Here is a 57,671-nt window from a genome sequence, read left to right as displayed (position 1 = left end):
ACGTCATTCCGACGCCACGCAATTCAAGCGAGTGCATCTAGCCAACCCTGTACGTCATCCAATGCCCTATGCCGTGTCAGATCGGTCTGTAACGGCGTAATCGACACATACCCCGCTTCGACGGCGGCAAAGTCGGTATCCGGACCATCATCGGCATTCTTGCCGACCGCCGCTATCCAGTAACGTTCGCGTCCCCGGGGATCCAGAATCTTCATGGGTCGTTCCGCAGGCCCACGATATCCCATGCGTGTCACACGAAAGCCGCGAATTTCTGACCAGGGCACATCCGGCACATTGACATTGAGCAGGCTCCGCGGTGGCAGCGACAAGGATTCTGCGGCCCCCACCAGGCTCGCTGCCACACGGCCAGCCGTTTCGAAGTAGTGCTCACCGACCAACGACATGGCGATCGCCGGCATCCCCAGATTGCGCCCCTCCATGGCAGCAGCGACCGTCCCCGAATAGAGCACGTCATCACCCAGATTACCGCCGTGATTGATTCCGGAGATCACCAAATCGGGTTTCTCTTCCCAAACACCGTTGACCCCCAGGTAGACACAGTCGGCCGGTGTGCCATCCACGCTATAGAAACCGCTTTCCAGTGGTACCAGTGCCAATGGCCGGGTCAACGTCAACGAGTTGCTGGCACCGCTCTTGTCGCGGTCGGGAGCCACGACCCGTATGCGTGCATGATCGCTCAGGAAGTCATGGAGCACCCGGAGACCCGGCGCATGCACTCCATCATCGTTGGACAGTAATAAACGGCGCATCGTATCTCCTTGTCATTTTTGTCACCCATCCCATTCACAGCGAGGGGTGGTTCATCAGTTCCCGCAACACCGATGTGGCAAAGCAGCCCCGTGCCAGCTCGAATTCCAATTTCAGTGCCTGCGATTCTCTTGTCAGTGAAGGCGCGATCAGTCGTGCGCGTAGCGGTCGGCGTCCAAGCCGGACATCGGCGGTTTCCAGTCCTCGAGCCAATAGGGAGTCATACTGCACGACAGCCTCGTATTCGGCGGCCACCGACATGCTGGCAGAGTTTCCGGTTCCCCATAGCACGCCACTGGGATGGACATCCAGACGCGCCGTCCGCTGGGTCAGGGACGCATCGATCGTCTCGGCCACGAATTGGCTGTTCGTTCCATCCAGCATCATGACCTCGCCAGGCAGAGGCGTTGCCCAATTGTCGTCGAGAACCCGTGCTGCCAACTGCTGGTTGAAAAGGTAGGATCGCGCTGCCGACAATAACATGCCTTGACGATCGTCACGCTTTCGCCAACCTCGTGCCAATATGGCCCTGGCTTTGCTCAGGTTACGCCCCTCCACCCCGAAACGCTGCGGGCCCACATAATTTGGCAGGCCATGGTGGCACATGGTCTGCCAGCGGCGTTCGAGATCGGCGTCATCGACGACATCACCACTGATACGCAGGACAAAGCGGTTACGACTATGCACACCGCGCTTGAGCTTACGTGGATGGCGCACTTGCGCTAGCAGATGGATGGCACCGGCGTCATCGGCATGTTCCAGCACCCGCGCCATCGCATCCGGTGTATCGCGTCCCGGCAGATGGACTGAAAACCACTGGCGGGTCACTGCGATTCGATCCTTCATCCCCGAATAGCCGATATCGCGGGGACGCACCTCACACGCCCGGGCTAGCCGGCCCGCCACGTCCAGGGTGGACAGCCCACGCTTCTCGATCCATAACCATAAGTGCTCCCCGTGGCCTTCGGGCGAGAACTCCAGGCACTCTTCAACCTGGAAATCCTCGGCTGAAGCCCGATAGTCGCCAACGGGAAGCGTGCCGGATAGCGAATCGGAGTAAGCTCGCGGCCACTGCGGAGGCCACTCGGCGACCTGCTGTTCGTTCACGGGCGCTCTCCATTCTGCTCGATCCGCTGCAGTAGCACGACCGCCTCTGCGGCAATCCCCTCGCCGCGCCCCGTGAACCCCAGCCGCTCCGACGTGGTGGCCTTGACATTGACAGCCACCCGGGGGACCGCCAGATCGGCCGCGATATGATCGATCATCGCGGGAACATGGCCTGACATCTTGGGTGCCTGGGCAATCAAGGTAGCGTCCAGATTACCGAGACGATAACCGGCGTGCCCGACCATCGACGCAATCCGTCGCAGCAAGTCACGGCTATCGGCATTGGCCCAGGTCGGATCCGTATCGGGAAAGTGACGCCCGATATCGCCCAGAGCGCAACCTCCCAGCATGGCGTCGCCAATGGCATGCAGCAGGACATCACCGTCGGAATGCGCCGCGAACGCAGCGTGGAAGGGGATACGCACTCCACCGATCATCAAGTGGTCGCCCGCTTGAAAACGATGAACATCGAAACCGTGACCGATACGCCAAGTCATGTCATCACACTCCGCTACTTGCGATACGACTCTGCCTGGGCAGCCAACACCAGTTCAGCAAGCATCAAGTCGTCCGGATGGGTAATCTTGAGATTATCACGGCCGCCACTCACCAGTTGCGGCGAATGTCCCATGGCTTCGATGGCCGACGCATCATCGGTGACGGGCACTCCCGAGCGCAAGGCGTATGTCAGAGCATCGTGCAATAACCGATACCGAAACCCTTGCGGAGTCAATGCATGCCACAAGTGATCGCGCGACTCGGTATGACGGATACGCTCATTGGCGTCGGCGCGCTTCATGGTATCGGCGACAGGTGCTGCGAGCACCGCTCCAACCGGCTCGGTTGCAAGGACGGCTTTCAGACGCTGCAGGTCATCGGACCTCACGCAGGGCCGCGCCGCATCATGCACGACGACCAGGTCGTCATCCTCGGCTTCATCAGCGATTGCATCGAGGGCCAGCATCACGGAATCGACTCGCTCAGGGCCTCCGGTAATGCGTCGCCAGTCGGTGAACGGGACAGCAGCGGGGTCGAACCAGGTATCGGTGTCATCCAGACACACGCACAGGCGTGCTTCAGGAAACACCTCATGCAGGCGCGCCAGCGTACAGGACAAGACCGTACGCCCCGCCAGAGGCAGATACTGTTTGGGACGTTGCGCAGCCATACGCGTGCCTCGTCCCGCTGCTGGCACGATCAACCATAGCGCCTTGCTCGTCTTCATCATGGCCTGGATGTCTCGACATCTTGCGAAGCAGGCAGCGCTTGCTGTTCGATGATCGCGGCTTGTGCCGCCACACCGGGGACCCAGAAGAACTGTTCATCCTGCCGCACCATCCCGATATCGCTACGCGCCCGCTCTTCGATGGCATCGAGCCCCGTCTTGAGATCGACGACCTCCGCGGCCAAGCGCTGGTTACGCTCACGCTTTGGCCGGTTCTGTTCTTCCTGCCGATCGGCACGCTGACGAACCTCTGCAAGCTCGCGCAAGCCGCCGGCGCCAAACCACAACCGATATTGCAACAGCAGGATCAGGGCGACCAGAACGATAGCGAGCCACTTGAGCATCCAATTATCCCATCGAGAAAAAACAATCGCTGCATTATGCCATCTTTATCCGACCCGGCGCAGCCAGCGCTCCACGTAGTCGGCAAGACCGGTTCTGTACGAAACGTCGGCGCGCGCCTGCACAGCCTAGCGCTTGAACGGCAAGGCGCCTTGCGCCCGGTTGGCATAAGCATCGATATGCTCACGTTCTTCGCGACAAAACCGGGCAACGGCATCCCGCAGGCCGGGGTCATCGATATGGTGCAATGAACGCAGCCGGCGTGGGGCGAACCCTCGGGTGAGCTTGTGCTCGCCCTGGGTACCGGGATCGAACAGTGTCAATCCATGCGCCAGGCAGTGCTCGATACCTTGGTAGTAACAAGCTTCGAAGTGGAGACACTCCGCCACCACTTCACTTCCCCAGTAACGGCCATAGAGCGTGCGACTCCCTTGCAGGCACAATGCAGCCGCGACCGGCCTGCCGTCTGCACGCGCCTGTATCAGGACCAAGGCCTCGGGAAGCGTATCGCGCAGACGCTGAAAGAAGTCGAAGTTCAAATACCCCTGCTGACCACGCTCCAGGTAGGTGATGCGATAACAGCGAAAAAAATGCTCCAGGGCCGGCTGATCGATCGCCTCCCCGACCAGGCGCACGATTTCCAGGCCCTGATCGGCCACGATACGGCGCTCGCGACGTATCTCCTTGCGCCGGCGCGATGTCAGCGCCGACAGGAACCCCTCGAAATCACCGTAACCGTCATCACGCCACTGAAACTGGAGACCATGGCGCGTCACCAGCGCGGGGTGGGTACTCTGCCAACTATCGATTTCCGCATCGTCGGCGAACAACAGGTGCCAGCTCGAGACGTCGTCATTTTCCCACGCGGCGGCAAACAGCCCCATGACCGCCTCTCCCTCGCTGCGAGTCTCCAGCAGCAAGCGCGGCCCGGGGGCTGGCGTGAAGGGAATGGCCGTCAACGCCTTGGGGTAGTAGCGCCCACCCGCTCGCTCCCAGGCATCCGCCCAGGCCCAGTCGAAAACATACTCGCCAAAGGAGTGGTATTTGCGATAACAGGGCATGGCACCGACCAGTCGCTCTCCCCGCCATGCCGTCAGATGCCTGGGCTCCCAGCCGGTCGCCGCACAAACTGCACCACTCGCTTCCAGAGCATGTAGAAACTCATGGCGAAGGAACGGATAATCCGCATCGACCAGTGCGTTCCATCGCTCAGGCGATATCGACTCGATGGCCGGCAACACTTGCAATGACAATGACCGTTCTCTGCCATCGGCAGGATGACCTTGCATGATCGGCTCTCCTCCAGCCTGACGGGATGTCCTCTCGAATACGATACAACCGGGATGCAAAGCACCCAAGAGAAAGCACGGCGAAGGAGTGGACGGCTGGCCGTTACAATACGACAACGGTAGCCAATGAAACGAGGCGCCCGAAGGCGCCCCGTGAACAAGTCGGGCAGCGTGCCGGGGAGCCTCCCTGGCGGAGCCGTGAGTGCGCAGCGATGTCACTCTCCGACACGACACCCTGACCCATGTCAAGCGACGCCGTCACGGATGACGGCCCCGCCCCGGGCCCGGCGTCAGCTAGCAGCCTGCATGGCCAACGCCGCGTCCAGCATACGGTTGGAGAACCCCCACTCGTTGTCGTACCAGGCCATGACCTTGACCAAACGACCGTTGACGCGAGTGTGATTGGCGTCAAAAGTAGAAGAGTTGGCATCGTGATTGAAATCGATGGACACCATTGGCTGGGCATTCACTTCCAGCACGGGCGACGACTCTGCGGCCTTGGCGACGACCTCGTTGATTTCTTCCTTGCTGGTATCGCGGCTCGCCGTAAACGTCAGGTCAACCAGAGAGACGTTGATGACGGGGACACGTACCGCCAGGCCGTCGAACTTGCCGTCCAGCTCGGGAAGCACCAGGCCAACGGCAGCGGCGGCCCCCGTCTTGGTAGGGATCATCGACTGCGTAGCGCTACGCGCCCGGTAGGGGTCCTTGTGATAGACGTCGGACAGGTTCTGATCATTGGTATATGCGTGGACCGTCGTCATCAGACCGTTCTCGATGCCTACGGCATCGTTGAGTGCCTTGGCAACCGGCGCTAGACAGTTGGTGGTACAGGAGGCATTGGAGACGACACGTTGGTCGGCGGTCAGAGTATCGTCATTGACACCGACAACGACCGTGGCATCGGCGTCCGGACTGGGCGCGGAAATGAGCACACGCTGAGCTCCGGCATCCATGTGCTTGGCAGCATCGGCGCGCTTGGTGAACAAGCCCGTGCACTCCATGACTAGATCAATGTCGAGTGATTTCCAGGGCAGACTCGCCGGATCGCGCTCGGAGAGAATCCGGATTCGCTCGCCATCGACGCTGATACTTTCGTCATCATGCTCGACGCGAAACGGAAAATGACCGTGAACGCTGTCATGCTTGAGCAAATGCGCGTTGAGCGATGGGTCGCCCAGATCATTGATCGCCACGACCTGGATCCGATCTCGATAACCGTTTTCATAGAGGGCACGTAATGCGTTGCGACCGATACGCCCGAACCCGTTGATAGCGACACGTAACGTCATGGCGGCATCCTCGCTTCTGTTATCTCAGATTTATTGGAACAATCCTACATTTTAGGCCTAAATTGACCCAAAGGCTAACGACATTCAAGCACTTTTTTGGTAAATTTACCAACATAGCCATCCACCCCGCCAACGAGGTAGCTCATGGCCAATTCGAATACCCCGCTCAATGCCACCGTTGCCGACGTTACCCAGCGCATCCGCGAGCGCTCGCGCGAGCGCCGAGCCCTGTACGAGCAACGCATGCAGGACCAGTACAAGCGCGGCGTCCATCGCAGCGAACTCTCCTGCGGCAACCTGGCCCATGGCTTCGCGGCTTGTGGCACCCAGGACAAGAACCAGCTCAAGATGATGAATAGTGCCAACCTGGGCATCGTTTCGGCATACAACGATATGCTCTCGGCGCACCAACCGCTCGAAGATTTTCCGGCGGTCATCAAGGAAGCCGCTCGCCAGATGGGATCCACGGCCCAGTTCGCCGGCGGTGTGCCGGCCATGTGCGACGGCGTTACCCAAGGACAGCCGGGGATGGAGCTGTCGTTGTTTTCACGCGATGTCATTGCGATGGCGACGGCTGTGGCACTATCGCATAACATGTTCGATGCGGCACTCTACCTTGGTGTTTGTGACAAGATCGTGCCCGGGCTGTTCATCGGCGCCGCGCGTTTCGGTCATCTGCCTGGCGTGTTTGCACCGGCCGGCCCCATGCCGAGTGGCCTGCCCAACAAGGAGAAGGCACGCATCCGCCAGTTGTTCGCCGAAGGCAAGGCGTCACGCGAAGACCTGCTGGAAGCCGAATCAGAGTCCTACCACAGCCCCGGCACCTGCACGTTCTACGGCACCGCCAATTCCAACCAGTTGATGATGGAGGTCATGGGGCTCCATCTGCCCGGCGGTTCCTTCGTCAACCCTGGCACCGACATGCGGGATGCCTTGACCCGCTATGCTGCCGAACAGGCCATTCGCAACAGCGAACCCACCGGCAATTACCGCCCCTTCTTCAAGCAGGTGGATGAAAAGGCCATCGTCAATGCGATCGTCGGACTGCTGGCCTCGGGTGGTTCCACCAATCACTCTCTGCACCTGGTGTCGATGGCCGCCGCTGTAGGACTGACATTGACCTGGGATGATTTCACCGACTTGTCGGCCGTGACGCCCAGCATGATGCAGGTCTATCCCAACGGTCAGGCCGATATCAACCACTTCCAGGCCGCTGGCGGCATGAGCTTCCTGATTCGCGAACTGCTCGATGCCGGCTTGATGCATGCCGACATTCCGACGATCTTCGGCACCGACATGACAGCTTATACTCAGGAGCCGTTCCTGGAAGATGGCAAGCTGGTCTGGCGCGAAGGTCCGACTGCCAGCCTGGACGAGGATGTCCTGCGTCCCGTAGACCGCCCCTTCGTCCCCACGGGTGGCCTGACCGTGCTCGATGGCAACCTGGGCCGGGGGGTCATCAAGGTATCGGCCGTCAAGCCCGAGCACCGCGTGATCGAGGCTCCGGTCAAGCTATTCGATGACCAGAACCAGCTCAAGGCCGCATTCGATGCCGGTGATCTCGACCGTGACGTCATCGTGGTCGTGCGTTTTCAGGGGCCTCGTGCCAACGGCATGCCCGAACTGCATAAGCTGACCCCCTACCTCGGCGTGCTCCAGGATCGCGGATTCAAGGTGGCACTGGTAACCGATGGCCGTATGTCGGGCGCCTCTGGCAAAGTGCCTGCCGCTATCCATATGACCCCGGAAGCCGTCGATGGTGGACCGCTAGCCAAGTTGCATGACGGCGATATCGTGCGTCTGGATGCCGAGAACGGCAAACTGGATGTGAAGATCGAGGCAGCCCAATGGACACAGCGCGATGCCCAGCTCGCTGATCTGGAGCATTATCATTACGGGCTGGGCCGTGAGCTGTTCGCCGGATTCCGGCAGCTCGCCGGTCGGGCCGAAGAAGGATGCAGTGTATTCGGTGGTTTCGAAGCCGATGATCTCGCACGCTGGGAGCGGGAAGGCCGGACTCGCGGCGAGGACATCTAACGATGACGCGACCCGCTCTGATCGGTGATATCGGGGGCACCAATGCACGCTTTGCCTTGGTGACTCCCGATACCTTTGCCCCCTATGACATTCAGACGCTGCCCTGCGCTGACTATCCGTCACTGGTCGAGGCCGTGCAGGACTACCTGAACCGACTCGGATTCGGGGAAGACGCAACCCCGCGCGAAGCCTGCCTGGCCTTCGCCTGCCCCATCGACGGGGACCGGATAACGATGACCAACAATCACTGGGCGTTTTCTCGCCAACGGGTTCAGGACGCGCTCGGCCTCGAGCTTTTCAAGGTCATCAATGACTTTACGGCACAGGCCTTGGGGGTACCTCACATCGACGAGGATAACCTGGTCTCGGTCGGCGAAGGACATCCTGTGCCCCATAGTGCACGACTGGTCATCGGCCCCGGCACGGGACTAGGCGTTGCGGGGGTGTTTCCGGGGCAGCACGCCTGGATTCCGTTGCCGGCCGAAGGCGGCCATGTCACTTTCGCCCCCACCGACGAGCGTGAGCAGAACCTGATTCGCTACTTCCGGACACGCTATGGCCGTGTCTCGGTGGAGCGCATCTTGTGCGGTCAGGGGTTGCTCGATCTGTACTGCGCACATGCCGCACTCAAAGGCGCCAATCCGAAATACGCCACACCGGCTGAAGTGACTGAGGCCGCTGCCAGTGGCGATGCCATCGCCGTCGATACCGTGAAGCGCTTTCTCAAGATCCTGGGCGATGTGTGCGGAGATGCCGCCCTGACCATCGGGGCAAGAGGCGGCGTCTACTTATGCGGTGGTATCCTGCCTCGTTTGCTCGATTGGCTTCCAACGAGTCGTTTCCGTGATGCCTTTGCCGACAAAGGACGCATGAGCGCCTACAATGCTGCCATTCCAACCTGGGTGGTTACCGCTCCCTGGACTGGATTACTGGGAGCGGCGGAGGCCCTGCATAACGAGGAGGTGGCATGATTCCAACGTCGCTACGTACGTTACTGGATGAGACGACGGGACAACGTGAAGTCGATTGGGCCGGTCGCCGCGTATGGCTGGCGCGGGAATCCTGGGGGGAAATGGCGGTATCGCTGCAGGGGGCACAGATCCTGCACTTCCTTCCCTATCCTGCCCCGGACATTCTGCACAACGGCCCCATCGACGCTGACGCCGGATGGCTGTGGGTCACGACCACACCTCGCCCGCTGCCCGACGCGATTCGAGGTGGCATACCGCTGTGCTGGCCCTGGTTCAGCGATGAGCGAACGGCCGACGAGTCTCCTGACAGATCGGGCCCTTCACACGGCCCGGCGCGGTTGGCCGACTGGCGCCTTGAAGCCGTCGACGAGCATGAAGGGGGTGTAGAGCTGCACCTGTCTCCGCAGGAAAGGCTGCATACTCAACTCGTACCTCGCGCCGTCATCAAGGCCAACGCCCAGCGTCTGCACGTGGAACTCGTCACCGAACATACCGGCGAAACGCCTATTAAAATCAGCGGTGCACTGCATACCTATTTTTCGGTGTCGAATACCTATCAATGCCGGGTCGAAGGGCTAGCCGGAGCACGTTACCTTGATAAACGGCAAGATTTCTCGGAATGCATCCAGCAAGGTGAACTCGGTATCCGCGGCGCCCTGGATCGCATCTACGAATCCAATCGGGAAGTGGTACTCGATGACTCGCAACGCCGGCTACGTATCGCCAAACAGGGGAGTGACTCGACCGTCGTCTGGCATCCCGGAGACGAGTTCCCCGACGATACCCCGACCGACATCGGCCAACGCTTCCTGTGCGTCGAAGCAGCGTGCACTCGGCTGGACCCCGTGTGGCTGGTTCCCGGAGCACAACACTTGTTAGGCACGACCCTCACGGAGGATGCTCCATGAGTGACTCACCTGTCTTCGATGTCCCTTTCATGTTGGGGATGATGCGTCTTCACGAACGCGAAGCGCTACATACGCCTGAGCGCCTCGCCGATTGGATCGAGGCACGGCTGGACCAGGGACTTTACTGGTTCGACCACGCCGACATCTATGGCAACCGACAGGGAGAGTCATTATTCGGCGCTGCACTGAAGCGACGCCCCAGCTTGGCTGGTCGCGTCAGCGTCGTCACCAAGGCTGGCATCGTGACTCCCGGTCGGGATACATCCCCTCATGGTATCAAGCACTATGACAGCTCACCGACCTATCTGATCCCCGCAATCGATGACGCCCTGCTCCGCCTGGGAGTCGATCGATTGGACCATTTTCTACTGCACCGCCCCGACCCCCTGATGAATGCGGAAGCCACCGCCAGCGCTCTGGATGCGGCGATCGACGCCGGCAAGGTGGGCGCTGTCGGCGTCTCCAACTTCCTGCCGGAACAGTGGCGACGGCTCCAGTCAGCCATGCGCCACACTCTGGTTGCCCATCAACTACAGCTCTCATTGGCACATCCCGAACCGCTATTCGATGGGTTGTACGACGCCGTACTATCGGATGGTCTGAGCCCGATGGCATGGTCGCCACTCGGTGGCGGCACTGTCTTCGAGGATGTGCTTGGTGCCTCACTGTCTCGACTGGCCCAGGCCTACTCGGCAAGTTCCTCGGGACTGGCCCTGGCCTGGCTTCGCGCGCTGCCCGGCCACCCGGTCCCCGTCATCGGCACGCTGAAAGAGGAGCGTATCGACGAGCTACTCACAGCCGCACGCCATGACATCGACCGGGCGACCTGGTTCGCCCTGCTGGAGGAAGCACGCGGCCAGCGGGTGGCATGAACGTCACCATGACTGTTACAACGACCAGAATGGCAAGTGTCACGCCGATCATGTGGTGTGGCACTCTGGGTGACACGATTCACCTAATAACAAACGGACTCCCATGACCAAAGGGTAACTCGCATGTTCCAACTCACTCGAAGCGTCACCTGGCAGTCACTACGACGATTACATGAACAGACCGCCAACGACCGCATCCGCGACTACTTCGTCAACGATCCCGAACGGTTCGACAAGATGAGCCTGCGCGTCGGCGGACTCTTTCTCGACTACTCCAAGCATCAGGTCTCCGACGATGTGCTCGACAAGCTGCTAGAACTGGCCGACCACTCGGCGCTGGTTCAACGTCGCGCACAAATGTTTTCCGGCGATATCATCAATGTCACCGAGGATCGGCCGGTACTGCACACCGCTCTGCGTGACCTGAGCGACGAACCGGTCTACGTCGATGGCAAGAATGTCATGCCTGAAATTCAGCAGACCCGCGAACAGATCCGACGTTTTTCGGAAGAAGTCCGCAGCGGTGAATGGCAAGGATACAGCGGTAAACGGATCAAGGATGTCGTCAATATCGGCATCGGCGGATCGGATCTGGGACCCAACATGGCCTGCCGGGCATTGCTGAAGTATCGGCATCCGGAATTGAGTTTTCACTTCGTCTCCAATGTCGACGGCACGCACATCCAGAAAGTCCTCCGGAACCTCGATCCGGCGACGACACTGTTCATCGTTTCCACCAAGACCTTCTCCACCCAGGAAACCCTGCTCAACGCCAAGACGGCGCGCCGCTGGTTTCTCGACCATGCCGGCGAGGATGCCGATGTCGGCGCGCATTTCGTCGCTGCCTCGACCAACCGCAAGGCAGCCATGGAGTTCGGGATTCGCGAGGAGAACGTCTTCGAGTTCTGGGCCTGGGTCGGTGGGCGCTACTCCATGTGGTCCTCCATCGGTCTACCGATCGCCTTGTCCATTGGTTTCGACGGTTTCATCGAATTGCTCGAGGGCGCCTACGAAATGGACCGCCACTTCCTCGAGGCACCCAACCGCGACAACATGCCGGTGCTGATGGCCCTGATCGGTATCTGGTACATCAATTTCCAGGGTGCCGAAACTCACGCTATCGTGCCTTATGATCAAGCGCTCCATCAGTTGCCATCGTTTCTCCAGCAACTCGACATGGAGTCCAACGGCAAGTCGGTGGACATCTTCAGTCAGCCGGTGGACTACAAGACCGGCCCTATCGTGTGGGGGCAGACCGGCTCCAATGGTCAACATGCGTTCTTCCAGCTCCTGCATCAGGGCACTCGCTATGTTCCCATCGACTTCATCGCGTCACTCAGACCCGAGCCTGGGTTCGAAGACCATCACTTCGCCTTGCTGACCAACATGCTGGCTCAGGCCAACGCCTTCATGGAAGGCAGCCAGGAGGGGAGCCAGCTCGACCCCTATAGCTGTCCGGGTAACCGCCCGTCGAGTACGCTATTACTCGACGAACTGACCCCCAAGAATCTTGGCGCTCTGATTGCACTCTACGAGCACAAGGTGTTCGTTCAGGGAGTCATCTGGAACATCAACTCCTTCGACCAGTGGGGCGTACAGCTAGGCAAACGCATCGCCGGCGAGATCAGTGAACGCATCGATGAACGCACTCAGGATTTCGACGCCTCCACGCAGGGCCTGTTAGGCTTGGTACGTCAACATTTCGGTAAGTCCGCACCCAAGGCGGAAACCGGCAAGCGTCAATCCAGCAAGGGCGGAAAGGAGAAACATCAATGATCCCTGTGATCGCCTTCGGCGAGGCACTCGTCGATATGCTCTCGAGCCGCCTGGGGGATGAGGACATGTCATCCCCGGAAACGTTCACGCCTTACGCCGGTGGTGCTCCGGCCAATGTCGCCGTGGCCTGTGCCCGCCTGGGAGCCCCCAGTCGATTCCTCGGTATGCTGGGCGACGATCATTTCGGTGATTTCCTGGCCGAGGAACTCGCGGCTCATGGCGTCGACATATCCGGTGTCGTGCGTACCCGAGACGCGCGTACCGCCCTGGCATTCGTATCCCGCGATTCCACGGGAGAGCGCACTTTCGACTTCTATCGACCGCCCGCAGCGGACCTGCTATACCGGCTCGAACATTTGCCTGCTGGCGTTTTCTCGTCACCGGTGATACTGCATCTATGTACCAATAGCCTGACCGATGCCGAGATCGGCGACACGACCCTGGCCATCGCTGACATGGCTACGCGTGCCGGCTGTCTGATCAGCGTTGATGCCAACTTGCGCCATAACTTGTGGGAAAGCGGTGAGGCAGAGATTGGACGCGTCCACGAACTGCTCGATAGAGCCCAACTGCTCAAGCTCTCGCGGGACGAACTCGACTACCTACGGGCGGACCACCCCGCCGACTCCTGGCTGAACGAACGGTTGGCAGCGGGAGTCAGGTTGATCGTCGTGACCGATGGTCCCAACGACGTAGAGGTGCGTGGCGCCAAGACCCACTTCTTTGTCACGCCTCCTAGGGTAACGGCTGTCGATACGACCGCGGGGGGAGACGCCTTCATCGGAGGCTTGCTGGCGTCGATCGCAGAAAGCGGCATCGAAGACGACTGGCACCAGGAAAGCGATGAGAAACTTCGCCATTTCATCGACGTTGCATGCCGGTGCGGCGCCCACGCTGTCACGCACCCCGGCGCCTATTCGGCCTTGCCGACCCGCGACGATCTCTCGACCCTGAAATAATGCAAAAAAAGACCCGCCAGGTGGCGGGTCGAACAACAGCACAGGCTGTCGAGAGATCATGCATACCGGCGCAGCTTAGTGATGAAAGCGCTCCGAGGCCTGACGCGCGAGCTCACGGATGCCATCCCAGTCTTCGGCATCGACCAACGCCTGGGGAGTCAACCAGGAGCCTCCGACGCACATGACGTTGGGCAGGGAGAGATAGTCCTGAGCATTATCCACGGAGATTCCGCCCGTGGGGCAGAAATGCGCTTCAGGGATAGGCGCCGAGAAGGCTTTCAGTGCCTTGACACCACCGCTGGCTTCGGCCGGGAAGAACTTGAAACGGCGATAGCCGTACTGCCACCCGGCCATGAGTTCGGAAATGGTCGCAATCCCCGGCAACATCGGTACGGAGCTTTCGACACCGTGACGGTAAAGCGCCTCGGTAGCGCCCGGCGTGACGACGAAATCGGCTCCCACCTGTTCCGCCTGACGATATTGCGCCGGTGTCAGCACGGTGCCCACACCAATGCTTGCGCCGCTCAGTGAGTGACGTATCCGTTCGATGGCCTCCAGCGCGCAATCGGTGCGCAACGTGATTTCCAATACCGTTAGCCCACCCTCGACGAGCGCACGCGCCATGGGGACCGCGTCTTCGAGTCGGTGAATGGTAATCACCGGAATCACTTCTGCCTTGAGGCAGATACTGTCCAGCTCCGTAGTGCGCGTTGAGGGAAGCTGCTTATCAATGGCCATGGTCATACTCCAGAAAATCGGTCAAGGTGCCCAGTAAATCGCCAACGGGCAGGCCAGGAAGGCACGGATCGGCAACTCGCGAACGTCGTCGCCTGCCAGCGCGCGACCCAATACGGCACGTTTTTCTTCACCGGTGAGATGCAGAATGTGCCGACGGGCTTGGTGCAGACGTCCGGCGCTCAAGGTAATTCGTGGCTGAGGCTGACTGGGTGTACGAACGGCGACGACCACATCGTCAGTGGAGAGCGCCAGCCCCAACTCCTGACTATCAGGAAACAGCGATGCCGTATGGCCATCGCCCCCCATTCCGAGAATCACGACACTGGCCGGCCAGGCAAGTCGTTCGACACGCTCGCCCACGACCCTGGCACCCTGCTCTGGAGTCGCATCATTGCTGGTCAGAGGCACGAAATTGGCCGCTGCCGCCGCACCGGTCAACAGATGCTCACGCACCAGGCGGGCATTGCTGTCGTCGGCGGTGTCCGCCACCCAGCGCTCATCGGCCAGGCTCACGTCAACACGCTCCCAGGGCAGATCGTGCTGGGCCAACGCCTGAAAGAAAGGCACCGGAGTCGAGCCACCGGACAGCACTAACAGGGCGCGTTCTTGCCGAACCAGATCGGTCCTCAGGGCCTCGGCTACCGACTCGGCCAACTGCTGGGCGAGCCGCTCACGGGAAACGCTCATCTCAGTAGTCCTCATACCAACTACGACCATCCTGGGTAATCATGGCGATCGACGCCACGGGTCCCCAGGAACCGGCAGGATAACGGCGTGGCGGCATATCACGTGCCTCCCAGCCGGCAATCAACTGATCTATCCAGTGCCAGGCATATTCGACTTCATCGCGACGCACGAACAGATATTGCTGCCCTTTCATGACTTCGAGCAGTAGCCGTTCGTAAGCATCGGGAATCCGCGATTTCGGGAAAGCACTGTTGAAATCCAGGTGCAGCGGGCCCGGGCGCAAGCGCATGCCCTTATCGAGTCCGCTATCCTTGGTCAGCACCTGAAGAGCGATTCCCTCTTCGGGCTGCAGGCGAATGACCAACTTGTTGGCAGCCAGTCCCCGCTGATCCGGATCGAAAATATAGTGAGGCTGCTGACGGAAATGAATGATGATCTGCGACAGCTTTTCGGGCATACGCTTGCCGGTGCGAAGATAGAATGGCACTCCCGCCCAGCGCCAGTTGGCCACTTCAGTCTTCATCGCCACGAACGTTTCGGTGCGGCTCTCGGTGTTCGCGCCTTCCTCTTCCAGGTAGCCCGGCACGCTCTTGCCCCCACTGGTGCCGGCAGTGTATTGCCCGCGAACCACGTCCCGATCCAGGGAGTCGCCGGTGAATGGCTTGAGAGCCTTGAGGACTTTGACCTTTTCGTCACGAATGGCATCGGCATCCAGGTTCGCAGGCGGATCCATGGCGATCAGGCACACCAGTTGCAACAAGTGGTTCTGTACCATGTCCCGCAACTGACCCGCTTGATCGAAGTACCCCCAGCGGCCTTCGATACCGACCTGTTCGGCCACCGTAATTTCCACATGCGAGATATGGTTCTGATTCCATTGAGTGCCGAACAGCGGATTGGCAAAACGCAACGCAATCAAGTTCTGGACGGTTTCCTTGCCCAGGTAATGATCGATTCGGTAGATCCGCGATTCCGGGAACACGTCACCGATCGCGTCATTGATTGCCTGGGAAGACGTCAGGTCATGTCCGATGGGTTTCTCGACGACGACACGGGTTTCGTCATCCAGGCTGCCACTCGTCTCAAGGTGACGGCAGATGACGCCATACAGGCTTGCCGGCACAGCCAGATAGACGGTCATCGGACGCCGGGCCCCCTGCCGCCAGTCCCGAACCCGCTCGTATCCTTCTACATCGGAAAAATCGAGTTTGAGATATTCCAGACGCGCCAGGAAGCGCTCGAGGCTTGCGTGACTCTGCTCACTGGACTTGACATGTTGCTTGAGCGCATCGGCCACTTTGCCCCGGAAGATCTCGCTGTCATCATCCTGTCGAGCCAGCCCCAGGATACGCGTGGAGTCGGCCAGCAACCCTTCTCGGTCGAGATGATACAGCGCCGGATACAATTTACGCAGCGCCAAATCTCCCAACGCCCCGAACAGAGCCATATCGACATCCGGCTGGGACGAACCGAGCGGCGACGTCTCTTGAATCATGCCACGCTCCACGAAAATATGGTTAAATTACATACAAAATACGCGATAATGTCCTCAGATAGCAACCATTATGCGTAATTTTACGACCAAATACGTACACCAATGCCCCGCGCCTTGGCCTCTATCGGCTGTGGCAACTAGTATGACATCCATAATGTAGTTAAATCACTACATCACGTACAACCGAGGCGCCTAGCAAGGATTGTGCGCCTTGCAAGGGCGTGACATGGCATCATCGCCTGGCGTTGGGTACCACCAGAACCACCGTCTCTTTTGCTACGGAGAAGCTCCGATATCATGGCCAGCCACGACTTGATCAATCGAATACGCGCCCGCCTCGATGACCTCAATCGGTCCGAGCGCAAGGTGGCCGACGTGATACTTCATGACCCCGCCGCCGCTACCGGCATGAGTATCGCTACGTTGGCGCAAGCTGCCTCGGTCAGTGAGCCGACGGTCAACCGTTTCTGCCGGAACTTCGAGGCCAAAGGCTACCCGGACTTCAAGATCAAACTAGCGCAAAGCCTGGCTGGCGGCACCCCTTACGTCAGTCGCAATGTCGAACGAGACGACGACGCCGCCCATTACGGCGACAAGATATTCGGTGCCACTATCGCCGCCCTCGATGAAGCACGGCGTGCACTGGATGCCAAGCTGATCGAACGTACCGTGGATTACCTGATTCAGGCCAAGCAGATTCATTTCTTTGGCCTGGGTGCGTCAGGCCCGGTCGCCCAGGATGCTCAACACAAGTTTTTCCGCTTCAACCTGCCGGTCATGGCCTATGAAGACGTCCTGATGCAGCGCATGGTCGCTGCCGCATGCCATACCGGCGATGTCGTCGTGATCATCTCCTATACGGGACGCACCCGAGAACTGGTGGAAATCGCCCGACTGGCTCGCGACAATGGCGCCATCGTACTGGGCATTACCGCCACCGATTCTCCATTGGCTGATGAATGCACGGAAACGTTGGAAGTCACGCATCCTGAAGATACCGACGTCTATATGCCCATGACATCACGCATGATTCACCTGGCATTGATCGATGTCCTCGCCACCGGCGTGACACTAAGACGAGGAGAGGACTTCCTCACCCATCTCAAGAAAATCAAGGATAGCCTGCAAGTCACTCGATTCCCGGCCCAGGACGGCGAATAAGCCGCCCCCGACTCGACCGGACAACGACCATGATGCCAATTACCCTGCAAGACTGGCGCGCCTGGCAGCCGGACCACCCAGCCGGCGGCGACCCGCGACTGTCCACCAACCCACGTCCGAAAGGCGATTCGGTTCCCGCCATGCTGCGCCGGCGACTCAACGTCGTGGGCCGTGCCGTCTGCGACATGCTGGCAGAACTCGATCCGGAGGGACGCAGCATACTGTTGCACGCTTCTCGTCACGGCGATGCCGAACGCACCCTCGAGATGCTCTATGCACTCGCCGATGGCGACGACCTGTCACCTGCCCGATTCGGCATGTCAGTACACAACGCCATTCTTGGCGTGCACTCCATCGCCAATGGCAATCGCCGCTCGCTTCAGGCACTTGCGGCCACCGGTGACGAAGTCGCCGCCCTGTTCAGCGAGGCACGCGGTTATCTCGCCGATGGAGAATCCGACATCGTTGCCGTGTTCAGTGATGTCGCCGTTCCCTCGCGCTTCGCGGAGTATCTCGATGACCCTGTGGAAACGGCTGCCGTCGCGCTGCGGCTATCAACGACCGGAGGCACGCCCATCGTCGCATCGCGGTTCGATGTTCCCGATGGTGTCCGCTCCCCGCAGCCCGGCGACATGATTGCTTGGTTACTGACGGGTGGGCCGTTGCTGTGTCCCGCGCGACGCATCGCCTGGGAACTGGCTCCCTGCCCTTCCAGTGCCGGTCATGACGCGTGCATGCACAATGGATTGCGGTAACAACGCTTAGCAAGGAGAATAGCTCGACACCGAATGCAACGACATGACGCAACGATAACGTGCTGGATGAGGAACGCTCCGTGACGCATGCCCTTGAGCTTGAACTCAAGCAAATGATCATCGATACCCTGGAACTCGAGGATGTCACACCCGAAGATATCGATCCCGATGCCCCACTGTTCGTCGAAGGCTTGGGACTCGACTCCATCGATGCATTGGAACTGGGCCTGGCATTGCAGAAACATTATGGCATCAAGCTGGATGCGGAAAGCGATGATACCCGACAACATTTCGCCAGCCTGAACCACCTGGCCGCCCTGGTGGAGGCGCGACGCGTCAAGTAACGCCAAGGATGAATTCCGGATGACCGTCCCGGCTTCCCTGCAGCGGGTGTTTAGCCCCCCTAGAACCTTCGTAGCCACGCTATTGATGCTGATATGGCCACTCACCGTCGTATCGTTGACACCCAGCGTAGGCGCCTGGTTGCCGCTCACCTTCGTTGTGGCAATCCTGTGGTGGCGCCTGCCTCCGGGACGCAGATATTGGGGAGCGGGACTCGCTCTGGGTGCGGCATTGCTTGTTACCCTCGGCCATGCAGATTCCGGGGTGAGGGCCTGGCCGGTCATTGTCAATGCCGGGCTTTGCTGCGTGTTCGCCTGGAGCTTGCGTCATCCGCCTTCCTTGATTGAGCGTATCGCACGACGCCAGGACCCCGAACTCTCGGCAAGCGGAGTCAGATATACACGTCGTGTCACGCAAGTCTGGTGCGTTTTTTTCTCCATCAACGGCGTGGTGGCCCTCTGGACGGCAGTCTATGCCGACCTGGCGTCATGGGCCCTCTACAACGGTGGCATTGCTTACGGGCTATGCGCCCTGCTGTTCGCCATCGAGTGGTGTATTCGCCAACGCGTCAGAGCCAGACAAGGCAGTGATACCCAGGCCCCCTCAGAGAGTAGATGCCACCATGACTGACACCTGGCTTCCGGACGCCTGGCGAAATGCTTCTTTGGCGGCCCCCATGGGCTGGTATCTAGCGCCCGACTGGCAAGCCGTCACCTGGCAGACATTGCATGGACGCATCGGCGCTTGGCAGGCGCTGCTCGACTCGCATGGCGGTCCCGAATCATGTTGGTTGCTCTATTCCAGCGACCTGCTCGACTTCACTGCCGCCTTGATTGCCATCTGGGAACGCGGGGATCATGCCCTGCTTCCGGGAGATGAACAGCCAGACACTCTCACCGCGCTGGATGCTCAGACCTGCGCCCGTCTCGGCAATGTCGAACGAGGGCTTCTCCCGGGTCACCCACGCCCGCCCCTGTGGGGCAATATTTCGCGACGCCAACTCGCTGTATCGTTGTATACCTCCGGATCCACCGGCACGCCCCAACGCATCGACAAATCATTCGCGCAGCTTGGTGCCGAACTGGACACCCACGCCAGGCTGTGGCCTCTGCAAGGGCAACTGATCATCAGTCAGGTCAGTCATCAACATATCTATGGGCTGTTGTTCGCCGTATTACGACCACTGTTCGAACGTTCACCGATGATGCTGACGACCTGCCGATATCCAGAAATGCTGAGTACGGCATTACAGCAACTCGCCTCGGCAAGCGAGAAGCGAACCGACATCCCGGGCGGAGCCGTGCTGATCAGCGCTCCCCCCCCCCTGGAGCGCTTACCCGACCATCTGGACTGGACATCGGCTCCCGCGACCCTGCACCGCGTTCACTCTTCCGGCGCCCCCTTGTCGGCCAGCGCCAGCCGCCATGCTCACCGATTGCTGGGCGCCCCTATCCAGGAAATCTATGGCAGCTCGGAAACCGGCGGGATCGGCTGGCGCGATCAGCAGGACGACAGCGCCTGGCACCCCTTGCCGGGCGTCGAAATTCGAACCGACGATGAGGGATGTCTCTGCCTGCGTTCCCCTTTCCTGCCTTCGCAGGACTGGCACTATCAAGCCGACCGTATTCAGGCAACGCCGGGGGGGCGTTTTCGGCTACTCGGCCGGGCCGACCGAATCGCCAAAGTCGGCGGCAAGCGGCTCTCGCTCACGGCGATGGATCGCTCGCTGGGCAACCATCCCCAGGTGACCCAAGCCAGAACGGTGACATTGCCGGAGCGCGATCATCGACTCGGCGCCATAGTCAAGCTGACATCCGACAGGCTTCCCTGGCAGCGACACGCACGCCAGGCGTTGATCGAGTCGTTGCGCACGCATCTTGCCGGCAGCTATCCATCCACCGTCATTCCCCGTTACTGGCGCTTCGTCGGCCACTGGCCTACCGATACCCAGGGCAAACTGTCATCGGCTGTCATCACACGACTCTTCCGGGACCTGGATGATGCGCGCCTGCCTCGGTGGCTGGGCGCCAGCAGCCCTGATGATGATCATTGTGATATTGATCTCGAGGTGCCCGAGCGGCTGACCTATTTACGTGGTCATTTCGCTGACAACCCGGTCGTTCCCGGCGTCGCCATCATTCAATGGGTGGTCGACTTGGCGCGTGAATTCCTGGCGGTGACCGGTCGCTTCCAGCGCCTGGAACGCATCCGCTTCGCGTTGTCGTTGCTGCCCGGCGAACGCGCGCGTCTCTCGCTCGATGTCGCGACGACCACGACGGGAGAACGGCTCTCGTTCACACTGTCGGGACAGCGCGGACAGCATGCCAGCGGCAAGATCGTTTTTGCCCCGGAGGGACGCCGTCATGACGGATGATGTGCCTGCCCGCCCATGTCTGCTGATACCGGTATACAACCATGCCCAGGCCATTCGCCGAACCTGCATGAACGTGCGCCGTTTCGAGATTCCTCTGTTACTGATCGACGACGGTAGCCATCATGAATGTGCCGATGTGCTCGACGAACTTGCATCAGCGCACGATGTCATATTGGTGCGACTGCCCGAAAACCGTGGCAAAGGCGCCGCCGTGAAGGCCGGGTTATCGCGAGCTGAAGCCCTGGGGTTTACGCATGCGCTGCAAGTGGATGCTGACGGGCAGCATGAGCCAGACGACTTCGCCCCTTTCCTGGCAGACCTGAACGCCGCCCAGGAGGAGTTACGTATCGGCTATCCCCGTTTTGACGACAGCGTGCCACGCCACCGTTTCTATTCCCGTTATGCCACGCATGTCATGGTGTGGGTCAATACGCTCAGCTTGACGCTGCGCGATACCATGTGTGGCGTCAAGCTCTATCCGGTGCAGCGAACGAACCGCCTGCTGTCACGCCATTCGTGTGGCAACAGAATGGAATTCGACACCGAGTTGCCAGTGCGCTGGTCATGGGCGGGGCTGCCCGTGAAGAACCTGCCGGTCAGAGTGCATTACCCCCTGGATGGCGTATCGCATTTCGACCTCTGGCATGACAACGTACTATTGGCGGCCATGCATGGACGACTGTTTCTGGGCATGGTCAGGCGTTTACCGACACTGTTGAAGCGACGAGTGATGACATCAAGGACTCACGGATGAAGGCATCGGCCCGTTCACCACAACATTGGGCGCGTATCCAGGAATCCGGCACCCTTATCGGCATGCGTATCATGGTGTGGATTCGCCGACGGCTGGGCCGACTTCCTTTCCGCATCATGCTCGGTTTCGTGATTGTCTATTATTATTGCAGCCATTCACTGCCACGCCGGGCATCGCGCGACTACCTGGCGCGAGTCTGGCCGGTGCATGCCGGCCACGCTCCCCGTTGGCCAGCCTGGTTAGGGCTGCGACATTTCTGGGCCTTCGGCCAATCCTTGATGGATAAGGTGGATGCATGGAGCGGTGTGACGCCTGACATATCCTTGAGCGCCGAAGACCGTGCCTGCCTGGATAGTGCCATTCGCAGCGGCCGGGGGGGCGTGATGCTGGTCTCGCACATCGGCAACCTCGAAATATGCAGCGCCTTGAGCGACTCTCGCGATGACTTCCATGTCACTCAACTGATGCACACCCACAACGCCCGTAAATTCAACCAGCTGCTCGACAGATCGACATTGCGACGCGGTCCTGAAATCATCGAGGTCAGCGACATCACGCCCGCGACCGCCATACGGCTCGCCGAACGCATCAATGCCGGCGGATTCGTCGTCATTGCCGCCGATCGGATTCCGTTGAGTGAAGACGGGCGTACCCGTCGTCTCGATTTCCTCGGCGCGACAGCGCCCTTTCCTGAGGGGCCCTTCCGGTTGGCGAGCCTGCTCCGATGCCCCATCTACACGTTGAGTTGCCTACGCGATGAACAGGGACATCGTGTCGAGTTTCGCGTGTTCGACGATACGACGACACTGCGGCGATGCGACCGTGAGGCTTGGTGCAGCGATGCCATGCAACGCTACGTGGAGTGGCTAACCGACCAGTGTCGGCGCTACCCCCTTCAATGGTTCAATTTCTTCGACTTCTGGCACTGCCATGACCGCACCGTTTACTAAGCCCTCGACGGCGACCGTGGTCCTCGACGGCAGTCCCGTGAATCTCGAAACGGTTCACGCCGTTGCGCATCGGCGCATGCGGGTCGTGCTCTCGGAGGACCCGGAATTTCGGCGCCGCATTGCCGCCGGGCCGGCTTTCCTTGATCGACTTCTCGCGGAGGAGGGCGTGATCTATGGTGTCACGACCGGGTACGGTGATGCCTGCACCCGCCCCGTCCCTGCCGAACAACACGCCGAGCTGCCTCGCCACCTTTACACCTTCCATGGCTGTGGGCTCGGTGAGATGCTGACCCTCGAAGAAACACGAGCCGTCGTGCTGGTTCGACTGGTGTCGCTCTGTCAGGGGGTCTCGGGAGTCAGTGTCGAACTTCTCGAACGTCTCGCCTGGCTGCTGGAGTCCGATCTGATGCCCGTCATACCCGCCGAGGGGTCGGTCGGAGCCAGTGGCGACCTGACACCGCTATCCTATCTGGCCGCCGTGATATGCGGTGAACGCGAGGTCTTCGATAACGGCCAGCGGCGCCCAACTCACGAGGCCTTGTCGGAGCGAGGTGTCGCCCCTTACCAGTTACGCCCCAAGGAAGGTCTGGCGTTAATGAACGGGACTGCCGTAATGACGGCGCTGGCCTGCCTCGCCTGGACGCGTGCCGAACGGCTCTCGCGGCTATCTACGCGCCTCACGGCCATGAACGTCTGGGCGCTCAACGGCAATCCCCACCATTTCGATGCAGGGCTCTTCGCCGCCAAGCCACACATTGGGCAACAACGCGTAGCAGAGCGACTCCGCCATGACCTCGGATATCACGATGATGACCACGACGCCCCACGCAATTCTTCCCGGCTACAGGATCGTTATTCGACTCGCTGTGCCCCCCACGTGATCGGGGTGCTTGAAGATAGCCTGCCATGGCTTCGCCATTTCATCGAAAATGAGCTGAATAGCGCCAACGACAACCCGTTGATCGATCCCGTCGGTAACAAGGTCATGCATGGCGGACATTTTTACGGCGGCCATATCGCCTTTGCCATGGATTCTCTGAAAACGCTGGTGGCCAACCTTGCCGACCTGCTTGACCGCCAGTTGGCCCTGCTCGTCGATCCACGCTACAACCACGGCTTAGCCGACAACTTGAGTGGCGCCAGTGCCGAACGGGCACCCTTGAACCACGGTTACAAGGCCGTCCAGATAGGTGTGTCGGCATGGACTGCCGAAGCCCTCAAGGCCACCATGCCGGCCAGCGTCTTTTCACGTTCCACGGAATGCCATAATCAGGACAAGGTCAGCATGGGCTCCATCGCGGCCCGCGATGCCATGCGCGTCCTCGTGCTGACGGAACAAGTCGGTGCCGCCGTACTGCATGCCGCCTGCCAGGCGGTCGACCTGCGTCGCCGTCAAGAGGCTGTCCTACCCGACGAACTGGCCCACTTTCAGTCCCACTGCCGTGCATGGTTCGCCTTTGTCGACGAGGATCGCGCCCTGGACACGGAACTTCGCCTGCTCTGCGAGCATCTCGAAAGCATTACCGAGCGCTTATACGTCCATTGACCCAGTCAGGAGGTGTCCATGTGCCGACATTGGCCGCTATGTATCGCGCTGCTGTTTCCCGTACAGGCGCTGGCATTCGATCTCGACGACTTGCAAGACCGCCTGCACGACATCCCGGGGCTCGCAGGACAGTTCGAACAACAGCGCTATCTGGCCGACCTCGACACCCGACTAGACAGCCAAGGCCGGTTCCGTTACGTACGCGATGAACGCATCGTCTGGTCCATCGAATCGCCGGTAGAGGACCGTCTGGAGTTTACACCGGACTCCGTGTCGAACTTGGCTGACCAAGATAACAATGACACACGCGAAAACCAGGTCGCTTCGCTTTTCCTGCAACTACTGGAGGGCGACTGGCAAGCACTGGATGCGCACTTCGACCTTGACCTTAACGGCAACGCCAACCAGTGGCGCGTTACATTGACGCCCGATAGCGATGCTCTGCGAGGACGTATCGTCAGCATTGAACTGAAAGGTGCCGAGTTTCTGGAAAGACTCGAACTTCACGCAGCCAACGAGGACGTGCTACAGGTCGACTTCTCCCATCAGCACGTCATAGAGACGTCACATGCCGATGGTGATGAGGCAGGGCATGTCGACGACGCCTGAATACGATAAACGGGCTCGTCAGCTAGCTACCCTATGGCTATTGGTGCTCCTGGCATGTGCCATTGCCCTGGCATGGCAATTACGCGATGGCTTGCCGACCGACACCCGGCTTACCGCCATGTTGCCCGAAGACCGCCAATCCCCGCTGGTGGAGCAAGCCGCCAACCAGCTCAGCACAGGCTTCGAGGCGCGTTTCGTACTGGTGCTGTCGTCACCTGTCCTCAAGGAAGCTGCCACCGACTTGGCCCGGCGTCTCGAGAATGCTCGTCGTGGCGACCCGGACGACGGTAGGCCCTTGCTGGACCAGCTCGACTGGCGCCCCCAGGATCTGGCCGACGACGATCCACGCGAGTCGCTGGACCGGTATCGCTATCGTTTGTTGACTCCGGCCATTCGTGAGCAGATCGATAGTGGCGATACCCGCCAGCTCGTGACAACGGCCATGCGCGACCTATTCTCTCCCGCCGGCACGCCCCGACCGATAACCGATCCTTTCGGACTTCTCGATACCTGGCTGAATGAACGCAAGGGCAATCGCATGACGCCTCATGACGGCTTGCTCACCGTAACGGAGGATGGCCGTCGCCATGCGTTACTGATGGGCCGGCTGGCAAGTCACCCCTATGACCTGGAGGCACAGCGCGCACTCACCGATACCCTGCAAGCATTCAAGGACGAGCGACCCGACGCCAGCCTCATGCGTTCCGGGCTGATCTTTCATGCGGCCGCCGGTGCCGAACAAGCCAAGCGGGAAATCACGACCATCGGCCTGGGGGCGCTCTTCGGGCTGGTCACGATTCTGCTGGTCGTCTTCCGCTCGCCAAGGGTGCTATTGCATATGCTGCTGCCGCTGGGCGGTGGCTTGCTTTTCGCACTGCCCCTGACCCTGCTCATCTTCGACCGTTTGCACCTTCTGACCCTGGCCTTTGGCGCCAGCCTGATCGGGATCGCCATCGACTACGCACTCCATCTGCAATGCGACCGTGTCGCCCATGGGGCGCGTTTCCAGCTCAAACGACTATTACCGGGATTGGTGCTAGGCCTGGTATCCAGCCTGCTGGCCTACCTGGCCCAGGCCCTGACTCCCATGCCCGGTCTCCGACAAATGGCAGTGTTTGCCGCTCTTGGCCTGTTGGGTGCCTGGCTCACCGTGGTCTTGTGGTTGCCTCGCTTTGCTCTCCCTGGCCAGCCCCATGCCGCACGCTTGGCGGAATGGTTATGGCACTGGACGACACCGCGGCGACGGCTGTCACCGCGGGTCCTGATACTGGGTGGAGGACTCTTGGTCACGCTAGTCGCCACGACACTGACGGTCAATGACTCGCTGCAACTGCTGAACCCCTCCCCCCCCGCGCTGCTCGAAGAAGAGCAAGATGTGCAACGGTTGCTGGGGAGCGATACCGGCAATCGGTTTTTCCTCGTGAAAGCGTCGAGCGACAATGCGCTATTGACCCGCCTGGATGAGATAGGCGATACCCTGGATGCCTGGCGCGACAGCAACGATGCGCTGAATTACGACAGTCTGGCCAATAATGTACCGCCCCGCAGCCAACAACGAGCGGACCTACAGCGTGTACGCCAACTGTATGGCACACCTCTGGAAACGCTGGTGGCACAAGCGGGGCTACCTGAAGACACCATTGAGCGGGCCAGGGCATCGTTGCAGGACGCTCCTTTCCTGAGCATTCATGAGTGGCTGGCTTCTCCCCTGGGCGATCTCCAGCAACGCTTATGGCTCGGGAAAACGTCGGCGGGAGACATGGCCGCCACCCTGGTCATTACAGGGACGAATGGCTCGAACATGGATCAACGGCTGGCGACACTGGCCGATCGACACCCAGGCGTCACCTATGTGAATCGTGCCAAGCACCTATCGGGTCTGCTGGGGACATGGCGTCAACATATTGCTGGGTGGGTCGCCTTGGCCGTTGCGGGTCTGGTGCCGATCATGATCTGGCGTTATCGCCGTGATGCCTGGCGCGTGCTGACGCCGCCTCTGGGTGCCGTCCTTGGCGTGCTCTCCCTGTTCGCCGTATCAGGCATACCGCTCAATGTCTTTAGCCAGTTGGGGCTGCTGCTGGTTCTTGGCATTGGCCTGGACGCCGGTATCTTCACCGTGGAACACGCCCGCCGATCATCGACCTGGCTTGCCATCAGCCTGTCGACACTCAGCAGTATGCTCGCCTTCGGTCTATTGTCATTCAGCGCCACGCCTGCCCTGCACTACATGGGGCTAGCGTGCTTGACGGGGCTGGCTATTGTATGGCTACTGGTTCCTTGGAGTCGCCCCACGGCGACTGTCGCGATACGGGAGATATCCCATGCCGAATGAGTCTCCGCCCTCCGTCGATGCCGATGTCATAGTGATCGGTGCCGGTCCCGCAGGCGCCGCCGCTGCATCGCGACTTGCCCGTGACGGCCTGCATGTCGAGGTCCTGGAACGCAACCATTTCCCCCGCTTTGCCATCGGCGAAAGCCTGCTCCCTCAGTGCATGCTGCATCTGGACGAGTCGGGGTTGCTGGAGACGGTTCAGGCCGGCGGGTATCAGCACAAGAATGGCGCGGTCTTCTCGCGCAACGACAAGCAGACGGCCATCGATTTTCGTGACAAATTCAGCGCCGGCTGGGGAACGACCTATCAGGTCGAGCGTGCCGATTTCGATCATCGTCTGATACAAGCCGCCAGCAGCCACGGAGCACACGTCTCATTCGGCATGTCCGTCACCGATTTCCAACCCGACGATGAACGCCCTCGCTTGCGTGTCACCGATGACGACGGCCGGGAATCCCATCTGACGGCACGCTTCGTACTCGACGCCAGCGGCTACGGACGCGTGCTGGCACGGCTGCTGGCGTTGAGCCGTCATCCACGCATGGAGCCTCGCATGGCGTTATTCACCCATGTCGAGGACCATATCAACGATCCCGACTTCGATCGGGAGAAAATTCTCATCGGTGTGCACCCTGCCGATGACTCGGTCTGGTACTGGCTGATCCCGTTCGCCAATGGGCATTCATCGGTTGGTGTCGTCGGCGATATCGACACCTTGTCACGCGCTGGTAACGATGCCATGGAACGCTGGCATTACTGGATCTCTGCCGAACCGCGTTATCGCTCCTTGCTGAAGCGAGCACGTGTCATACGTCCCGTTGACGAGCTACAAGGCTATGCTGCCGATGTCGACCGACTGCATGGTCCCGGCTATGCGCTGCTTGGCAATGCCGGCGAATTTCTCGATCCGGTCTTTTCCTCCGGTGTCACCATCGCGCTGCGGTCGGCCAGCATGGCGGCTCCCCTGGTAGAGCGCCAATTGGAGGGTCAATGGGTCGACTGGCAGGCAGAGTTCGAGGAGCCGTTGCGACGCGGGATCGACACTTTTCGAGCCTTTGTGGATGCCTGGTACGATGGACGTCTACAGTCGATCATTTTCCATGGTTCCCACCCTCAGGAACTCAAGCGCATGATTAGCGCCGTACTCGCAGGCTATGCATGGGATAGCGACAACCCCTTCGTCACCTCACCCCAGAAACGTCTGACGACGCTTGCCGAACTCTGTGGTCATCACCCCTCGACAGCAGAGGGACGGGCATGAGATTGATCCGGCTTGTCCTGTATCGCATCATGCCTGCATTGATCGTCCTGACCGGGCTATCAGGATGCTCATCGAGCCCCACTATCTCACCGTCACCGGATTTCATGGCAGCACCGGTCACCGCCGATGCGATCACGCGCCGGCTAACGTTCACTCCGTACGACGACGTCAAGGCAAGCCGGACGCTGATCGGGGTGATAAGACTCGATGATGCGCAATTACGGGCGGCCCTCCTGACCCCCCAGGGACAGCGGTTGGTCACGTTGGTACACGACAGTGATATCAGCCGCTACGAGCCCGGCGATGTCCCCCGCGACGCCCTTGAGCAGGCATTGCCATTTCCGCCGGCATGGCTGGCCGCACGGCTTGAATGGAGTCTCTGGCCCACGGACGCACTGGACGCTGCTTTCAAGGGGAGCCCTTGGTCCATCCAGATAGAAGATGACACTCGGGTCATCCGTCATCGTGGCAAGACGATATCACGCATCACGCCGGCATCGACCTCTGCCGCTCGGCGTGACGCCGTCTTGCTCGATGATCGTCAGGGCCGCTATCGTCTCCACATCGAACCGCTCGAGGAAGCGTCCCCATGAGCGAACATGAGCGATCGGCGTCCATTGCATGTCGACTACACCCGCCAGCCATCGTATGCAGTCTTGGTGGGGACCGGGAGACGGTGGTCGAAGCTCTGTTCAGCGGTCGGCGAGGGCTGACCGACAGCGATGCATTCACCCCTGGGCGCTGTTTGCCAATCGGGCAAGTCACCGCTCCATTATCCGATGACAGCATCTGGCCACCCATGCATCGCAGCCGCAACAACCGGTTACTCGCTACGGCCCTGGCCCAGCTCGAAGAGCCATTGAATCGGGTTCTCAACCGTTACCCCCGATCACGCATAGGCACTGTCATCGGCACCAGCACCTCAGGCATCAGCGAAACCGAGCAGGCCCTGGCGATGGCCGGACGTCATGCACCCTTCCCACCCACGTTTCGTTATACCCAACAGGAACTCGGTGCCCCAGCACACTTCGTCGCCGAGAGCCTGGCGTTGACCGGCCCTGCTTACTCACTCTCCACGGCATGCAGTTCAAGTGCCCGTGCGTTGGCAAGTGCCAGGCGACTATTGCGCTCGGGAGAATGCGATGCCGTCATAGCGGGCGGCGCCGATACGCTGTGTCAGCTGACGGTCAAGGGGTTTGCCAGCCTTGAAGCGATCAGCGACCGCCCCAGCCTGCCGTTTTCCCTCAATCGAGACGGCATCAACCTCGGTGAGGCTGCCGCCCTGTTCGTCATGACGCGCGACGAGGGCGGCATCCAACTCGCCGGAAGCGGCGAGAGTGCCGATGCGTATCACGTTTCCGCTCCACGCCCCGATGGCAGTGGCGCTCATGCCGCCATGCAGGCCGCTCTGCGACAAGCCGGTCGTATGCCCGCAGACATCGACTATCTCAACCTGCATGGAACCGGAACTCACCATAATGATTTGATGGAAGCCAGAGCGGTCGCCGACCTGTTCGGCGCTGCCTGTCCCGCATGCAGTTCCACCAAGGGACTGACCGGTCATACCCTGGGCGCTGCCGGTGCCCTGGAAGCGGCGTTCTGCTGGCTGGCCCTGGAACACGGGCGTTATCCGCCCCATATCTATGATGGTCACTACGACCCAGAATTGCCCGAATTGCCGCTGATCACGGCCGCCCGCCCATGCCGGCCGACGCTTGCATTGAGCAACTCCTTTGCCTTCGGCGGCAACAATGCATCCCTGTTACTTGCGCGGACTGATTGACATGTCGACAACCGAGACATTGCCCTGTCCAATTGCGCCTTATGTGCCACAAAGCGCGACCATGTGCCTGCTTGAGAGCATCATGGCGGTGGACGAAAACAGCCTGCGCGCCACTGTCACTCCGACCCGCGACGACCCTTTCGCTACCGCAGACGGTATTCCCGCCTGGACAGGACTGGAATGGATGGCACAGGCCATTGCCGCCTGGGCCGGCTGGCATGCCAGCCATGCCAACCGGTTACCTGCCACCGGCCTGCTGATCGGTACCAAGCGCTTTGACACCGAGGTGGAATACTTTGCGCTTGATTCGACCCATGAGATCGATATCGGTCTCGATTTTCTGGCCGACAATGGTCTGGGAGAGTTTCATGGCGTCATTCACCATCCAGGGGGAGTGCCCATGGCCCGCGGCAAGCTGACGATATATCAATCCAGCCACGCTGTGTCGGCGGATGACTCTCCGGCTCATGAGGAGTCACCATGACCCATACCATTCTAGTGACAGGTTCAAGCCGTGGCATTGGCCGCTCCATCGCTTTGCGCCTGGCTCGCGACGGTTTCGACATCGTCCTGCATTGTCGCCGTCACCGAGAAGCCGCCGAGACCGTGGCTACGGAGATTCGTCAACTCGGCAGAGAGGTGCGCATTCTATGCTTCGATGTCACGGACCGTGATGCCGCGAGGCGTCAGCTAGAAAACGACATTGCGGAACACGGCGCCTACTATGGCATCGTCTGCAATGCGGGAATCACGGCTGACGGAGCCTTTCCCGCACTGACCGACGACGACTGGGACAGTGTCATCCATACCAACCTCGACGGTTTCTACAATGTCGTCAAACCATTGACGATGCCGATGATACGCCGGCGAGCCCCCGGGCGAATCATCGTCATGTCATCGGTGTCCGGGTTGATGGGCAATCGTGGTCAAGTCAATTACAGTGCCGCCAAAGCCGGTTTGATCGGCGCCGTCAAGGCATTGGCGATCGAACTCGCCAAACGCCGCATTACCGTCAATGCCGTCGCTCCCGGTCTCATCGAAACCGACATGACCGCAGATGCGCTCACGAAGGATGCGCTGAAGATGATTCCGATGCAGCGAAGTGGGTACAGTGAAGAGGTCGCTGCCACGGTGAGCTTTCTATGTTCCCATGATGCCGGGTACATCACTCGCCAAGTGATCGCGGTCAATGGTGGCTTGTGCTGAAACACGACCTGTATCTACTCGTCGCCCAACTATCTGCCGAGACATCCGCTCGAAACGTCTCGTCATTGGGGCGTGAGCTACTGACTCATCTCGCCGCCCGGCAAGGGGTGAGCTGTCATGTCGATGGCTGGTCACCGCGTGGCAATGGACCACCTCGTCACCCGGGTCTTCCAGCCTCATTGTACCCCAGTCTGAGCCATCGTGATGGTCGCGTCGTTGCAGGCCTAGCCACTTGCCCTGTGGGACTGGATCTGGAACACCTGCGTGAACGTCACAGGCGTCGACTAGCAGCAATGATCGATGCGCTGCCTGAGCCCGAGGTAAAGCATGCCATTCATGCATCCGTCGCCCCGCTTATGGCATTCTATCGCGCCTGGAGTTGGTACGAAGCCCTCTTCAAGCTCGAGACACAACACGGAGCACGTCCTGCCAACATCCTGGCTACGCGTCTGGCACGCCTCGACGATACCGACCGGTATGGTTGGCTATGGCAAGCCGATGGCTGGACACTGGCCTTGACAGCGAGCACGGCTCAGCTTGCGATTCATACACTACCGTATCTTCGGCTCCATCAATATCGTCGAGCTCGTGACGGGCTCGCTCTGAATGCAGAATAGGATATGATTGCCTCCATGGAACGCGCCGGCATACCAACCCCACGTCCTCACAGGATGCGACTCGCTTTCAGTCTCCTGATGCTAGGCGTCTCCCCCTCGGCCTGGTCAGACCTCGAGGCCATACAACAGAAACTGGCTGAACCCCATGCATTACAGGGCACGTTCGAGCAGCGCCACTGGCTGACCCATCAAGAGACGCGGCTGCACAGTGAAGGCGACTTCCTGTATTTCCGCGACCAATACATCATCTGGCACTATCAGACGCCCATGGAAGCGACGTTGACCTTCCAGACGGCTGTCATGTCCGTTCCCAGAGTGACATCGGCCAACGATGGGGATTCCAGCAAACCGGATGATGGCCGTGGCGATACTCTGAAAGAGTTGCTACCGGGACGTATCGAACTGGAACGGTATCTAGTGGCGCTCCTGGGCGGAAATTGGCAAGTACTGCGAGGCAATTTCACGATCGACATGAAAGGGGAAATGGATGACTGGGAAGTCATGCTGACACCTAGCGCCCCGCCACTGGAAACTTACCTCAGTACCATCACGCTAAGCGGCGGAGACTACCTTGAGCAATTGAGCTTCAACGCGGCCAATGGTGATGAACTCGCCATCAGCCTGATCGATGTGACGCCCATCATCGACAACGAAGTGGCATCTTTTCTAGTCGACTGGTTCGATCTGACCGAAGACCTGATCGAAGAGAGTGGGTCGGAATCCAACGGTGATGACGAAGAAGCGAAAGTCATTGCCGAAGAGGTCGATCCAGAGGACACCACGCTGAGCGATGACGACGATGATGATGAGGAAGACGATGACTGAAATTAAGCAAAATTAAAGTGCAACGGTAGTCCGCCGATAACTTCCCCACGGTTGATGTCTTTTTATCTCACGAGGAACGCCCCATGACCTCCCCTATTGCTGCACTCATCATCTTGGCCATTGCCGCTGGCTTGGGGCTCGGTGGTGCCGGCATCGTGATGAGTGATCTGCAATGGCCGTTATCGACCGCCCAGTTGGTGCCCCTGGGGTTGTTCAGCCTGACGACATTGCTCATGACCGGCTTGCTACTGCTGATCAGCCTGCTGATCGCCGGGCTACGCACTCAGCAACGAGCGATCGTCGCAGGGCTGGAAGCGCAAAGCCGTCAGCTCCGGGCCGCCGAAACCGCGCAACTCATGGAGCGCTTCGTCCACCAGGCCGAGGCATTGCTCGACAAGGAAAGCCTCGACCCAAACAAGCGTAGCGTCCTGCGCTGCCTGGCCATCGACGCTCTGCGTGGCAACACAGGTCGCGGCGACCCCAATATCGGACGTCTTGCCAGATTGTTCGAATGGCTGGCCAGCGAGGCCGACCTGCATCGCAACGACGAAGCGCGTATGCGACTGATCGATCCTGTCTTACGTCAATATGCCGAAATCGCCGAACAGCTCTGTCATGTCGGTGAAGGCAATCCCGATCGTCTATCCGCCTTCCTCCGACATCAACCTCGTTCCTCCACACTTCAGGACGAGACAGACTGAGCCGGCCACTATCGACCGATACCGTCATCCGAAACCGCCGTCGTTACGGTAATCTCGACCAGCAACTCATCGGCGGGCATCGGGGCGACCACACAGGTCCGTGCCGGCGCATGTCCAGTCGGCACCCATTCATCCCAGACCGCATTCATCGCCGCGAAGTCTTCGCCGTGTTTGAGATATAGCGTGGCGGAAAGCAACTGCTCACGGTCGGCGCCGATCTCCTTGAGCAATCCATCGACACGGGCCAGCATGCTGCGTGTCTGCTCCGTAATATCGCCGTAGCGTGCCTCCGGTCCGGCGACCTGACCACATAGATAAGCGACCCCATTGTGAATCACGGCACGGCTCATACGTGCTTTGGTGTCGTGTCTGACAATCGTCATGCGTCGTCTCCCGCCATGGCGCTCACTGCGCACAGTCGATACATTTCAATACCGAAGGGTCCCATGCCAGACGTCTGGCACCGATCCATTCGCCACACTCGATGCATTCTCCGAAGCACTCGTCGTCGATACGCTGCAGCGCTCCGTGGATACGACGCAGCGTATTCTGTCGCCGACGCTCTTCCTCCTGTGCCATGGCTTGTGCCTGCATGGCATCCATTCGCGACAGACGCCCTACCGAGGTCTGGTCGAGTACCACGGTATCACGTGAAGACTGTGACGACTCGCTCTCGGCCTGTAGACGCTCTCGCTCTTCGAGCAAGCGGGAGCGCATCTCGTCGATGTCGAGTTCCGGGTGATTCAAGGCCACTCTCCGCAGATGGGTCGGGTCTATTTCTTCCTATTGCTTGAAATGGTAGCACGTGGCGTCCCAAATAAGGGACCTCGATGGCCAAAGGCAACTCACCTCGACATGCGTTTCAAGGTTCCCGCCTAAGTCATCCGCCAGTTTCAAGACGATCCATCGCCGCTCATCACCGTGCATACGCTCGAGAAAGAAGACCAACAAACAGTTGATCGACGACGTGAAAAACCCACGGCATAAAGCCGTGGGGAATAGTCGAAACAGTTTTTCCATCTTCGTGAGATATAGCTAGCTAGGCGCTGTCTGGAAAGTCGGCGAGCGAAGGACAGACAAGGCAAAAATCGGCGAAAGCGCGGAGTTTACGCGTTGTAAATGAGCATCTTGAGCCGATTTTTAACCCCGTATGGGCAAGCGCAGGCACTTGTCAGACAATGCCTAGAACCAGACTTCAGTTTGTACACCGAATGTCCATTCATCGCCGATGAAGTCCTCGTTACCGAAAGAGTCATTGGCACTGTACTCATTCAACTCATCACTCCAGTCTTTCCAGGAAGCATACAGCCGGATCTCGGGACGCTGCCAGAAACCGCCTATCTCGGGCTTGAATGTTGGGGCAATCGTCAGACTTGAATAGTCACCTGATACGGGATTGCGACCATCGTAACCATTGGGATCCAGATCCATGTATTGATAACTGGCCTCATACTGCATCTCGAAATTCTCGGTGACTTCATTCGCCAAGCGAATATTCAGACCTGCCCATTGGTAATCATCGCCTTCGGCAAAGCGATCATCGCTGACTTCGGCAAGAATTGATGGAGCCATTCGCCATGCAGGAGCAATATAAGTGGTGCCATACAGAGCCAGGCGCGTTGCGGTAGCGTCATCGGTAAGATTGCCGTTACTACCGATACTTTTTACTTCGGCCCCTAGACCTTGTCCATGTAAAAGCGCTGCTTTGAAACTGCCATCTGACAAGCCGAAGAAACTATTGCCATGATAAGCAAGCATGGCATGGCCGCCTTTCTCCGCTGCTGTCTGGTTTGCCTCTATATCGCGCTCATCGTTATCATTGGCTGACATCGCATTCAGCATCAGTTGCCAGTTACCAAAGTAATTATTCGATGTAATAATGAGGTTGTCGGTACTGGCGGTATCATCACCGGGATTTTCCCGATTCACCACCTCGAAATCGCTGAAGCTGCGACCGTAGAGAGAAAGATTCGATGTCCATCCATCAGCAAATTTCATATCGTAAATACCTGCACCGGTTCCGGAGAGGAAAACGACATCACTATCCAGCCAATGAATATCGAAATTATCACGATCGAAACGCTTTCCTGCCCAAATGGATGCGTCCTCGAAAACGCCGGTAAAGCTCGGTAAATCGCTGAATTCCGCATAGACCTGCCGAACATTGAGGTCCGACTCATCCGCCGTCCAGTCGTTGCTGGTTGTTACTCCATCAGCAATCATCGTGGTGTACTTGGCCTTGGCTCCATTATCGTATTGTTGGCGATAATTAAGGATCGCCTCGGCATAGGTGTCGGTCTCGTTGCCCAAACGGCCAACGGCACCCCCCAGATTGCCGGCTGGTGTGACATAGGGGCCACCTTCAGCACTTTTACCCTGATCATTGAGCAGCAGGCCGGAACGTGCGTACGCATTGAAAGAGAATCCCTCTTCGCCGCTCGCCTGCCGCTCTACCTTCTCTAAACGCTCCCTGACCTCACCGGACATGAGTCGCTCTTGCGTTGCTTTCTCCGCCAGTTCGGCACGCTCTTCGGCAATATCCGCACGCCTCTCTGCCGCTTCGATCCTTTCCTCCAACTCTGCCAGTCGCTGTTCCAGGTTCGTCGCGTCAGCATTCGCCGAGCTAGCCATAGCCAAACCAGCAGAAGCGATAGCAACAGCGAGCGGCGTTTTCAACTTGACAGCATTCATTGTCATGCGCGTCCTTTGTTGTTGTTGCAGTGTGTCGTCTTAGCCATAGGGTGAATGGCTCCAATATCCGCATACCGCAGAGGCATCGAGGTAATGTAGCCATGGATCGAAACTTAATCGATTAAGAACAAACAAACAAAAAGAAATCCGTAAATTTACAACTAATGTCTAGGATTCCTGGGGTTTCACCGCATCATTACGTGATAAAACTACATAGCATGATGTTTCACATGCCCGAAGACGTGCCAACCCACCGATGTCGTCGACCCTTGTGAGGCTTCCGACACGCCGGGATAGATAGGAAAGGGATAGATAGGAAATGACTCGCGCAATCGCCAATCATGCGTAAGTCCGGCTCACCCAGCACACATCCGCCTCATGAGTAGGGCCCAGCCAATCTTGTACCAGGGCTACTACGAAAGTCGTGGTTGAAGTCCGTGCCCAGCAACGGCTAACTGTATAAACACTGATCTTAATCGTTTAAGAAACTGATTGGATACTCTCTCTCCAGCAACCGACAACAACAATCGACGAGGAAACCGCCATGCTCAAAAAGCCATTGATCATTATCGCCCCCCTGGCCGCTGCTGCCACCGTCCTCACCAGCCCAGCCCAAGCTGCTGACCTGACCATTTCATGTGGCGCCGTCGGTGCCGAGCTCGAACTTTGTGAGCAAGGCGTCGCCACGTGGGAAGACGCAACCGGTCATAAGGTCGACATTGTCTCGACACCCAACTCCTCCACCGAGCGATTGTCCCTTTATCAGCAAATCTTGTCTGCTAACTCCAGTGACATCGATATCATGCAGATCGACGTCGTCTGGCCGGGCTTACTCGCCAGCCATCTGCTCGACCTGCGAACCGTACTAGGGGATGACGCAGCTGATGGGCACTTCGATGCCATAATCGAGAACAATACCGTCAGCGGCAAGTTGGTGGCCATGCCCTGGTTCACCGACGCCGGTGTGCTTTATTACCGCAAGGATCTACTCAAGAAATATGACCATCGACCGCCGGAAACCTGGGAGCAATTGACCGAGATCGCAGGCGAGATACAGATCGCCGAACGTGAAGCTGGCAACGAAGACATGTGGGGATTCGTCTTCCAGGGGCGAGCCTACGAAGGACTGACCACCAATGCGCTTGAATGGGTCGCCAGTCATGGTGGAGGCACCATCGTCGATGATGACGGCAAGGTCACCATCAACAACCAGGAAGCCGTCACGGCGCTTGACCTCGCCGCCACCTGGGTAGGCGACATCACTCCGGAAGGCGCACTCAACTATACCGAAGAAGAAGCCCGCGGCATTTTCCAGTCGGGCAATGCCGTCTTCATGCGCAATTGGCCCTATGCCTGGTCCTTGGCTCAAAGCGAGGACAGCGCTGTTCGGGACAAGGTCGGTGTGGTCAAGTTGCCCCATGGCGACGGCGGTGAGAGTGCGGCTACTCTAGGCGGCTGGAACCTGGCTGTGTCGAAATACAGCGAGAACCCCGAGCTCGCTGCCGAACTGGTTGCTTTCCTGACTAGCACGACCGAACAGAAACGGCGTGCTATCGAAGGCTCCTATAACCCGACACTCGAGGCACTCTATGAAGATGAGGAGGTGCTCGAGGCAGTGCCCTTCTTCGGCGCACTCTACGATACGTTCACCAATGCCGTAGCCCGTCCCTCCGCTGTCACCGGAGAAGCTTATGGAAGGGTCTCCAATGCCTTCTTCAATGCCACTCATAGTGTACTGTCCGGCGACATGAAGGCCGAGGACGCGCTCTCCCAGTTGCAAGGCCAACTGCGTCGTTTCGAGCGCCGCTGGTAAAGGTCATGGAGCCCAACATGCCAACAACCCTTAGCGAATCCGGTGCATTCCGCGGAACGCGCCCTTATCGAGGCACTCAGGTCCGTCGTCAGCGCGTTCGCGCCGCCTGGACGTTTCTCGCCCCCATGCTTATCGTCCTGGCACTGGTCGCCGGGTGGCCACTACTACGTACCTTCTACTTCAGCCTGACCGACAGCACCTTGTCGACTCTGGGAACGGCCAGTTTCATCGGCTTGGAAAACTACCTGGTTTACGACAATGGACAATGGTATGGCCTGCTGACCGATCCTTTATGGTGGCAATCGGTATGGAACACACTGTTCTTCGCCAGCGTATCAGTATCGCTGGAACTGGTCTTCGGCGTCATCGTCGCCCTGGTCCTCGATGCCGAATTCAAGGGCCGCATTCTGGTGCGAGCTGCCGTGCTGATTCCTTGGGCAATCCCCACCATCGTCTCAGCAAAAATGTGGACCTGGATGCTCAATGACCAGTTTGGCATCATCAACGAGTTGTTGATGACACTGAGTATCATCGACTCCCCAATCCCATGGACAGCGAGCGCGACCTTTTCCATGTGGGCCGTCATCATGGTCGACGTATGGAAAACCATTCCCTTTGTCGCTTTGCTAGCACTTGCCGCATTGCAGATGCTGCCCAAGGATTGCTACGAGGCTGCCGAGGTCGATGGTATTCATCCCGTCAAAGTATTCTTTCGAGTCACTTTGCCACTGATCACCCCGGCCCTGATGGTCGCGGTCATTTTTCGTCTGCTCGATGCCCTGCGCGTGTTCGATGTCATCTATGTATTGACCTCCAATGCCTCGAACACCATGACCATGTCGATCTATGCCCGCCAGCAACTCGTCGAGTTTCAGGATGTCGGTTATGGCAGTGCCGCCTCGACCCTGCTGTTCCTGATCATCGCCCTGGCCACCATTGCCTACCTCTATGTGGGACGTAATCAATTGCAACTGGGGGGTGACACATGAATTCACGCCAAGTCAACGCACTCCTCAAACGAACGGGATTCTGGCTACTGATTACCGTGATCCTGATCTATGCCTTATTTCCGTTCTACTACGCCGTCATCACCTCACTGAAACCTTCCAGTGAACTTTTTCGGGTCGATTTCTGGTTAACAAGCCTGGATTTTTCCAACTATGCCCAAATTCTGACCGAAAGGAGCTTTGTTCGCGCCATCGCCAACTCCATTCTGGTATCGGTGAGTGTGGTGTTCATCGCCCTGCTGCTCGGCATCACGGCTTCGTATGCGCTGGGTCGTGTGCGCTTTCGTGGCCGCTCTACCGTCCTGCTGGTCATTCTCGGTGTGTCGATGTTTCCCCAAGTGGCAGTGCTCTCCGGCCTGTTCGAGGTCATTCGTGCGCTCAACCTCTACAACAATCCGGCCGGGCTGATACTGAGCTATACCATCTTCACCCTGCCGTTCACCGTCTGGGTGCTGACCACCTTCATGCGCCAGCTTCCCATGGAGCTGGAAGAAGCCGCGATCATGGACGGCGCCACCCCGTGGGTCACCATCACCCGAGTTTTCTTGCCACTGATGTGGCCGGCCATGGCGACCACGGGCCTGCTGGCTTTCATCGCCGCCTGGAATGAGTTCCTGTTCGCCTTGACCTTCACACTCTCCGACAGTCAACGAACCGTGCCTGTGGCCATCGCGCTGATCTCCGGTGGTAGCCAGCACGAACTGCCCTGGGGGCCGATCATGGCGGCTTCGGTAACTGTCACTGTGCCTCTGGTGGTGCTGGTGATGATCTTCCAGAAACGCATCGTTTCCGGCCTCACCGCCGGTGCGGTCAAGGGCTGATGGCTATGGGCAAGGATTATCGCAATCAAGAACTGTAGACAGGCCACCGGTCAACAAAGCCCCGAGACCTGAATTCCAGTCGCGTTCAATAGACTCAAGGATCCTTTTCAATGCAAGACAGTACCTTCTGGTGGCGTGGTGGCGTCATCTATCAGATCTATCCACGCAGCTTCATGGACGCCAACGGCGACGGCATCGGCGACCTGGCGGGCATCACCGAAAAGCTCGACTATGTCGCCTCGCTGGGCGTGGACGGCATCTGGCTATCGCCCTTCTTCACCTCGCCGATGCTCGACTTCGGCTACGACGTCAGCGACTATCGTGACGTCGACCCGATGTTCGGCACGCTTGATGACTTCAAGACACTATTGTCACGGGCCCATGCACTGGGGCTAAAGGTAATCATCGATCAGGTGATCAGTCACTCATCGAATATCCACCCCTGGTTCCAGGAGAGCCGCCGTGACCGTCACAATACCAAAGCCGATTGGTACGTTTGGGCCGATCCCAAACCGGATGGCACGCCTCCCAACAATTGGCTATCAATCTTCGGTGGACCCGCCTGGACCTTCGAACCGCGGCGTCGCCAGTACTACCTGCACAATTTTCTAAGCAGCCAGCCGGATCTCAATTTCCATAACCTCGAGGTCCGTCAGGCTCAACTCGACAACATGCGTTTCTGGTTGGAACTTGGCGTCGACGGCTTTCGTCTCGATACCGTCAACTTCTATTTCCACGACCAGGCGCTACGCGATAACCCACCGGTATCCGCAGGCGAACCCAAAACGCTGGGTGCCCCCGATAGTAATCCCTATACTTGGCAACGGCATCGCTACGATATCAGTCGTCCGGAAAATCTCGACTTCCTTCGTGACCTGAGGGCGTTGATGGATGAGTTTCCCGGGAGCACCACGGTGGGAGAAATCGGTGATGATCATCCACTGGAACGCATGGCGGAGTACACCGCCGGTGGCGACAAACTTCACATGGCCTATACTTTTGATCTGCTCAATGCGCCCCATTCACCAGCCTACATCCATGAAGTGCTGGAACGGTTCCAGCGTTTGGCGGGTGATGCCTGGCCGTGTTGGGCACTGTCAAATCACGATGTCGTGCGCAGCGCCACACGTTGGGGAGCAGAAGACGACCCCGTCGCTTATCCCAAGGTCGCTCTAGCCCTGCTGTTCTCGCTGCGAGGAAGCATCTGTCTCTATCAGGGCGAGGAACTTGGCCTGCCCGAGGCGGACGTCCCCTTCGAATATATCCAGGATCCCTACGGTAAAGTGCTCTGGCCTGAATTCAAAGGTCGTGACGGCTGCCGTACTCCCATGCCCTGGCGTGACTCCCCTCAGGCCGGTTTCACGTGCGATCAACCCTGGCTGCCAATAGACGCGCACCACCGCCCCCTGGCCGTTGATCAGCAACAGGATGACCAGGATTCGGTGCTTAACAGCGTCCGGCGCCTGCTGAGATTTCGGCGCAGACATCCGGCCTTATTCGATGGAGAGCTCGAACTTATCGACGTCGGAGAGCAGTTACTGGGCTTCCTGCGTCGGCACGAGTCGGAACGGATCCTGTGCCTGTTCAACTTGAGCAGCGAACCCCAGATGACGCAGCTTCCTCTGCCAGTCAGCAAAGCGCTGGAAGGACATGGGTTTGCAATGACCCTGAATGAGCGGCATCTGACACTGCCGCCCTATCAGGCAGCTTTCTTCCAGACCCATTGACCTCGACTGGGACAACAACAAGCCGGCCCAGAGCGGTATCAGCCGCGACCTGCCGGCAAGGAGTCACGACAATGGCAAGCGTTACCCTGCACAAGATCAACAAGGTCTTTGGCCACGATCACATCATCGAGGACGTCGATCTCGACATCGGCGACGGTGAATTCGTCGTTTTCGTCGGACCCTCCGGTTGTGGCAAATCCACCTTGCTACGATTGACGGCCGGACTCGAGTCCATCACTGATGGGAAACTGTGTATCGGCGAACAGGTCGTCAACGACCTCCCACCCCGAGAACGTGGCGTAGGCATGGTATTCCAATCGTATGCCCTCTACCCACACATGACGGTCTATGAAAACATGGCGTTTGGTCTGAAGCTGGCCAAGGCGGCCAATGAAACGATCGATGAACGTGTCATGGCGACGGCACGCATTCTTCAGCTTGAAGATCTGTTGCATCGCAAGCCCAAGGAACTCTCTGGCGGTCAGCGTCAGCGCGTGGCAATGGGGCGGGCCATGGCACGTGAACCTCGCATCCTACTGTTCGATGAGCCACTCTCGAACCTCGACGCCTCGCTGCGGGTCCAGATGCGCAACGAAATAGCCCGGCTGCATCAGCGTCTGGGCTCTACCGTGATCTACGTGACTCATGATCAGGTGGAAGCCATGACACTCGCTGACAAGATCGTGGTACTCCGTAACGGACACGTGGAACAGGTCGGCAGCCCTCAAGAACTGTATCAACGCCCGGCAACGAAATTCGTGGCCGGTTTCATTGGTTCACCCACCATGAATTTCATGCCTGCCGACCTGCTTTCCGGCAATAGCGAGGGTTGTCAGGTACGGGTCCCTGGGCTCGGCGTCCTGGCCCTTCCGCAGGATGTCAGTCACCTCACCGAAGGTGACCGACTGTCACTGGGAGTACGCCCCGAGCATCTACGTCTGAAAGAAGCCCATGGCGATAATGCATTCGACATCGTCAATGTCGAATACCTGGGCAATGAAGTTTACGTCTACCTGGAACCCAAAGCTGGCGACACACTGCTGGTTCACCGCACCGACGCACCCAGTCATTGGCAGGTCGGTCAATCGGTCGCCCTGGTGCAGGATCAGGACCATGTTCATCTTTTCGATGGCAATGATAACGCGCTGACCTGTCATGGTCAGCGTCAGGCGGCCTGACCGGATGTTTATCTCAAGCACAAGAAACACGGAGACAGCCAACATGCCCGCCCTCGAGCCAATGCCCTTGTGACTCGCGGGAACCACTTTGGCCGTGACTCAGATTCAAACGGAGTCGCTCGCCATTGTCTGCAGCCCGGCAATGTCGCCAAAGGCGACTTCCCTGCGCGGGGGGAAAGCAATACCGTTGACGGGCGTCCGGCGGCAATGCCTTGGCTCACCCGGTACCGGTTCGCTGTACTCCCGCGAAGTCTGGCTCGCTGGCTATGATTACAAGGTTCCGAAGACATGACATATATCCCGTTTCTGGCAGTGAATCGGACTGTCCAGATGCATCACAAGCCGGTATCCTAGGGCCCGAATATAATAGCAGGATAGCCTAGTGCCCCCTTCACGCCGTATGACACTCAAGGATCTCGCTGCCGAATTGGGCGTTTCCACTGCCAGTGTCTCTAACGCCTTTAACCGTCCGGATCAACTGTCCCCGACGCTGCGTGAAAGGATTCTCAACGAAGCCAAACGGCTAGGCTACGCCGGCCCCGATGCCAAAGCACGAAGTCTCCGTACGGGACGTTCACGGATCATCGCCGTCATTCTGGCCGAAAGCCTCACTTACAGTCTCAATGATGCCGTCGCCAGCGAATTGCTCTCGGGCATTGCCGAAGTTCTCGATGCCCATGGTCACACCATGTTGCTATTATCCGGGCGTCAGCACGGTGCTGGAACACATGGCTCCACCAATATGGCCGACGGCTATATTGTTTACGGCCTGATGCCCAACATGGCGATGCTGTCGGATTTGCCTGCCCAGAACCCGTTGGTAGCCGTCGATTTCGATATCAAGCATTGCCCCGCCATACATATCGATAACGAACCAGCCAGTTATTCGATAGCGCAACATGCACTCATGGTACCGCCAAAACGGCCCGCCATTATCAACCTTCGATTGACCAAACAGCCTTGTAATGGTCGTATCACTGCTGAGCATGACTTGTTCTCCGCACATCACACCATTACCCGGTCTCGATTGATGGGCTTTCATCGCGCATTCAAGGAATGCGATATCGATCCGGCTTCGGTCCCCATGTGGAATGTCGAAGAGAATACTCACGAGGTTTGCGCTCCAGTGATCGCAGACATTCTCGATCAACCGGAAGAACATCGACCGGACCTCCTGCTCTGCATGTCCGACCGGATTGCCCTGACCACCCTGACCCTGGCTGAACAACGGGGCCTACGGATCCCACAGGATTTGCGTCTGACCGGTTTTGATGGTATCGCCGAGGGACAATACCGGGCACCACGGTTGACAACGGTCCGTCAGGATAGCACCGAAAAAGGTCGCCTGGCCGCCAAGATGATACTGGGACTGTCCCCAAAGGAACAAACGTGCCTGGCAACGGAACTACTGATCGGCGCAAGCTGCCCGTGATCACAACAGCCGCCCGATAATAGCCAATCAGTCAGTCGGCTCGATAAAGGAAGTCGGACGACCAGTATGTGTCAGCGTCAGCCGATGCATGGCGCGGGGCTCGACGGGCATCAGATCATAGTTATCTGGATTGCAATCTTGCGCTCACCTTCCCAGGCCACCTGCTTTCCATGTTGCTTGCTGGGTAGGGAACGGTGAGAAATTGAACTACCTCAACAGCAACACCGGCACACTGGCATTACGCATCATGCTCGTCGTCGTGCTGCCCACGAGCAGGTGGCGAATGCGAGAATGGCCATAGGCCCCCATCACCAGCAGGTCGATATCCTGCTCCACTTGATAGTCGCGCAGCGTTTCCTCGACGTCACCGGCGCGAATCACTCCTTCGGTATCCAGCCCCGCATCACTCAGCGTCGACAGTGCCCAATCGAGTTGGGAACGATGATCGCCGGTATCCGCTCCCACGATCACCACGTGGCAGGTAATCCCTTTGAACAACGGACTGTTGGCGATCATTTCCACGCCTTTACGGGTCGTCTTGCTACCGTCGAAGGCGATCAAGGCTCGTTTAGGTGTCGTGTAGGTATCCGGCACCATCAGGATCGGCCTATGCAGGGTGCGTACCACCCGTTCGAGGTTGGAGCCCAGGTGTTCGCTGGCCTGATGCGCCGTCTCACCGCGCTTGCCCAACACCAGCAGGCGAGTCTCATTTTCCAGTTCGACGAGCGTTTCCACCAGGGTGCCATTGCGCTGACGAACGACCGGTTCCGCTATGCCGTCTTCGACGGCCCGCTCTTTCGCTGCCTTGAGCATCAGCCGTCCCTGTTCCTGCGCGACCTTGGCACGTTTTTCGTCCAGTTGGGACAGTTCCTCGAGCAGATGTTCCCGGGCACCCAGCCCGATATTGCCCGACAGATCGGCTTCAGCGGTTTGAGGGTGATTATCCACCACATGCAGAAAGGTCAGCGGTACCTCGAGCGCGAGACTGGCCCAGGCGGCATAGTCACATACCCCTTCGGAAAATTGGGAGCCGTCGATGGCGGCCATTACCTGATCTGTCATTTGTCGTTCCTGAAGCTGGCATTGGTCGGCAATCGCAGGCCACGATGACCGATTCGGAGAAGTGCTTTCCCACACTTCGTCGTTGCTGCACCCGTTTCTACACTATCCCGCCGTGCCATCACAGTCGACAGACGGGCACAGGTATCGGGTCAATGACCGCCCATCAATTTGTCGACGGCCTCGGGATCATCATGCACCGCATAGCGATCGACGATCGTGGCGCTGGCCTCATTGAGACCGACCAACTCCACTTCCGTGCCTTCACGCCGGAATTTTATCACGACCCTGTCGAGCGCCTGCACGGCGGTGATGTCCCAGAAATGCGCACGCGACAGATCGATCGTGACCTTTTCCACGGTTTCCTTGAAATCGAAGGCATCCATGAAGCGTTCCGATGACGCGAAGAATACCTGACCGACCACTCGATACGTACGATGAGAGCCCGGATCGACTTCTTCTGACCCCACATACAGGATGTTGCCAACCTTGTTGGCGAAGAACATCGCCGCCAGCAGGACGCCCACGAACACACCGATCGCCAGATTATGCGTTACGACGACAACGACGACAGTCGCCAGCATGACGATATTGGTACTCATCGGATGCTTCTTCAGGTCACGCAGCGACGACCAACTGAACGTACCGATGGAGACCATGATCATCACCGCCACCAACGCCGCCATGGGGATCTGCGACACCCAGTCGGCCAGGAAGACGACCATCAGTAGCAGCGTGATGCCCGCAACCAGAGTGGATAAACGCCGGCGTCCACCGGATTTGATGTTGATCACCGACTGCCCGATCATCGCACAACCCGCCATACCGCCCATCAAGCCAGCACCGATATTGGCGATCCCCTGACCCTTGCATTCACGGTTCTTGTCGCTCGGCGTGTCGGTGAGGTCATCGACGATCGTGGCCGTCATCATCGACTCGAGCAGCCCCACGACGGTAAGCATGACCGAGGTGGGCAGGATGATCATCAGCGTTTCAAGCGTGAGCGGTACTTGCGGCCACAAGAAGACCGGCAGAGAATCCGGCAATTCCCCCATATCGCCCACCGAGCGTATATCCATGCCCGTCGTCATGTATACGATGGTCAAGACCACGATGCAGACCAACGGCGAAGGTATGCTCTTGCCGATCACCGGCACATAGGGAAACAGGTAAATGATGGCCAGACCTGCCGCAGTCATGGCATAGACATGCCATGTGACGCCGGTGAGCTCGGGCAACTGAGCCATGAAGATCAGAATGGCTAGGGCATTGACGAACCCCGTCACCACCGAACGCGATACGAAGCGCATCAGATCCGCCAGACGCAAATAGCCGGCAACGATCTGCAGGACCCCGGTCAATAGCGTGGCGGCCAATAGATATTCCAAGCCATGATCGCGCACCAGCGTCACCATGAGCAGCGCCATGGCACCGGTCGCCGCTGATATCATACCGGATCGCCCACCGGTGAACGCGATGACCACCGCAATACAGAACGAGGCGTACAGACCGACCTTGGGGTCGACGCCGGCAATGATGGAGAAGGCGATGGCTTCGGGAATCAATGCCAGCGCGACAACGATACCGGCGAGCGAATCGCCCTTGAGATTGGATAACCAACTGTGTTTGAAGGATTCGATCATGCATACATCCCGTCGTGGAGTGGCAGCAACCTGCCCACGGCGGGGTGGAACCCAAAGCCCAGGAGGCTCCAGGTTGCGACTTTCGTCGTAAAGAATCGCGCAGGGAGCGCGCGATTCTATCAGCAATCGTACCGCCCTGCACCGATGACTTGGCTATGGCGATACGCGTGTATGGTGCCGCTTACTGATCCGAGCTCCCGTTTCCTTTGGGCGCGGAGCCGCCGACGGAAGCCCCCATGTGCTTGAAGGCTTCCAGTAGATCCAGAGGCAGTGGCATCACGATGGTAGACGAATTCTTGTTGCTCATGTCACTCATGGTCTGCAAGTAGCGCAACTGCAAGGCTGCCGAGTTTTCGGACATCACGTTGGCGGCCTCGACGAGCTTCTTGGAGGCCTGCAACTCACCCTCGGCATGAATCACCTTGGCACGACGCTCGCGCTCCGCTTCCGCTTGCCGGGCAATGGCGCGGATCATGCTTTCATCGAGGTCGACATGCTTGATCTCCACATTGGCGACCTTGATGCCCCAGGATTCTGCGGAAGAATCGATGATCTCCTGGATATCGTCGTTCAGCTTGTCACGTTCGGAGAGCATTTCATCGAGATCGTGTTTACCCAGCACCGAACGCAGGGTCGTCTGTGCCAACTGGCTCGTCGCATTGATGAAATGCTCGACCTGGATGATGGCCTTTTCCGGATCGACGACCCGGAAATAGAGCACCGCATTGACTTTCACAGTGACGTTATCCTGGGAAATGACATCCTGCTCGGGCACATCCATGGTAATCACACGCAGGTCGACCACCTGCATCTTCTGTATGAACGGAATGACGATCACCAGCCCTGGACCCTTCACTTTCTGAAAACGTCCGAGAAAGAACACCACACCGCGCTTGTATTCCGGCAGGATACGGATCGATGCCGCCAACAGCATGACCAGTAGCACCACCGGTACGAGATAGGAAAACATCATGGAAGATCTCCTTGGCTGGACTATGAGGTTGCGAAACTCATGCTGAATGTTGTGCCGGGTGTTGATCACCTGACGGCACGACCGTCACTGTCAGACCATCGATAGCTGTGACGACGACATCATCGCCACGTCGAAGGGCCGTGTCGGCACGTGCGGTCCAGATCTCGCCATGCAACCGCACTTTGCCCTTGTTGTCATGAAAATCCTCGATCACCACCGCAGGAGAGCCGATCAACTCTTCCTGCCCGGTGCGGGGTCGCCGTTTTCGCAGCCCCATGAAACGGGTCAGCGTCCACAGCATGAGCCCTGCCGCCAACAAGGCTACGCCTGCGATCATGGGGAGCGAAATCGAGAGGTTGTCTGCATCCATGAGTATCACCGAACCGATTACGAAAGCGGCTATGCCCCCGACGCCGAGCACCCCGAAGCTCGGCATCAGGGCCTCGCCGACGATCATCACCAGCCCCGCCAGGATCAACGCGAGGCCGGCATAATTGATAGGTAGCACCTGAAACGCGAATAGCGCCAGCAACAAGCAGATGATGCCAATGGTGCCGGGTACCAGAGCCCCCGGATTGGCCAGCTCGAAAATGATCCCGTAGAACCCGATGATCATCAGGAAGTAAGCAACATTCGGGTTGGTGATCAACGACAGCAGTTCAGTGCGCCAGTCCGGATCGAAGCGCTCGAGCGACAGCCCCTCGGTCGCCAATTCGCGCTCTCCGCCATCCATGACCACGGTGCGTCCATCGATATCGGACAGCAACGTCGTCACGTCACTGGCCACGACCTCGACGACATCACGCTCCAACGCTTCGTTGGCGGTCAGATTGACTGCTTCGCGAACGGCCTGCTCGGCCCAGTCGGCATTACGGTCATGCCGCTCGGCCAAGCTGCGAATGTACGACACGGCATCTTCGAGCACCTTGCGCTCCATCGCCGTATCACCGCGGCGCCTTTCCTCCTGAGCGTCACCTTCCTCCACTGCCGCGTCACCATCGGTGTCAGCCTCATCACTCGCTTCCGAGTCTGCTTCGTCAGCGGCACTCGTCTCCTCGTCGGACTCGTCCTGGCCGCCCAACCCCGGCAGCCCCCCACCACCGATTTGTACGGGCGTTGCCGAGCCAAGATGTGTCGCCGGTGCCATCGCGGCAACATGGCTGCCATACAGCAGGTAGGTTCCCGCACTCGCGGCTCTCGCACCGCTGGGTGAGACATACATGACCACCGGCACGTCGGAGGCCAGCATGTCACTGATCATTTCGCGCATGGAAGCATCGAGCCCGCCCGGCGTATCGAGTTGCACGACGATCAACTCGGCATCCGTTGCCTCTGCCTTGTCCAGGCCGCGCTGGAAATAGTCATAAGTTGCCGGGCCGATGGCACCATCGATGGTCATGATCAGGGCAACGCGCTGCTGCTCCTCGGCGTGCACATGCCATAACGACGCTGCCCCCAACAGCAAACACAGCAGGCTGAACAAGCCGATGACCCTGTGCCACGTGACCCCTGGCATCACCTTCATGACCTTGCCTCCGAAGATGGCCCTTGCTGGTTGAGAACGGACGATGAAGGAATCGTTCCCCCTATTGGCAAGTTAACAGCGTTATACCGGGAAGGAAATCGTGCGTTATGCTCCACGACATTGATAGTGATCGTAGGCAGATCGGGTGTACGTTAGACAGATGTAATCGCCGGTATGCCCATGTCGACGGCACTGCCTGGTTCATGAACCTGGGGTTCTCCGACTCGCCCGAACCGCCGGAGTGTCCGGCCTGAAGCCGGCCCGATGGCTGGCAGGAATGCGTGTATCCACAAGGAGCGATAGCACAATGCGAATGCCACCATTGTTTCTGCTTGCCACGCTGATAGTCATCGACCAGGCAAGCGCCACACCCGCCCCCGCCGATTGGTCTGCGGTCGAGAAGCAAGCTGAAGGGCAAACGGTCTATTGGCATGCCTGGGGCGGTGACCCACGGAGCAATGACTATATCGAGTGGGTCGGCGAACGCCTTGCAGAGAGCCATGGTATCGAACTGGTCCATGTGAAGGTGAATGACGCCAGTAATGTCGTCTCGCGAGTCCTGGCAGAAAAATCCGCAGGCAATACCGAAGACGGTGCAGTAGACCTGATCTGGATCAATGGCGAGAACTTCGCAGCGATGAAAACCAATGACTTGCTGTTCGGTCCATTCGCCGAGCGACTGCCCAACTTCTCGTTGACACGCCCCGACGAACATCCAGAAATGCGCACCGATTTCACCGTGCCGACAGAGGGCTATGAATCCCCCTGGGGACGCGCACAACTGACGTTTTATCACGACAGCCAACGCGTCGACTCACCGCCTCGCAGTCTCGACGCCCTACTCGACTGGGCGCAGCACAATCCGGGCCGGTTCAGTTACCCTCAGGTTCCCAACTTCCTCGGCACGACTTTCCTCAAACAGGCCTTGATTACCTTGGCCGATGACGAGGAAGCACTGTATACGCCTGTCGAGGAAGCCGATTTTGATGCCATTACTGCCCCTCTTTGGGACTATCTCGACGACCTGCACCCCCATCTATGGCGCGAAGGACGCCGGTTTCCCGACAGCGGCAGCGCCATGCAACGGTTGATGGGCGATGGTGAATTGGCATTGGCGTTCACTTTCAATCCTTCAGCGCCCGCAGCCGCCGTCGCCGACAACCAACTCCCCCCCAGCACTCGCAGTTACCAACTCGACGGCGGTACGCTGGGCAACGTGCACTTCGTTGCCATTCCCTTCAATGCCTCCCATAAGGCCGGTGCCATGGTAACGGCCAACTTCCTGTTGTCTCCTGAAGCCCAGGCCCACAAGCAGGACATTTCGGTCTGGGGCGATCCCACGGTACTGGATACCGATGCGCTCGGTGACGACGCGAAGGGCGCTTTTGACGACAGCCAGGACATACCGGGGAGCCTGTCATCCGACCAGTCGGCAAACATCCTGGCCGAGCCCCACCCCAGCTGGGTCGATCGCCTGGAAGAAGCATGGCAGGCACGTTACGGCAACCGATAGCCTGATAAACGCGATTGCATGGGTCATTTTCGTCGCAGCCGTCTTTTCCTGATGGCGGTTCGTTTCGCCCCCTGGCTGGCCATGGCGCTGTTGATCGTTCCGGTGGCCGGTGGGCTGGCCGGAGTGATCGGCCCCGCCTTCGGCTGGCTTCCGGCTCTCGATGGTCACACCGTGAGTCTGACGCCCTGGCAGGCCCTCTGGCGCCAGCCCGGTCTGGTCGACATGATAAGCTTGAGCCTGGTCACGGCACTGGCCAGCACGTTGGGTGCACTCATTCTGGTCATACTGCTGCTCGGCGCCCTGCTCGAGACACGAGCCTTCCGCGCGATACAACGGTTGCTTTCACCGCTGCTGGCCGTTCCTCATGCGGCTGCAGCCATCGGTATCGGCTTCCTGCTTACGCCATCCGGACTGGCCAACCGTGCCATGTCCCCCTGGTTGACAGGATGGAGCTACCCTCCCGACTACCTGTTTCCAGGCGATCCATGGGGGGCCAGCCTGATACTGGGATTGGTCGCCAAGGAAATGCCGTTTCTGCTACTGATGAGTCTGGCTGCCCTCCCGCAATGCCAGGCGCAGTCGCATCACCGATTGGCTCGAATGCTGGGTTATGCGCCACTCACTGCCTTCCTCAAGGGGGTGTTGCCCAACCTGTATCCACTGATTCGTTTGCCGATCTACGCCGTTATTGCCTTCGCCAGCGCCACTGTCGATGTAGCCATGATCCTGGGGCCTTCCAATCCACCCACGCTGGCCGTCTCGGTGATCCGCTGGCTCAACGATCCCGATCTGGACCGGCGCTTCATGGCCTCCGCCGCCGCCCTGACACAACTGGGTGTCACCGTATTGGCCTTACTGTTCTGGTGGCTGGGGGAGCGTCTGGTCGTCAAACTCATGTCGCAGACACTAACCAGTGGGCGGCGCAACCATGGCGATCGTCTCATTGGTGGACTAGCCACTGGCCTGACCTGGTTCATATTGGGGTTACTCGGCATGAGTCTGTTGGGGTTGATGCTCTGGACCTTGGCCGGTTACTGGCCGTTCCCGGAAGCCTGGCCATGGCCGTTGACGATCGGTAATTGGATGGAAGCCGCCGATACAGCCTGGCACTCCGTGATCCAGACAGCCGTGATTGGTCTGGCGTCGACGGCCATCGCCATGACTCTTGCCATCGGTTCGCTGGAATCGGAAATCCAGTACCATCGACGTATGCGACGACGCACTCAACTGATCCTCTATCTTCCCCTGCTGGTGCCGCCCGTCGCGTTTCTCTTCGGGCTGGTACAGCTCCAGGCCCAGTTGCATATCGCTCCCGGGTGGTTCGCAGTCATTCTGGGACACACGCTGTTCGTGTTGCCGTATGTCTTTCTCTCGCTCTCGGAAAGCTACCGTCGTCTTGATTCACGCTGGGCCCAGGTCGCCGCCACCCTGCAGGCCTCGCCCGGCGAGGTGTTCCGACGAATCAGACTGCCGTTACTGACACTGCCGTTGCTGACGGCTGCCGCCGTCGGTTTCGCCGTCAGTGTGGGGCAATACTTGCCCACCCTGTTGCTGGGGGCAGGGCGCATTACCACCCTGACGACCGAGGCAGTCAGCCTCGCCGGCGGCGGGGATCGCCGGTTGACTGCCGTCTACGCGTTATTGCAACTGACATTGCCGGCGATCGGTTTTTCCCTGGCAATCGGGTTACCCAAACTGCTGCTACGCAACCGTCGTGGCCTTCAACCCGCATGAGACTTGCGATGCCTGGAAATGATTCCGACAACATCCTGCATCTGGATGCCATCGATATTCGCTTGCAGGAAACACCGCTCGTGGCCATCGATACCCGCATCGAGCCAGGCGAAATCCTGACCGTCATGGGTCCCTCCGGAGTCGGCAAGTCGACGCTGCTGGCCTTTATTGCCGGTTTTCTCGACCCCGCTTTCTCGGCCAGAGGAAACGTATGGCTGCAAGGCCGGGAGCTGACCCGCTTGCCCGCTGAGCAACGTCGACTGGGACTCCTGTTCCAGGACCCATTGCTGTTTCCACACCTGAGTGTCGGCGGCAATCTGGCCTTCGGCCTTCGTGACGGCAACTCGCGACGTGAACGTCACGCGCAGATAGACAGGGCGTTAGCAGACATCGGCCTGCCCGGCTACGCCGACAGAGACCCGGCGACGCTCTCCGGTGGCCAACGTTCCCGTGTCGCCCTGATGCGTGTTCTGCTCTCGCGCCCACACGCCATGTTGCTCGACGAACCCTTCTCCAAGCTGGACATGACATTGCGCGAAGAAATGCGCAGTCTGGTCTTCTCGCGCATTCATCAGGAGAACCTGCCGACACTGATGGTCACGCACGACGAAGCGGACGCCGAGGCGGCAGGGGGGCGTGTATTTCGACTCCTGCCCCCTACCTAGCCATCAGCCCAATCGCTCGGCCAGTTCGACCAGGTCGGAAACGATCAAATCCGGTTCACCACCCCAGGTATCGAAGGGCGCTTCGGCACTGCGGCGAATCCAGGCCGCTCGGAGCCCGGCATGCTTGGCCCCGATGACATCGAACGGGTTGCTTGAAATCAGCCAGGTGTCACGAGCGGCTGACTCCAATCGGGTTCGGAGATAGGCATAGACGGCGGGATCCGGCTTGAATCGCTTGATTTCGTCGACGCTGACGATGTCATCGACATAGGAGAGAATACCGGCCTGCTCCAGGAGGCCGCTGACTGCCTGACGAGTCCCGTTGGAAAACGCCACACAAGTCATCTTGCCACGATGCAACTGGTCGAATGCCTCGACCACATCGGCGAAGGCCGGCAATCTGGCATACGCCGACATCAAGTGTTCCTTGTGCGTCTCACTGAGATCGGCGCCCAAGGCCCGATCCGTGAACTCGAGGGCTTCACGGGTACATTGGGCGAAATCGACATAATCCCCCATCAGACCGCGCCGGAAGGCATACTCCAGTTGCTTGTCACGCCAGCGTTGCGAAAAAAACATGGCCTTGTCGGGCAGTAGCGACTCCAGTTCCGCCACCACGCCATGCGTATCGATCAAGGTGCCATAGACATCGAAGGCCAGTACCTTTGCCATTGTTGCCTCCATCCTTCCATTGACGCTTCAAGGATAGCTTGGTTCAGGCGGTGTCGCGTCTCAAATCGTCAGGGTCACCGGACACTCACTCGGTGACCAGGAGTGACAGGGCATAATTGGCAATGGCGGTATCCTGAACGCCGGTACCTGTCAGATCACAGACCGTGATGGTCGACGGCGACAATCGCAGGTTCAAGCCGGCATCGATGACCTGCCCCAACTCGAACACCTTGAAAGGCGGTTGCCGATCGGCAAATGCCTTGAGTTCGCCATTATGCTCACTCTGCGCCCGGGTATCACAAACGAAGGCATCGGCACGAATCATGACCTCTTCATCGAGTTCCCGCTTGTCGGGGCTGTCCGATCCCATGGCGGTGACATGCACGCCTTCAGGTAGGTCCGTCGCCGTCAGGATCGGTTCCCGCGCCGGTGTCGTGGTCACGATGATGTCCGCCTGGGCACACGCTTCACGAACAGAGTCATGGACCTGAACCTCCAGCCCTTGCTGGCGCATCGTCTCTGCATAGGCGTCTGCGGCGTCGGTACGGCGCGCCCAGACATCCACGTGCGTGATATCGCGCACCAGACGCAAGGCACGCACTTGCCAGTCCGCCTGCTCGCCGGCCCCCAACACGGCCACCCGCTTGCTGTCCTCGCGAGCCAGGTGCTTCGATGCCAGCGCTCCCGCCAGCGCGGTACGCACCGTGGTCAGATACCCTTCGTCGAAGAGGACGGCGTCGACCAGGCCGGTTTCGGCCGAAAACGCCATCATCAACCCATTGAGACTCGGCAGACCTCGTTGGGGATTATCGAATGCACCGGTACTGACCTTGATGGCGAACCGCTTCCAACCTCGGATATGGGCGGTCTTGACATCGACTTCACTGTTGAACTCATCCATCGCCATGGACAGGATCGGCGGCTGTACCACCTCGCCGCGGCCCAGAGAGGCGAAGGCTTCTTCCACAGTGGCTAGCGCAGCATCATCCAATGTCACGGCAGATTCGATCGCATCGCGTTGATAGAGTTGCATGACAACCTCCAGACGGATGACGGAAGAAATAAGGCCGGATAAACGGTCAGCGTCCCGCCAACCGGCGCGCCTGATCGAATGTCTCCAACCCAATGCCATTGCCCGAGAGAATCAATGCCACCTTGCGACCTTCAATCGCCAGGCCATGCTCCTCGATAGCCGCCAACCCTACGGCAGCAGCACCCTCGACAAGCATCTTGTCGGTCTCGAGTATATCCACCATGGCATTGGCTATGGCCGCTTCCGAGACTTGGTAGTGAGCATCCATCACCTCGCGGACCAAGGCAAAAGTGCAGCGGTTGTCCAGCCCGATACCGCCTCCCAGCGAGTCGCCCAGACTCTCGATTTCCTCGACCTCGACCGGACACCCGGCGCACAGGCTTTCCCACATGGCGGCTCCCTGCGACAGGCTGACCCCGGTGAGCTGGATATCGGGACGAATCGCCTTGACTGCGGCACCGATACCACCCAGCAAGCCGCCTCCCGAGAGTCCGACGATGACACTGTCCAGGTCGGGCTGATCTTCCAGGAGCTCGAGCCCGATGGTGCCCTGACCTGCCGCAATCAAGGGATCATCGAAGGGCGGAATGAGCGTCATGCCTTCCTCGGTCACCAATCGGTCGACTTCCCTGAACGCCTCGTCCTGACTCTGGCCGACACGCCGTACCGTGGCTCCCAGCGCCTCGATAGCAACCACCTTATTGATGGAAACCAACGATGACAGACAGATAGTGGCCGGAACACCAAGGCGTGACGCCGCATAGGCGACGGCCCGACCATGATTACCGGTCGATGCGGTCGTCACTCCCCGGGCCAGCGCATCATGACCGTGCCGCTCGATCAGCGCGGCAATCATGTTGGTCGCCCCCCGCAGTTTGAAGGCACCGGTGGGTTGGCTGGTTTCCAGCTTGAGGAAAATATCGGCAGCAAACCGATCGGATAGCATCGGCGAACGTATCAGAGGCGTACGTGCCACCTGCCTTGCGATCCGCTTGCGGGCCTCATAGATCGAGGCCAGGGACACACCATGCGCCGGTTGAAACATGCGAAACGCTTCCTCCTTGCACAATGTGACTGTCTCGCCCGGGCGGTAGCGTCTGGGCCACGACAGCCACCGCCCTGGCTGGAATCATGCCGTAAGGGTGCCGGCATTGGCCAACTCATCGGTGACCCTGTCCACCGCCCGACGTGTCCGTGCCACGATGTCATCAACCTCATCTCGAGTCGCAGTCAGGGGCGGCGCAAAGCCGAGGATATCACCCTGGGGCATGGCCCGGGCAATCAGGTTCTCGTCGAGGGCGGCCGCCGCGATTCGTGGTCCTACCTTGATCTTGGGATCGAAAGGTTCACGCCGCGACGCATCGGGCACGAATTCGAGTGCCGCCAGCATCCCCACACCACGCACTTCGCCCACGATGGGATGCTCGGCAAAAGCGGTGCGCAGTTGCTGTTGCAGGTACGCTCCCGTTTCCGCCGCGTTGCGGGTCAGTCCTTCCTGCTCGATGATCGCCAGATTGGCCAGACCGGCGGCACAGCCCAGTGCATGCCCCGAGTAGGTCCAACCGTGACCGATGGGTCCATGCTCACTGGTTCCCTTTTCCAGCACGTCCCAGACACGATCGCCGACAATCACGGCGGACAGCGGTTGATAGGCGCTGGTCAAGCCTTTGGCGACGGTGATCAAATCCGGTTTGATACCATAATAGTGGCTACCGAAATCGGCCCCGATCCGCCCGAACCCACAGACGACTTCGTCGGCGATCAACAGCACGTCGTATTTGGCCAGCACCTCTTGAATCGCTGCCCAATAGCCTTCAGGCGGTGGCACGATACCCCCGGTGCCCAGGACCGGCTCGCCGATAAATGCGGCCACCGTTTCCGGTCCCTCGGCCAGGATCATTGCTTCGAGCTGCTCGGCACAATACCGGGAAAATTCACGCTCACTCATGCCTTCCTGTTCAGGGCCGCGGTGATAGTAATAGGGTGCCTCGGTGTGACGGATGGTCTCGATCGGCAGATCGAACTGGTCATGGAACGCTCGCAGCCCCGTCAAGGACCCCGAAGCGATACCGGATCCGTGATATCCCCGCATCCGCGAAATGACCTTCTTCTTCTGCGGACGACCCAGGACGTTGTTGTAATAGCGCACGAGCTTGAGTTGCGTCTCGTTGGCATCGCTACCGGACATCCCGTAGTAGACCTTGGACATGCCTGGCCCGGCGAGCTCGAGAATTTTCTCTGACAACGCGATCTGTGGCTCGTTAGCGTGACCGACATAGGTATGATAATAGGAAAGCTCCAGGGCCTGCTGATAGATCGCTTCGGCCACCTCGGTACGACCATAACCGATGTTGACGCAATACAGCCCGGCGAAGGCGTCGATGAATTCGCGCCCGTCCTTGTCGACGATATTGATCCCCTTGCCGCCGGTAATCACACGCCCCGCCGCCTCGCCATGGGCATAGTCCCTGAGGTGGGTGGACGCATGAAAAGTGACCTTACG

At 59.1% G+C, this 57,671-nt stretch carries 55 protein-coding genes (2 of these 55 only partly in view); 33 read left to right on the top strand and 22 right to left on the bottom strand.

Features of this window, described 5'->3' with window-relative positions; all coding sequences use genetic code 11:
- The 8 genes from FVV99_RS05655 to gap form a co-directional block, all read right to left on the bottom strand.
- Positions 1-37: the 5' end (the start) of a protein-L-isoaspartate(D-aspartate) O-methyltransferase gene (locus FVV99_RS05655; RefSeq protein ID WP_148253052.1), read on the bottom strand. Its footprint begins 629 nt before the window's first position; 37 of the gene's 666 nt are visible here — the first part of the coding sequence; its start codon is at positions 35-37; its stop codon lies beyond the left edge, outside the window.
- Positions 24-770, bottom strand: coding sequence for a 5'/3'-nucleotidase SurE (gene surE / locus FVV99_RS05650; RefSeq protein WP_148253051.1), 747 nt, complete (start codon positions 768-770; stop codon positions 24-26). The genes FVV99_RS05655 and surE overlap by 14 nt, the downstream gene beginning before the upstream one ends.
- Before the next feature lie 34 nt (positions 771-804).
- Complete coding sequence (truD, locus tag FVV99_RS05645) at positions 805-1,875, bottom strand: tRNA pseudouridine(13) synthase TruD (protein WP_148253050.1); 1,071 nt, start codon at positions 1,873-1,875, stop codon at positions 805-807.
- Positions 1,872-2,372 carry a 2-C-methyl-D-erythritol 2,4-cyclodiphosphate synthase gene (gene ispF, locus FVV99_RS05640; protein WP_148253049.1) on the bottom strand — a complete coding sequence of 167 codons (501 nt, stop codon included), beginning with the start codon at positions 2,370-2,372 and terminating at the stop codon, positions 1,872-1,874. The genes truD and ispF overlap by 4 nt, the downstream gene beginning before the upstream one ends.
- Before the next feature lie 14 nt (positions 2,373-2,386).
- On the bottom strand, positions 2,387-3,103 hold the full coding sequence (gene ispD / locus FVV99_RS05635) for a 2-C-methyl-D-erythritol 4-phosphate cytidylyltransferase (protein ID WP_236645311.1): 717 nt from the start codon (positions 3,101-3,103) through the stop codon (positions 2,387-2,389).
- The gene (gene ftsB / locus FVV99_RS05630) at positions 3,100-3,444 is read right to left on the bottom strand and encodes a cell division protein FtsB (RefSeq protein ID WP_148253048.1); all 345 of its coding nucleotides are present in this window, start codon (positions 3,442-3,444) and stop codon (positions 3,100-3,102) included. Before ftsB ends, ispD begins: the two co-directional genes overlap by 4 nt.
- A 126-nt stretch (positions 3,445-3,570) precedes the next feature.
- Positions 3,571-4,731: a GNAT family N-acetyltransferase gene (locus FVV99_RS05625; RefSeq protein WP_148253047.1), complete on the bottom strand. Its 1,161-nt coding sequence runs from the start codon at positions 4,729-4,731 to the stop codon at positions 3,571-3,573.
- 290 nt (positions 4,732-5,021) lie between these two features.
- Entirely contained in the window at positions 5,022-6,023 is a 1,002-nt protein-coding gene (gene gap / locus FVV99_RS05620) for a type I glyceraldehyde-3-phosphate dehydrogenase (RefSeq protein ID WP_148253046.1), read from the bottom strand.
- 144 nt (positions 6,024-6,167) lie between these two features.
- Between gap and edd the strand changes: the two genes are divergently transcribed.
- From edd to FVV99_RS05590, 6 genes are all read left to right on the top strand, one after another.
- Positions 6,168-8,060 carry a phosphogluconate dehydratase gene (gene edd / locus FVV99_RS05615; protein WP_148253045.1) on the top strand — a complete coding sequence of 631 codons (1,893 nt, stop codon included), beginning with the start codon at positions 6,168-6,170 and terminating at the stop codon, positions 8,058-8,060.
- Between the two features lie 2 nt (positions 8,061-8,062).
- The gene (gene glk / locus FVV99_RS05610) at positions 8,063-9,031 is read left to right on the top strand and encodes a glucokinase (RefSeq protein WP_148253044.1); all 969 of its coding nucleotides are present in this window, start codon (positions 8,063-8,065) and stop codon (positions 9,029-9,031) included.
- Positions 9,028-9,939, top strand: a complete 912-nt coding sequence (locus FVV99_RS05605) for an aldose epimerase family protein (protein ID WP_148253043.1) — start codon at positions 9,028-9,030, stop codon at positions 9,937-9,939. Before glk ends, FVV99_RS05605 begins: the two co-directional genes overlap by 4 nt.
- Positions 9,936-10,811 carry an aldo/keto reductase gene (locus FVV99_RS05600; RefSeq protein WP_148253042.1) on the top strand — a complete coding sequence of 292 codons (876 nt, stop codon included), beginning with the start codon at positions 9,936-9,938 and terminating at the stop codon, positions 10,809-10,811. The genes FVV99_RS05605 and FVV99_RS05600 overlap by 4 nt, the downstream gene beginning before the upstream one ends.
- A 123-nt stretch (positions 10,812-10,934) precedes the next feature.
- Positions 10,935-12,587 carry a glucose-6-phosphate isomerase gene (gene pgi / locus FVV99_RS05595; RefSeq protein ID WP_148253041.1) on the top strand — a complete coding sequence of 551 codons (1,653 nt, stop codon included), beginning with the start codon at positions 10,935-10,937 and terminating at the stop codon, positions 12,585-12,587.
- Complete coding sequence (locus FVV99_RS05590) at positions 12,584-13,546, top strand: carbohydrate kinase family protein (protein WP_148253040.1); 963 nt, start codon at positions 12,584-12,586, stop codon at positions 13,544-13,546. Before pgi ends, FVV99_RS05590 begins: the two co-directional genes overlap by 4 nt.
- A 75-nt stretch (positions 13,547-13,621) precedes the next feature.
- Here the strand turns inward: FVV99_RS05590 and FVV99_RS05585 are convergent, their stop codons facing one another.
- From FVV99_RS05585 to zwf, 3 genes are read right to left on the bottom strand one after another with little or no spacing between them, the layout of a single operon-like run.
- Positions 13,622-14,284 (bottom strand): bifunctional 4-hydroxy-2-oxoglutarate aldolase/2-dehydro-3-deoxy-phosphogluconate aldolase, encoded by a 663-nt coding sequence (locus tag FVV99_RS05585; RefSeq protein ID WP_148253039.1) that lies wholly within the window; start codon positions 14,282-14,284, stop codon positions 13,622-13,624.
- Positions 14,285-14,305: 21 nt separating this feature from the next.
- Positions 14,306-14,971, bottom strand: coding sequence for a 6-phosphogluconolactonase (pgl, locus tag FVV99_RS05580; protein ID WP_148253038.1), 666 nt, complete (start codon positions 14,969-14,971; stop codon positions 14,306-14,308).
- A 1-nt stretch (position 14,972) separates the two neighbouring features.
- The gene (zwf, locus tag FVV99_RS05575; RefSeq protein ID WP_148253037.1) at positions 14,973-16,466 is read right to left on the bottom strand and encodes a glucose-6-phosphate dehydrogenase; all 1,494 of its coding nucleotides are present in this window, start codon (positions 16,464-16,466) and stop codon (positions 14,973-14,975) included.
- A 297-nt stretch (positions 16,467-16,763) separates the two neighbouring features.
- Here zwf and FVV99_RS05570 point away from each other — a divergent pair, with 297 nt between their 5' ends.
- The 18 genes from FVV99_RS05570 (at position 16,764) to FVV99_RS05485 (ending at position 33,682) form a co-directional block, all read left to right on the top strand.
- Positions 16,764-17,627 carry a MurR/RpiR family transcriptional regulator gene (locus FVV99_RS05570; protein ID WP_148253036.1) on the top strand — a complete coding sequence of 288 codons (864 nt, stop codon included), beginning with the start codon at positions 16,764-16,766 and terminating at the stop codon, positions 17,625-17,627.
- Between the two features lie 29 nt (positions 17,628-17,656).
- Positions 17,657-18,382, top strand: coding sequence for a beta-ketoacyl synthase chain length factor (locus FVV99_RS05565; protein WP_148253035.1), 726 nt, complete (start codon positions 17,657-17,659; stop codon positions 18,380-18,382).
- A gap of 80 nt (positions 18,383-18,462) precedes the next feature.
- Positions 18,463-18,726 (top strand): phosphopantetheine-binding protein, encoded by a 264-nt coding sequence (locus FVV99_RS05560; protein WP_148253034.1) that lies wholly within the window; start codon positions 18,463-18,465, stop codon positions 18,724-18,726.
- Between the two features lie 19 nt (positions 18,727-18,745).
- The gene (locus FVV99_RS05555) at positions 18,746-19,354 is read left to right on the top strand and encodes a COG4648 family protein (RefSeq protein ID WP_148253033.1); all 609 of its coding nucleotides are present in this window, start codon (positions 18,746-18,748) and stop codon (positions 19,352-19,354) included.
- The gene (locus FVV99_RS05550) at positions 19,347-21,098 is read left to right on the top strand and encodes an AMP-binding protein (RefSeq protein WP_148253032.1); all 1,752 of its coding nucleotides are present in this window, start codon (positions 19,347-19,349) and stop codon (positions 21,096-21,098) included. Before FVV99_RS05555 ends, FVV99_RS05550 begins: the two co-directional genes overlap by 8 nt.
- Positions 21,088-21,852 carry a glycosyltransferase family 2 protein gene (locus tag FVV99_RS05545; protein ID WP_148253031.1) on the top strand — a complete coding sequence of 255 codons (765 nt, stop codon included), beginning with the start codon at positions 21,088-21,090 and terminating at the stop codon, positions 21,850-21,852. The genes FVV99_RS05550 and FVV99_RS05545 overlap by 11 nt, the downstream gene beginning before the upstream one ends.
- A complete protein-coding gene (locus FVV99_RS05540) occupies positions 21,849-22,802 on the top strand; it encodes an LpxL/LpxP family acyltransferase (RefSeq protein WP_148253030.1) in 954 nt (317 codons plus the stop codon). Before FVV99_RS05545 ends, FVV99_RS05540 begins: the two co-directional genes overlap by 4 nt.
- A complete protein-coding gene (locus FVV99_RS05535) occupies positions 22,783-24,348 on the top strand; it encodes an HAL/PAL/TAL family ammonia-lyase (protein WP_148253029.1) in 1,566 nt (521 codons plus the stop codon). The genes FVV99_RS05540 and FVV99_RS05535 overlap by 20 nt, the downstream gene beginning before the upstream one ends.
- An 18-nt stretch (positions 24,349-24,366) precedes the next feature.
- On the top strand, positions 24,367-24,957 hold the full coding sequence (locus FVV99_RS05530) for a LolA family protein (RefSeq protein ID WP_148253028.1): 591 nt from the start codon (positions 24,367-24,369) through the stop codon (positions 24,955-24,957).
- Positions 24,941-27,289, top strand: a complete 2,349-nt coding sequence (locus tag FVV99_RS05525; RefSeq protein WP_148253027.1) for an MMPL family transporter — start codon at positions 24,941-24,943, stop codon at positions 27,287-27,289. Before FVV99_RS05530 ends, FVV99_RS05525 begins: the two co-directional genes overlap by 17 nt.
- A complete protein-coding gene (locus tag FVV99_RS05520; protein ID WP_148253026.1) occupies positions 27,279-28,550 on the top strand; it encodes an NAD(P)/FAD-dependent oxidoreductase in 1,272 nt (423 codons plus the stop codon). Before FVV99_RS05525 ends, FVV99_RS05520 begins: the two co-directional genes overlap by 11 nt.
- Positions 28,547-29,143 carry a DUF3261 domain-containing protein gene (locus FVV99_RS05515; protein WP_148253025.1) on the top strand — a complete coding sequence of 199 codons (597 nt, stop codon included), beginning with the start codon at positions 28,547-28,549 and terminating at the stop codon, positions 29,141-29,143. Before FVV99_RS05520 ends, FVV99_RS05515 begins: the two co-directional genes overlap by 4 nt.
- Positions 29,140-30,333, top strand: a complete 1,194-nt coding sequence (locus FVV99_RS05510; protein WP_148253024.1) for a beta-ketoacyl-ACP synthase — start codon at positions 29,140-29,142, stop codon at positions 30,331-30,333. The genes FVV99_RS05515 and FVV99_RS05510 overlap by 4 nt, the downstream gene beginning before the upstream one ends.
- Positions 30,302-30,817, top strand: coding sequence for an ApeP family dehydratase (locus tag FVV99_RS05505; protein WP_407921332.1), 516 nt, complete (start codon positions 30,302-30,304; stop codon positions 30,815-30,817). Before FVV99_RS05510 ends, FVV99_RS05505 begins: the two co-directional genes overlap by 32 nt.
- A complete protein-coding gene (fabG, locus tag FVV99_RS05500) occupies positions 30,814-31,539 on the top strand; it encodes a 3-oxoacyl-ACP reductase FabG (protein WP_148253022.1) in 726 nt (241 codons plus the stop codon). Before FVV99_RS05505 ends, fabG begins: the two co-directional genes overlap by 4 nt.
- Positions 31,533-32,156, top strand: coding sequence for a 4'-phosphopantetheinyl transferase family protein (locus FVV99_RS05495; RefSeq protein WP_148253021.1), 624 nt, complete (start codon positions 31,533-31,535; stop codon positions 32,154-32,156). Before fabG ends, FVV99_RS05495 begins: the two co-directional genes overlap by 7 nt.
- Positions 32,157-32,171: 15 nt before the next feature.
- Positions 32,172-32,981, top strand: a complete 810-nt coding sequence (locus FVV99_RS05490; protein WP_148253020.1) for a LolA family protein — start codon at positions 32,172-32,174, stop codon at positions 32,979-32,981.
- 83 nt (positions 32,982-33,064) lie between these two features.
- Entirely contained in the window at positions 33,065-33,682 is a 618-nt protein-coding gene (locus tag FVV99_RS05485) for a hypothetical protein (RefSeq protein ID WP_148253019.1), read from the top strand.
- Positions 33,683-33,690: 8 nt separating this feature from the next.
- Here FVV99_RS05485 and FVV99_RS05480 read toward each other — a convergent pair whose 3' ends face one another.
- The 3 genes from FVV99_RS05480 to FVV99_RS05470 form a co-directional block, all read right to left on the bottom strand.
- A complete protein-coding gene (locus FVV99_RS05480) occupies positions 33,691-34,065 on the bottom strand; it encodes a RidA family protein (protein ID WP_148253018.1) in 375 nt (124 codons plus the stop codon).
- A 22-nt stretch (positions 34,066-34,087) separates the two neighbouring features.
- A complete protein-coding gene (locus FVV99_RS05475) occupies positions 34,088-34,435 on the bottom strand; it encodes a TraR/DksA family transcriptional regulator (RefSeq protein WP_236645309.1) in 348 nt (115 codons plus the stop codon).
- Between the two features lie 429 nt (positions 34,436-34,864).
- Positions 34,865-36,373: a carbohydrate porin gene (locus FVV99_RS05470; protein ID WP_148253016.1), complete on the bottom strand. Its 1,509-nt coding sequence runs from the start codon at positions 36,371-36,373 to the stop codon at positions 34,865-34,867.
- A 544-nt stretch (positions 36,374-36,917) separates the two neighbouring features.
- On the opposite strand from FVV99_RS05470, the gene FVV99_RS05465 reads away from it, so the two are divergent.
- From FVV99_RS05465 to FVV99_RS05440, 6 genes are all read left to right on the top strand, one after another.
- On the top strand, positions 36,918-38,186 hold the full coding sequence (locus FVV99_RS05465) for an ABC transporter substrate-binding protein (protein WP_148253015.1): 1,269 nt from the start codon (positions 36,918-36,920) through the stop codon (positions 38,184-38,186).
- Between the two features lie 17 nt (positions 38,187-38,203).
- Positions 38,204-39,175 carry a carbohydrate ABC transporter permease gene (locus FVV99_RS05460; protein WP_148253014.1) on the top strand — a complete coding sequence of 324 codons (972 nt, stop codon included), beginning with the start codon at positions 38,204-38,206 and terminating at the stop codon, positions 39,173-39,175.
- The gene (locus FVV99_RS05455) at positions 39,172-40,014 is read left to right on the top strand and encodes a carbohydrate ABC transporter permease (RefSeq protein ID WP_148253013.1); all 843 of its coding nucleotides are present in this window, start codon (positions 39,172-39,174) and stop codon (positions 40,012-40,014) included. Before FVV99_RS05460 ends, FVV99_RS05455 begins: the two co-directional genes overlap by 4 nt.
- A gap of 110 nt (positions 40,015-40,124) precedes the next feature.
- Positions 40,125-41,741 (top strand): alpha-glucosidase family protein, encoded by a 1,617-nt coding sequence (locus FVV99_RS05450; RefSeq protein WP_148253012.1) that lies wholly within the window; start codon positions 40,125-40,127, stop codon positions 41,739-41,741.
- A gap of 71 nt (positions 41,742-41,812) precedes the next feature.
- Entirely contained in the window at positions 41,813-42,919 is a 1,107-nt protein-coding gene (locus FVV99_RS05445; RefSeq protein ID WP_148253011.1) for an ABC transporter ATP-binding protein, read from the top strand.
- 382 nt (positions 42,920-43,301) lie between these two features.
- The gene (locus FVV99_RS05440; protein ID WP_236645308.1) at positions 43,302-44,351 is read left to right on the top strand and encodes a LacI family DNA-binding transcriptional regulator; all 1,050 of its coding nucleotides are present in this window, start codon (positions 43,302-43,304) and stop codon (positions 44,349-44,351) included.
- Between the two features lie 207 nt (positions 44,352-44,558).
- Here FVV99_RS05440 and FVV99_RS05435 read toward each other — a convergent pair whose 3' ends face one another.
- The 4 genes from FVV99_RS05435 to FVV99_RS05420 form a co-directional block, all read right to left on the bottom strand.
- On the bottom strand, positions 44,559-45,413 hold the full coding sequence (locus FVV99_RS05435) for a universal stress protein (protein WP_148253010.1): 855 nt from the start codon (positions 45,411-45,413) through the stop codon (positions 44,559-44,561).
- A 149-nt stretch (positions 45,414-45,562) separates the two neighbouring features.
- Positions 45,563-47,053 (bottom strand): SulP family inorganic anion transporter, encoded by a 1,491-nt coding sequence (locus FVV99_RS05430; protein WP_148253009.1) that lies wholly within the window; start codon positions 47,051-47,053, stop codon positions 45,563-45,565.
- Positions 47,054-47,234: 181 nt separating this feature from the next.
- The gene (locus FVV99_RS05425; RefSeq protein ID WP_148253008.1) at positions 47,235-48,026 is read right to left on the bottom strand and encodes a slipin family protein; all 792 of its coding nucleotides are present in this window, start codon (positions 48,024-48,026) and stop codon (positions 47,235-47,237) included.
- Between the two features lie 37 nt (positions 48,027-48,063).
- Positions 48,064-49,551 carry an NfeD family protein gene (locus tag FVV99_RS05420; RefSeq protein ID WP_236645307.1) on the bottom strand — a complete coding sequence of 496 codons (1,488 nt, stop codon included), beginning with the start codon at positions 49,549-49,551 and terminating at the stop codon, positions 48,064-48,066.
- Positions 49,552-49,858: 307 nt separating this feature from the next.
- Here FVV99_RS05420 and FVV99_RS05415 point away from each other — a divergent pair, with 307 nt between their 5' ends.
- The 3 genes from FVV99_RS05415 to FVV99_RS05405 are packed head-to-tail and all read left to right on the top strand — an operon-like array spanning position 49,859 to position 53,463.
- Positions 49,859-51,064: an ABC transporter substrate-binding protein gene (locus FVV99_RS05415; protein ID WP_148253007.1), complete on the top strand. Its 1,206-nt coding sequence runs from the start codon at positions 49,859-49,861 to the stop codon at positions 51,062-51,064.
- 18 nt (positions 51,065-51,082) lie between these two features.
- Entirely contained in the window at positions 51,083-52,798 is a 1,716-nt protein-coding gene (locus tag FVV99_RS05410; protein ID WP_236645306.1) for an ABC transporter permease, read from the top strand.
- An 8-nt stretch (positions 52,799-52,806) separates the two neighbouring features.
- Positions 52,807-53,463, top strand: coding sequence for an ATP-binding cassette domain-containing protein (locus FVV99_RS05405; protein ID WP_148253006.1), 657 nt, complete (start codon positions 52,807-52,809; stop codon positions 53,461-53,463).
- Positions 53,464-53,466: 3 nt separating this feature from the next.
- Here FVV99_RS05405 and FVV99_RS05400 read toward each other — a convergent pair whose 3' ends face one another.
- The 4 genes from FVV99_RS05400 to FVV99_RS05385 form a co-directional block, all read right to left on the bottom strand.
- Positions 53,467-54,135: a haloacid dehalogenase type II gene (locus FVV99_RS05400; RefSeq protein ID WP_148253005.1), complete on the bottom strand. Its 669-nt coding sequence runs from the start codon at positions 54,133-54,135 to the stop codon at positions 53,467-53,469.
- Positions 54,136-54,220: 85 nt separating this feature from the next.
- Positions 54,221-55,168, bottom strand: coding sequence for a cyclodeaminase (locus FVV99_RS05395; RefSeq protein ID WP_148253004.1), 948 nt, complete (start codon positions 55,166-55,168; stop codon positions 54,221-54,223).
- Positions 55,169-55,214: 46 nt separating this feature from the next.
- Complete coding sequence (gene eutB / locus FVV99_RS05390; RefSeq protein ID WP_148253003.1) at positions 55,215-56,213, bottom strand: hydroxyectoine utilization dehydratase EutB; 999 nt, start codon at positions 56,211-56,213, stop codon at positions 55,215-55,217.
- A gap of 84 nt (positions 56,214-56,297) precedes the next feature.
- Positions 56,298-57,671: the 3' portion of an aminotransferase gene (locus FVV99_RS05385; RefSeq protein ID WP_148253002.1), read on the bottom strand. It continues 33 nt past the right edge of the window; the window shows 1,374 of its 1,407 coding nt (coding positions 34-1,407); its start codon lies off the right edge, out of view; the stop codon is at positions 56,298-56,300.

Origin of the sequence: Aidingimonas lacisalsi, assembly GCF_008079445.1 — a bacterium.
GTDB lineage: Bacteria > Pseudomonadota > Gammaproteobacteria > Pseudomonadales > Halomonadaceae > Aidingimonas > Aidingimonas lacisalsi.
The sequence above is the reverse complement of the archived record's forward strand: the minus strand, read 5'-3'. Positions and strand labels throughout refer to the sequence as shown.

Coding starts and splice junctions, on each gene's coding strand:
- surE (WP_148253051.1), bottom strand. CDS start 770: ATGCGCCGTTTATTACTGTCCAACGATGATGGAGTGCATGCGCCGGGT.
- ispF (WP_148253049.1), bottom strand. CDS start 2,372: ATGACTTGGCGTATCGGTCACGGTTTCGATGTTCATCGTTTTCAAGCG.
- ispD (WP_236645311.1), bottom strand. CDS start 3,103: ATGATGAAGACGAGCAAGGCGCTATGGTTGATCGTGCCAGCAGCGGGA.
- ftsB (WP_148253048.1), bottom strand. CDS start 3,444: ATGCTCAAGTGGCTCGCTATCGTTCTGGTCGCCCTGATCCTGCTGTTG.
- FVV99_RS05625 (WP_148253047.1), bottom strand. CDS start 4,731: ATGCAAGGTCATCCTGCCGATGGCAGAGAACGGTCATTGTCATTGCAA.
- gap (WP_148253046.1), bottom strand. CDS start 6,023: ATGACGTTACGTGTCGCTATCAACGGGTTCGGGCGTATCGGTCGCAAC.
- edd (WP_148253045.1), top strand. CDS start 6,168: ATGGCCAATTCGAATACCCCGCTCAATGCCACCGTTGCCGACGTTACC.
- glk (WP_148253044.1), top strand. CDS start 8,063: ATGACGCGACCCGCTCTGATCGGTGATATCGGGGGCACCAATGCACGC.
- FVV99_RS05605 (WP_148253043.1), top strand. CDS start 9,028: ATGATTCCAACGTCGCTACGTACGTTACTGGATGAGACGACGGGACAA.
- FVV99_RS05600 (WP_148253042.1), top strand. CDS start 9,936: ATGAGTGACTCACCTGTCTTCGATGTCCCTTTCATGTTGGGGATGATG.
- pgi (WP_148253041.1), top strand. CDS start 10,935: ATGTTCCAACTCACTCGAAGCGTCACCTGGCAGTCACTACGACGATTA.
- FVV99_RS05590 (WP_148253040.1), top strand. CDS start 12,584: ATGATCCCTGTGATCGCCTTCGGCGAGGCACTCGTCGATATGCTCTCG.
- FVV99_RS05585 (WP_148253039.1), bottom strand. CDS start 14,284: ATGGCCATTGATAAGCAGCTTCCCTCAACGCGCACTACGGAGCTGGAC.
- pgl (WP_148253038.1), bottom strand. CDS start 14,971: ATGAGCGTTTCCCGTGAGCGGCTCGCCCAGCAGTTGGCCGAGTCGGTA.
- zwf (WP_148253037.1), bottom strand. CDS start 16,466: ATGATTCAAGAGACGTCGCCGCTCGGTTCGTCCCAGCCGGATGTCGAT.
- FVV99_RS05570 (WP_148253036.1), top strand. CDS start 16,764: ATGGCCAGCCACGACTTGATCAATCGAATACGCGCCCGCCTCGATGAC.
- FVV99_RS05565 (WP_148253035.1), top strand. CDS start 17,657: ATGATGCCAATTACCCTGCAAGACTGGCGCGCCTGGCAGCCGGACCAC.
- FVV99_RS05555 (WP_148253033.1), top strand. CDS start 18,746: ATGACCGTCCCGGCTTCCCTGCAGCGGGTGTTTAGCCCCCCTAGAACC.
- FVV99_RS05550 (WP_148253032.1), top strand. CDS start 19,347: ATGACTGACACCTGGCTTCCGGACGCCTGGCGAAATGCTTCTTTGGCG.
- FVV99_RS05545 (WP_148253031.1), top strand. CDS start 21,088: ATGACGGATGATGTGCCTGCCCGCCCATGTCTGCTGATACCGGTATAC.
- FVV99_RS05540 (WP_148253030.1), top strand. CDS start 21,849: ATGAAGGCATCGGCCCGTTCACCACAACATTGGGCGCGTATCCAGGAA.
- FVV99_RS05535 (WP_148253029.1), top strand. CDS start 22,783: ATGACCGCACCGTTTACTAAGCCCTCGACGGCGACCGTGGTCCTCGAC.
- FVV99_RS05530 (WP_148253028.1), top strand. CDS start 24,367: ATGTGCCGACATTGGCCGCTATGTATCGCGCTGCTGTTTCCCGTACAG.
- FVV99_RS05525 (WP_148253027.1), top strand. CDS start 24,941: ATGTCGACGACGCCTGAATACGATAAACGGGCTCGTCAGCTAGCTACC.
- FVV99_RS05520 (WP_148253026.1), top strand. CDS start 27,279: ATGCCGAATGAGTCTCCGCCCTCCGTCGATGCCGATGTCATAGTGATC.
- FVV99_RS05515 (WP_148253025.1), top strand. CDS start 28,547: ATGAGATTGATCCGGCTTGTCCTGTATCGCATCATGCCTGCATTGATC.
- FVV99_RS05510 (WP_148253024.1), top strand. CDS start 29,140: ATGAGCGAACATGAGCGATCGGCGTCCATTGCATGTCGACTACACCCG.
- FVV99_RS05505 (WP_407921332.1), top strand. CDS start 30,302: ATGCATCCCTGTTACTTGCGCGGACTGATTGACATGTCGACAACCGAG.
- fabG (WP_148253022.1), top strand. CDS start 30,814: ATGACCCATACCATTCTAGTGACAGGTTCAAGCCGTGGCATTGGCCGC.
- FVV99_RS05490 (WP_148253020.1), top strand. CDS start 32,172: ATGGAACGCGCCGGCATACCAACCCCACGTCCTCACAGGATGCGACTC.
- FVV99_RS05485 (WP_148253019.1), top strand. CDS start 33,065: ATGACCTCCCCTATTGCTGCACTCATCATCTTGGCCATTGCCGCTGGC.
- FVV99_RS05480 (WP_148253018.1), bottom strand. CDS start 34,065: ATGACGATTGTCAGACACGACACCAAAGCACGTATGAGCCGTGCCGTG.
- FVV99_RS05470 (WP_148253016.1), bottom strand. CDS start 36,373: ATGAATGCTGTCAAGTTGAAAACGCCGCTCGCTGTTGCTATCGCTTCT.
- FVV99_RS05465 (WP_148253015.1), top strand. CDS start 36,918: ATGCTCAAAAAGCCATTGATCATTATCGCCCCCCTGGCCGCTGCTGCC.
- FVV99_RS05460 (WP_148253014.1), top strand. CDS start 38,204: ATGCCAACAACCCTTAGCGAATCCGGTGCATTCCGCGGAACGCGCCCT.
- FVV99_RS05455 (WP_148253013.1), top strand. CDS start 39,172: ATGAATTCACGCCAAGTCAACGCACTCCTCAAACGAACGGGATTCTGG.
- FVV99_RS05450 (WP_148253012.1), top strand. CDS start 40,125: ATGCAAGACAGTACCTTCTGGTGGCGTGGTGGCGTCATCTATCAGATC.
- FVV99_RS05445 (WP_148253011.1), top strand. CDS start 41,813: ATGGCAAGCGTTACCCTGCACAAGATCAACAAGGTCTTTGGCCACGAT.
- FVV99_RS05435 (WP_148253010.1), bottom strand. CDS start 45,413: ATGACAGATCAGGTAATGGCCGCCATCGACGGCTCCCAATTTTCCGAA.
- FVV99_RS05430 (WP_148253009.1), bottom strand. CDS start 47,053: ATGATCGAATCCTTCAAACACAGTTGGTTATCCAATCTCAAGGGCGAT.
- FVV99_RS05425 (WP_148253008.1), bottom strand. CDS start 48,026: ATGATGTTTTCCTATCTCGTACCGGTGGTGCTACTGGTCATGCTGTTG.
- FVV99_RS05420 (WP_236645307.1), bottom strand. CDS start 49,551: ATGAAGGTGATGCCAGGGGTCACGTGGCACAGGGTCATCGGCTTGTTC.
- FVV99_RS05415 (WP_148253007.1), top strand. CDS start 49,859: ATGCGAATGCCACCATTGTTTCTGCTTGCCACGCTGATAGTCATCGAC.
- FVV99_RS05410 (WP_236645306.1), top strand. CDS start 51,083: ATGGGTCATTTTCGTCGCAGCCGTCTTTTCCTGATGGCGGTTCGTTTC.
- FVV99_RS05405 (WP_148253006.1), top strand. CDS start 52,807: ATGCCTGGAAATGATTCCGACAACATCCTGCATCTGGATGCCATCGAT.
- FVV99_RS05400 (WP_148253005.1), bottom strand. CDS start 54,135: ATGGCAAAGGTACTGGCCTTCGATGTCTATGGCACCTTGATCGATACG.
- FVV99_RS05395 (WP_148253004.1), bottom strand. CDS start 55,168: ATGCAACTCTATCAACGCGATGCGATCGAATCTGCCGTGACATTGGAT.
- eutB (WP_148253003.1), bottom strand. CDS start 56,213: ATGTTTCAACCGGCGCATGGTGTGTCCCTGGCCTCGATCTATGAGGCC.